The sequence below is a fragment of the Streptomyces sp. NPDC046881 genome, assembly GCF_040645015.1.
Taxonomy (GTDB): Bacteria; Actinomycetota; Actinomycetes; order Streptomycetales; family Streptomycetaceae; genus Streptomyces.
In genome coordinates, this window is record NZ_JBEYXJ010000041.1 from 1 (window position 1) to 57,671 (window position 57,671).

The window sequence follows — 57,671 nt, forward strand, 5'->3', positions numbered from 1 at the left end:
CCCGCGTGGGGGGGGAGGGGGCTGGGGGGGGTGGGGTGTGGCGGGGCGCGGGGCGCTCTCACGATCTCTCCCCCCCCCCCCGCGCCGCCCCGCGGGGGCGGGGGGCCCCCCGGCCGTGGCGCCGCTCGCGTCAGGTGACGTTGACCGCGCTCCAGGCGGCGGCCACGGCGTTGTACTCCGCGCTGCTCGCGCCGTAGAGGTCCTTGGCGGCGTTCAGCGTGGCCGTACGGGCGCCCTTGTAGTTCGTCGACGAGGTCATGTAGACCGTCAGCGCCCGGTACCAGATCCTGCCGACCTTGTCCCGGCCGATACCGGTGACCGCCGAGCCGTTGTACGTCGGCGAGTCGTAGCCGACGCCGTTGATGGTCTTCGCTCCGCTGCCCTCGGCGAGCAGGTAGGCGAAGTGGTTGGCGACGCCGGAGGAGTAGTGGACGTCGAGGTTGCCGACCGACGAGCTCCAGTAGTCGGCGGAACTGCCGTCCCTGGACGGCTTGTCCATGAAGCGCAGGGCCGCCTTGCCGAAGCCGGACTTCACGATCTTCTCGCCGATGAGGTAGTCACCGGTGTCGGAGGAGTTGTTCGCGTACCACTCCACCATCGTGCCGAGGATGTCGGAGGTGGCCTCGTTCAGGCCGCCGGACTCGCCGGAGTAGGTCAGCGCGGCGGTCTTCGACGTGACGCCGTGCGTCATCTCGTGCCCGGCGACGTCGAGGGCGACCAGCGGCCCGAAGGTGGTCCCGTCACCGTCGCCGTAGGTCATGCAGAAGCAACTGTCGTCCCAGAAGGCGTTGTTGTAGTTGTTGCCGTAGTGGACGCGGTTGTACGAGCCCTTGCCGTCGCCGGCGATGCCGTTGCGGCCGTGGACGTATCTGTAGTAGTCCCAGGTCTCGTTGGTGCCGTACTGGGCGTCGACGGCGGCCGAGGCGCGGTCCGCGGTGGTACCCGTGCCCCAGTGGTTGTCGGCGTCCGTGAACAGGGTCGCCGGGGCCCGGCTGAAGCAGATGCCGAAGAAGCACAGGTCGGTCTTGCCCTCGGCGTCACCGGTGTAGGTGTTGCCGCGGGTCGGGTCCTTCAGCTGGTACGACGACCCGGACTGGGTCGACTCCAGCGGCACCGTCCCGCCGTACAGGGACGCGCCGTCGCCGGTGGCCGTCTCGATGCTGTCCCAGGCGTCGATCTGCGCGCCGGTGCGGGCGTCGGTCAGCACGGTGCGGGCGACGGGGTTGCCCAGCGAGTCCAGGCCGGCGGCGTTGGTCCGCCAGGCCAGCCGGGGGCTGCCGTGCAGGGCGTCGACCACCAGCTCCGGCTTGGCCTTGACCTGCTTCAGCCGGTTGCCGAGGTTGGCAGCGCGCAGCGCGTTCACGGCGAGGCCGGCGGCCTGCGGGCCGGAGACCTTCGGGGTGACGGAGGGCACGGCGACGGCCTGCCGGGTGGCGCGGTCGGCGCTGCGGTAGGCGCCGTCCGGGGCCAGGTGGACGACGAAGTCGCCGCCAAGGACCGGCAGTTGCCGGTAGGTGCGGTCGTAGCGGACGTGCTGGGTGCCGTCCTTGTCCACGATCACGTCCCGGACGCTGGTGTCCTGGGCGGAGGTGAGGCCCAGGGTCGAGGCGTGGGCCAGCAGGGCCGACGCCGCGTTCTCGATCGCGGTGGCCCGGGTCGGTCTGCCGTCGGCGTGGGCGGCGGGGGAGAGGCTGACGGCCAGCAGGGTCGCGGTGGCGAAGGCGACACCGGCGGTGGCTGTGCGACGGGTTCCTCGGACGTGCTGCCGTATCCGGCTCATCTGTCTCCTCGGGGAGGCGCCAGGCTAGGCGTGGGGGTTGGCGCTCGTGTCACCGAGATTTAAGTGGCCATGACATGTCGTGTCCATAGCCACTTCATGGAGATGTGTGGGGAGCCGGCGGGGGTACAGAATCGTTTCCGTGATCGCCGAGGACCCCCGCGAGGACTTCCGCCCCCTGCCCTTCTTCGTCTACGGCACCCTGCGCCCCGGCGAGGCCAACCACGACCTCCTCCTGCGCGGCCGCACCCTCGCCGAGGAACCGGGGCACCTCACCGGCGCCGTGCTGTACGACGGCCCCGGCTACCCCTACGCCGTCGAGGAACCCGGCGGAACCGTGCGCGGGGAACTGGTGACCGCCCGGCCGGAGGCGTACGGGGAACTGCTCGCCGCGCTAGACCGGCTGGAGGAGTACGTGCCGGGCAACCCCCGCAACCTCTACGTCCGCGCGGCCCGGGACGTCGTACGCCTTGCCGGCGGCACCGTCCGGGCCTGGGTGTACCTCGCCGCCCCGCGGGTCGCCGCCCGGCTGCGGGCCACCGGCACCCGGATCGCGGACGGCGACTGGCTCTCCCGCCGCTGACTCAGCCCAGCAGGGTGAGCCCCTCGGGCACCTCGACGCCGAACTCCTCCGCGACCAGGCGCCGCGCCTCCGACTCGTCCGTCAGCGTCCGCTCGGTCACCGTGCCGTCGGCGAGCGTCTCGGTGAACCGGGCGCCGTCCAGGGCGAGATGGCGACCGGCGGTGGTCCGCTGGAGGCAGGGGCGGCGGGTGAAGGGGGAGCGCGGGTGGGTGCCGACGAACCAGTTGAACACCTCGAAGTCGGCCGGGGCGAAGGGTTCCTGCGTGAACGCGTACTGACCGGACCAGCCGCCGTCCGCCGCGTACGCCTGCAACTCCCACAGCTCCAGCGGCCCTTCGTGGGGCAGCCGCACCAGCCGGTGCTGGCGCCCGGCGCCCTCGAACTCGGTGCCGGTCACCAGCGGCACCGGCAGCAGCAGCGCGCCGACCGCGCCGAAGCCGACGTCCGCCAGCCACGGTTGCGGCTCGCCCGCCACCTCGACCCGGAGCATCGCGTGCGTCCGGGGCCGGCTCTCCGGGGTCCTGGCGCCCACCACCACCCGGCCGGCCAGCGGGGTCACCCGGAAGCCGAGCGCTTCCAGCGCCAGCCGCAGGAGGGTGTTGTGCTCGTAGCAGTAGCCGCCGCGCCGGCCGTGGACCATCTTCGCCATCAGCTCGGCGGGCGCCAGGGAGGGGGCCGCGCCCCGCACCGGGTCCAGGTTCTCGAACGGCAGCGACAGCGCGTGCGCCAGGTGCACGCCGCGCAGGGTGGCCAGGTCGGCCCGCCGCTCGCCCTTCCAGCCGATGCGGTCCAGGTAGGCGTCCAGGTCGTACGGCTCGCCCTGTCCGCCCTGTCCGCCCTGTCCGCCCTGTCCGTTCCGTGCGGTCTGCTCGATGTCGGCCATGTACCGAACCTATGCGAACCCCGCCGGCCGTGCCGCGTCCGGCGGACCGAACCGCGCTACTTCCCTGGCCCCAGGACCTCCACCCGCACCGCGCACGACTTGAACTCCGGCATCCGGGACGTCGGGTCCAGGGCCGGGTTGGTGAGCGTGTTGGCGCGGCCCTCGCCCGGCCAGTGGAACGGCATGAAGACGGTGTCCGGCCGGATGGCAGTGGTGATCCGCGCCGGCGCCACGGCCCGGCCGCGCCGGGACACCACCGCCACCCGGTCGCCCTCCGCCGCGCCCAGCCGGGCCGCGAGCCGCGGATGCAACTCCACGAACGGCCCGGGCGCCGCCGTGTTCAGCTCCGCCACCCGCCGGGTCTGCGCCCCCGACTGGTACTGCGCCACCACCCGCCCGGTGGTCAGCAGCAACGGATACTCCCCGTCCGGCTCCTCCGCCGTCCCCCGGTACACCACCGACACGAACCGCGCCCGCCCGTCAGGCGTGGCGAACCGGTCGAGGAACAGCCGGGGGGTACCGGGGTGCACGGGCGGCACGCCGTCGCCGCGACCACCGTCCACCGCGGGACGGCCGTCCAGCGCGTCGGGCGTATCGGCGTCCGCCGCCGGGTCGTCGGGCAGCGCGTCCAGGGCCGCGTCCTCGCCGTCACCCCCGACGGAGTCACCGAGCCCGCCCGCGACGCCGGCTCCCGCACCCGACGCCGTACCGGCCTCGGCGGCGGGAGCCCCGCCCGTCTCCGTGCGCGTCGCCGCGCCCGCGACTCGGTCCCCGGCTCCGGCAGTGGCTCCGGCCGCGGTCGCACCGGGGATTCCCGCCGCGCTCCCGCTCCCGGTTCCCGCTGCACCCCCGACCCCGGCTTCCACCACGGCCCCGCCCGGCCCGCCGCCGTCGGTTCCCGGGCCCGCCGGCTCCTCCGGGCAAGGCCAGAAGACGCCGTTCTCCTCCGCCAGGCGGCGGTAGGTGATGCCGGAGTAGTCGGCGGGGCCGCCGGCGCTGGCGCGGCGGAGTTCTTCGAAGACCTCCTCGGGGTCGGTCGGGAAGCCCTTCTCCACGCCGAGCCGGTCGGCCAGCTCGTGCAGGACGTGGAGGTCGCTGTGGACACCGGGCGGGGGAGCGACCGCCCGGCGGCGCAGCAGCACGCGGCCCTCCAGACTGGTCGTCGTGCCCGTCTCCTCCGCCCACTGGGTGACCGGCAGCACGACGTCCGCCAGCTCCGCCGTCTCGGACAGCACGACGTCGGCCACGGCGAGGAAGTCCAGCGAGCGCAGGCGCTGCTCGACGTGGGCCGCACGCGGGGCCGACACCACCGGGTTGGAGCCCATCAGCAGCAGCGCCCGGACGTCCGTACCGAGGGCGTCGAGGAGTTCGTACGCGCTGCGCCCGGGCCCGGGCAGACTGTCCGGGTCCACGCCCCACACGCCGGCCACGTGCGCCCGCGCCGCCGGGTCGTCCAGCTTGCGGTACCCGGGCAACTGGTCGGCCTTCTGGCCGTGTTCGCGTCCGCCCTGCCCGTTGCCCTGCCCGGTCAGGCAGCCGTACCCGGACAGCGGGCGGCCCGCCCGGCCGGTGGCCAGGCACAGGTTGATCCAGGCGCCCACCGTGTCCGTGCCCTGGGACTGCTGCTCCGGCCCGCGCGCGGTGAGCACCATCGCCGCCTCCGGCTCGCAGAACATCCGTACCGCCCGGCGCAGTTGCGGCACCGGCACCCCGGTGATCCGCTCCACGTACTCCGGCCAGTGCGCCATCGCCGCGGCCCTGGCCTCCTCCCAGCCGGTGGTCCGCTCCCGGATGTACTCCTCGTCCGTGCGTCCCTCGGCCACCACCAGGTGCAGCAGGCCGAGCGCGAGCGCGAGATCGGTGCCGGGCCGGGGCGCGAGGTGCAGGTCTGCCTGCTCGGCGGTCCTGGTCCGGCGCGGGTCGACGACGATCAGCGTGCCGCCGTTCTCCCGCAGCTCGGTGAAGAACCGCAGCGACGGCGGCATGGTCTCGGCCGGATTGGACCCCACCAGGATCACGCACCCGGTCTTCGGGATGTCCTCCAGCGGGAACGGCAGCCCCCGGTCCAGACCGAACGCCTTCGTGCCGGCCGCCGCGGCCGACGACATGCAGAACCGGCCGTTGTAGTCGATCTGCGAGGTGCCCAGCACCACCCGCGCGAACTTGCCGAGCGTGTACGCCTTCTCGTTGGTCAGCCCGCCCCCGCCGAACACCCCGAGCGCGTCCGCGCCGTACCGCTCCCGGGTCGCCGAGAGCCGCTCGGCGATCCGGTCCAGCGCCTCGGTCCAGCTCGCCTCGACCAGCCGGCCGCCCTCCCGCACCAGCGGCGCGGTCAGCCGTACCGCCGGGGACAGCACCTGTGCCGCCGTACGGCCCTTGCCGCACAGCGCGCCCCGGTTGACGGGGAAGTCCGGACGCTCGGTGACCTCGACGCCCCCCTGGGGCAGGGGCGTGATGTTCATCCCGCACTGCAAGGCGCAGTACGGGCAGTGGGTGGGCGTCGAGGTGTTCTCCATACCGCCCAGCGTGCGTCCGGCGTGTTACGACCCCGTGTCGCATCCGGTTACACCCCCGGCACGGCGACCTCCCCGCGCCGCCCCGCCCGCCGTGAGGCCGCCGTCACCGCAGGCCGTCACCGCAGGCCGTCACGGCACGCCGCAACCGCACGCTCACCGCCCGGCGGCCAGCGCCCGCGCCACCCCCGGCTCCTTCGGCCCCAGGAACCGCGGGTCCGGCCGGAACACCGCGTCCAGGGCCGCCTTGCCCGCCGCGAACACCTCGCGCGTCCCGCCGTAGTACCAGGTCACGTCGTGTTTCGCGTCGACCCCGACGCCGTACGAGTCCACCCCCGCCGCCTCGCACAGCGCCACCGCCCGCCGGATGTGGAAGCCCTGGCTGATCAGCACCGCCCGGTGCACCCCGAAGATCCTCCTGGCCCGGACACAGGAGTCCCAGGTGTCGAACCCGGCGTAGTCGCTGACGATCCGCGCGTCCGGCACGCCGTGCCGCGTGAGGTACGCGCGCATGGCGTCCGGCTCGTCGTAGTCCTCCCGGCTGTTGTCCCCGGTGACCAGGACCACCTTGATCCGCCCCGCCCGGTACAGCTTCGCCGCCGCGTCCAGCCGGTGCGCGAGGTACGGCGACGGCTCGCCCTGCCACAGCCCGGCCCCGAACACCACCGCGACATCGGTGCGCGGCGCGTCCGCCGTCGTCCGCAGCCGGTCCGCCGTGGACACGTACAGCCAGGTCGCCGGCAGCAGCGCCAGCACGCACCCGGCCACCACGGCCTGCACCAGCCGCCGCTGCCCGGCCCGCGTGCGCGGCCACCGCGGTCGACGGATCTTCATACGGTCCCCCCCAGTGATCGCCTCCGACCAGGGAGGACGCCGGGGACGGCGGTCCGGTTCGCCTCACATCGTGCATCCGTACGCGGTGAACCCACGGTAAATACCCGTGACGGCCGCGCAACGGGCCCGCAACGTCTCCCGGTCAGGATCCTTCCATGACGGCGTCCACCCCACCCCGCACCCGCAGCCGGCCGGTCTCCCCGCTCGGCCGCCGCCGCCCGGCCCCGCCCGCCCTCGTGCTGGTCGCCCACGGCAGCCGCGACCCGCGGGCGCTCACCACCGTGCGGGCCCTCATGGCCCGGGTCCGCGAGCTGCGTCCCGGCGTCCCCGTCCACCTGGGGCACATCGAGCTGAACGAACCCCTGCTCCCCGACACCCTCGCCGCGCTCGGTGACACCCCCGCCGTCCTCGTCCCGCTCCTCCTCAGCCGCGGCTACCACGTCAAGCACGACATCCCGGAGATGGCCGGCGCCGCACGCGCGCGCACCCGCCTGGCCGCCCCGCTGGGCCCGCACCCCCTCCTCGCCGAGGCCCTGCACGCCCGCCTGGCCGAGTCCGGCTGGCCCTCCGGGACGGACGACACCGCCCGCCGCTCGATGGCGGTCGTCCTCGCCGCGGCCGGTTCCCGTGACCCCGACTCGGCCACCGACACCCGTCGCACGGCCCGCCTGCTGTCCGCCCGGCTGGGCGTCCCGGTGATCCCCGCGTACGCCTCGGCGGCGACGCCGACGGTGGCGACGGCGCTGCGCCTGCTGGCGGCGAGGGGACGCCACAGAGTGGCGGTGGCCTCCTGCTTCACGGCCCCCGGCCGCTTCGCGACCCAGTGCGCGGGGACGGCGCCGTGGATCGCCTCGGCCCCCCTGGGCGCCCACGACGCGATGGCCCGCCTGGTCCTGCACCGCTACGACCAGAGCCTGGGGGCAGCGTCGGCCGAAGCCGCCTGAGGGACGCGGGGTGGCTTAGTGTCGACCCATGGAAGGCACCGCACTCTCCACGGCATACGGCCCGGCGTCAGTCGACCGCTGGGTCCCCGAACCCGACAAACGCCCGGGCCGCACAGCCTTCCAGCGCGACCGCGCCCGCATCCTGCACTCGGCCGCCCTGCGCCGCCTCGCCGGCAAGACGCAGGTCGTCACCCCGGGGACGCACCACCAGGCGTGGGACCCCAGCCCCCGCACCCGCCTCACCCACTCCCTCGAATGCGCCCAGGTCGGCCGGGAGCTGGGCGCCGCCCTCGGCTGTGACCCGGACCTGGTCGAGGCGGCCTGCCTCGCCCACGACCTCGGTCATCCCCCCTTCGGCCACAACGGCGAAACCGCGCTGAACGAGTTCGCCGACGACTGCGGCGGCTTCGAGGGCAACGCCCAGTCCCTCAGGCTCCTCACCCGGATCGAGCCCAAGCGGTTCACCGAGGACGGCTCCGTCGGCCTGAACCTCACCCGCGCCACCCTGGACGCCGCCACCAAGTACCCGTGGCCGCGCGGCGGGCACCCCGCCGACCCCCACTCGCGGAAGTTCGGCGTGTACGAGGACGACCGTCCGGTGTTCGACTGGGTCCGCGCCCACGCCCCCGGCACCCGCACCTGCTTCGAGGCGCAGGTCATGGACTGGTCCGACGACGTCGCCTACTCGGTGCACGACGTCGAGGACGGTCTGCACGCCGGCCACATCGACCCCAACTGCCTGCACGCCGAGCCGGAACGGCAGGCGGTGTTCCAGGTCGCCGTCGGCCGGTACGTCCCCGCGGACACCGACCCGGCCGAACTCGCCGCCGCCCTGGACCGCCTCCAGGAGGAGGAGTGGTGGCCGCACGGCTACGACGGCAGCGCGGTCGCCCAGGCCCGGCTGAAGGACGCCACCAGCCAGCTCATCGGCCGCTTCTGCCTGGCCGCCGAGGGCGCCACGCGCAGCGTGTACGGGACCGGCCGGCTCACCCGCTACGCCGCCGGACTCGTCGTACCCCGCGAGACCCGCATGGAGTGCGCGGTGCTCAAGGCGGTCGCGGACCGGTACGTGATGCAGCGGGCCGAGCAGGAGCGGCTGCGCGCCGACCAGCGGGTGATCGTCGCCGAGCTGGCCGAGGCGCTGACCGCCCGCGCGCCCGACGGCCTGGACCCGCAGTTCCGGGCGCTGTTCGACGCGGCGGACGACGACCGGGCGCGCAAGCGGGTGATCGTGGACCAGATCGCCTCCCTCACCGACGCCTCCGCGCTCTCGCTGCACGCGAGACTTACGGGGCATATGTGAGAGGAACATGACCCTCCGTGGCCTGATCGGGTCACACCCTCTTCCCGCATCACGCTGCGTGCGGGACGCTCGCATGTGGCGGCACCCCCAGAGGAGGCATCAAGTGGTCGACGCGGATCAGACATTCGTCATCGTCGGAGGCGGTCTCGCCGGTGCGAAGGCGGCCGAGACGCTCCGCGCGGAGGGCTTCAGCGGCCGGGTGATACTGATCTGCGACGAACGCGACCACCCGTACGAGCGCCCGCCGTTGTCCAAGGGCTATCTGCTCGGCAAGGAGGAGCGCGACAGCGTCTTCGTGCACGAGCCGGCCTGGTACGCGCGCAACGACGTCGAGCTGCACCTCGGCCAGACCGTGGACCGCATCGACCGCGCGGCGAAGACGGTCCGCTTCGGTGACGACGGCACGCTCGTCCGCTACGACAAGCTGCTGCTGGTCACCGGCGCCGAGCCGCGCCGCCTGGACATCCCCGGCACCGGCCTGGCGGGCGTCCACCACCTGCGCCGCCTCGCGCACGCCGAGCGTCTCAAGGGCGTCCTGCACCACCTCGGCCAGGAGAACGGGCACCTGGTGATCGCGGGCGCCGGCTGGATCGGCCTGGAGGTCGCGGCGGCGGCCCGCGAGTACGGCGCCGAGGTCACGGTGATCGAACCGGAGCCGACCCCGCTGCACGGCGTCCTCGGCCCCGAGCTGGGCAACGTCTTCGCCCAGCTGCACCGCGAGCACGGCGTCCGCTTCCGCTTCGGCGTGCGGCTCACCGAGATCGTCGGCCAGGACGGCGTGGTCCTCGCGGCCCGCACGGACGACGGCGAGGAGCACCCGGCGCACGACGTCCTCGCCGCGATCGGCGCCGCCCCGCGGACCGCCCTCGCCGAGGCGGCGGGGCTGGAGATCGCCGACCGGGCGCACGGCGGCGGCATCGTCGTCGACGAACGGCTGCGCACCTCCGACCCCGACATCTACGCGGCCGGCGACGTGGCGTCCTTCCCGCTCGGCCTCTTCGACGCCCGGCTGCGGGTGGAGCACTGGGCGAACGCCCTGAACGGCGGTCCGGCCGCGGCGCGCGCGATGCTCGGCCAGGAGGTCGTCTACGACCGCGTGCCGTACTTCTTCACCGACCAGTACGACCTGGGCATGGAGTACAGCGGCTGGGCGCCGCCGGGGTCGTACGACGAGGTGGTGATCCGCGGCGACGCCGGGAAGCGGGAGTTCATCGCGTTCTGGGTGCGGGAGGGACGCGTGCTGGCCGGGATGAACGTGAACGTGTGGGATGTCACAGAGCACATCCAGAACCTGATCCGTTCCCGGGCCCGGGTGAACATCGAGGCGCTCTCCGACCCGCACGTCCCCCTCGACAGCCTCACCTCGTGACCTCCGCGGGCACCGGGACTGTCACCGCACCCCCGTAGAATTCACGCGTGGCAGGACGGATCAACGACGAGGACGTGAAGGCGGTACGGGACGCGGTCCCGATCGACGCCGTGGTCTCCGAGTACCTCCAGCTGCGCAACGCGGGCGGCGGCAACCTCAAGGGGCTGTGCCCGTTCCACGACGAGAAGTCGCCGTCCTTCCAGGTCAGCCCGAGCAAGGGACTGTTCCACTGCTTCGGCTGCCAGGAGGGCGGCGACACCATCACCTTCGTGATGAAGGTGGACCACCTCTCCTTCTCGGAGGCGGTCGAGCGGCTGGCCGCACAGGCCGGCATCACGCTGCGGTACGAGGAGGGCGGGTACAACCCGGCGCACCAGCGCGGCGAACGCATCCGCCTGGTCGAGGCCCACAAGATCGCCGCGCAGTGGTACGCCGAGCAGCTGGCCACCAGCCCCGAGGCCGAGACCGGCCGGATCTTCCTCGCCGAGCGCGGCTTCGACCAGGCCGCCGCCGTCCACTTCGGCGTCGGCTACAGCCCCCAGGGCTGGGACCACCTCACCCGCTACCTGCGCGGCAAGGGCTTCACCGACAAGGAGCTGGTCCTCTCCGGCCTGTCCCAGGAGGGCCGCCGGGGCCCCATCGACCGGTTCCGGGGCCGCCTGATGTGGCCCATCCGGGACATCGGCGGCGAGGTCGTCGGCTTCGGCGCCCGCAAGCTGTACGAGGCGGACAACGGCCCGAAGTACCTCAACACCCCCGAGACGGCGATCTACAAGAAGAGCCAGGTGCTGTACGGCATCGACCTGGCGAAGAAGGAGATCGCCAAGGCCAGCCGGGCGGTGGTGGTCGAGGGTTACACGGACGTCATGGCCTGCCACCTCGCCGGGGTGACCACCGCCATCGCCACCTGCGGTACGGCCTTCGGCGGCGAGCACATCAAGATCCTCCGCCGCCTCCTCATGGACAACGGCTCGGCCCGTGTGATCTTCACCTTCGACGGCGACGCGGCCGGGCAGAAGGCAGCCCTGCGCGCCTTCGAGGACGACCAGAAGTTCGCCGCCGAGACCTACATCGCGATCGCGCCCGACGGCATGGACCCCTGCGACCTGCGGCTGGCCAAGGGCGACGAGGCGGTCGCCGACCTGGTCGAACCCCGCACCCCGCTCTTCGAGTTCGCGCTCCGCCAGATCGTGAGCCGGTACGACCTGGACACCCCGGCCGGCCGGGCCGCCGCCCTGGACGAGGCCGCCCCGATCGTCGCCAAGATCAAGAACAGCGGCGCCCAGCATGAGGTCGCCGTCGAACTGGCCGGCATGCTCGGTATCCTCGACACCCAGTTCGTCGTCCGCCGGGTCGCCCAGCTGGCCCGCTGGAACCGCGAGGGCAAGGGCCCGCAGCAGCAGGGCCGGTCCCGGCAGGCCGAGCACCAGTGGACCGAGGCGCCGCGCCCCGCCGGCTCCGGTCCGGCGCTGACCCTGCGCAACCCGGTCTTCGCCGCCGAACGCGAACTGCTCAAACTCGCCCTCCAGCGCCCCGAACTGGTCTCCCCGGCCTTCGACGCCTACGGCATGGACGAGTTCACGGCCCCGCCCTACGCCGCCGTACGCCGGGCCATCGCGGAGGCGGGCGGCGCCGAGTACGGCGTCCCGGACCCGCAGGAGTACCTGGTCCGCGTCCGCGAGGCCGCACCGGACGACACGGTCCGCGCGATGGTCACCGAGCTGGCCGTCGAACCGATCCTGCGCCGCACGGTCGACGAGACGTACGCCGGTACGGTCCTCGTGCAGATCCGCCGCCGCGCCGTCGAGCGCCGCATCCGCGACATCCAGTCCCAGATGACCCGCCTCGCCACCACCGGCGACCCCGCCCAGCTGGCCGCCGTCCAGAACGAGCTGTGGGTCCTCCAGCAGTACGACCAGGCCCTCCGGGAACGGGGCGCGGAGGCGCTGTAGGGCAGGCCTGAGGGGAATCGCCGGGGAATCCTCGCCTACGGTCCGGTCGGCGGAGCGGCGTTCCCGGTCGCCTCGGCCAGCCTGCGCCGCACGTGCACGGTGTGCGGGTGGTCGGCGCCGAGGGTCTCCTCCGCCAGCAGCGCGGCCTGTCGCTGCACGGCCAGGCCCTCTTCCCGCTCGCCCAGGGCGAGCAGGGTCTGGGCGAGGTTGTGCAGGCGGATCGCGAGATCCGGGCTCTGCTCGCCGAGCTGGGCCCTGGTGGTCTCCACGGCCCGCCGAGCGTACGGCAGCGCCCTTTCGTACCGGCCGAGCCGGTGCAGCGAGTAGACCAGGTTGCTGGCGTAGTTCGCGGTGACCGGATGTCCCGGGGGCAGGGCTTTCTCAGCCACGGCCAGTGCCCGTTCCCGACGGGGGAGCGCCTCCTCGTGCAGGCCGAGTTCGTCGAGGACCGCGCCCAGGTTGTTGACGTAGACGGCGTAGTCGGCGTGTTCCTCGCCGAGCGAGGCCTCGGCCACGGCCACGGCCTGCTCCGCCTGCGCCAGCGCTTCTTCCAGGCGCCCCGCCCGGCGCAGTGACTGGCTCAGGTTGCTCAGCCGCAGCGCGGTGTCGGGGTTCCCGTCGCCGAGGTGGGCCCGCGTGACGGCCAGGGCGGCCTCGTCCAGCGGCAGTGCCCTGTCGTACGCGCCCAGCTTGGTGTACGCCCGGGCGAGGTTGCCCAGATGCACGGCCGTGGCGGGGTGGTCGGGTCCGTACACGGCCCGGGTGATCCGCAGCGCCTCCTCCGCGTGCCGCGCAGCGTCGTCGTACTGCCCGAGGCTGATGAGGGTCTGGGCCAGGTTGCCCCTGCGCAGAGCGGTGTCGGGGTGCTCCGGACCGAAGGTGTCACAGGTGAGGCGCAAGGCGCTCCGCTCCAGTTCCAGGGCTTTCCCGTACTGCCCGAGCGCGCTGTGCACGGCGGCCAGGTTGCCCATGCGCACCACCGTGTCCGGGTGGTCCTCGCCCCGGCTCGCGCGAGTGATGGCCAGGGCGTCCTGTTCCAGGTGGAGGGCTTCCTCGTACCAGCCGAGGTCGCAGTACACGGCGGCCAGGTTGCACATGCGCAGGGCGGTGTCCGGGTGGGCGTCACCGTGCTCGGCGCTGGTCAGCAGCAGGGCGTCCTCCGCCAGTGCGGCGGCCTCCCGGCGCCGGCCCAGTCCGTGCAGGGTGCTCGCCAGGTTGCCGAGGGGTCCCGCGGTGGCCGGGTGACCGCGACCGTGCACGGCCTCCGCGATCTCCAGCGCCGTGCGCTGGAGCGGCTCGGCCTCCGCGTACCGGCCTGCCGCGTGGAGGGTCGCCGCGTAGTTGCCCAGATGGATCCCCGTGGTGTGATGCCGTGAGCCGTGGGTTCTCTCGGCGATCAGCCAGGCGCGTTCCTGGAGCCGCAGGGCCGGTTCCGGATGGCCGCTTGCGCTCAGGTAGCCGCCTGTCCGGCTCAGCAGCGTCGCAAGGCACGGGTGCGGGTTGCGGTCGTCCAGGTGGGAGGCCACGGCCTGGACGTGTGGCTCCAGCTGCTTCCAGCGCGGCCAGTCCGTCACCTCTGCCGGGTCACCGGCCGGTGCCGACCGTTCGAGCCAGGTGAGGGCGGTGTGGCACGGGTGCTCCGCCGCACCGGCCGGCGGGCGCGTCGGCACCGTCGTGGTGCGCAGCACCGCCTGGAGCAGCCGGTGCACGGAGACGTCCGCGGTGGTGAGGGTGATCAGGCTGTAGGCGGCCAGGACGCCCAGGGCCCGGTCGACGCGCAGCGGGGTGGGCAGCGCGTCGGCCAGTACGTCCCGGGGCAGGGGCACCGGTGCGCAGTACGCCAGCACGCTCAGCAGTTCCACGACGTCCGGGCTGGTCTCCCGCAGGGTGTCGAGGGTGACGTGCCACAGACGGGCGATGGTGCGCTGCTGTGCGTCGCCCGGGACCGGTTCCGCCAGCATGGTCGCCGGATCACCGCGCAGGTAGGAGAGATAGGCAGCGGGCTCGATCTGCGTCTGCGCCAGGTAGGCGCCGGCCTGCTGGAGTGCCAGGGGCAGTCCGCCCAGTGCGTCGGCGAGTCGGGTCAGCTCCTTCGTCGCCTCGCCCGCCGGGATCTCCGCCACTTCCCGGAGCACGGTCACGGCCTGGTCCGGCGGGAGGGTGCCGAGGCGCAGGAAGGTGCCGTGCCGCTGCCAGGCCAGGTCGCGCCGGGTGGTGATCACGACCTGCCCGGTCATCAGGCTGCCGAGGAAGGGGCGCAGGTCGGCCGGGTCCTCGGCGTTGTCGAAGACGATCAGCCACCCGGTGCGGCCCTGCAGCCAGGCCACCGCCCGTGCGGCCGCGTCCGGGTCCGTCGGTGTGCTCCCGGTATCCGGCTCCAGCGCCCTGGCCAGTGCGGCCAGTCCGGCCCTGATCTGGTCGGGGCTCTCCGCGTCGACCCACCAGACCGGCCCCCGCCCGGCCGTCAGATGGCGTCGGGCGTGCCGCAGCACCAGGGTCGACTTGCCCACTCCGCCCATGCCCAGCACCGTCACGGCCGTCAGCCCGCTGCCGGTCGACGGAAGTTTCCGGAGCAGTTGCATCTCCTCCGTGCGCCCCAGGAACACCCCGCTGTCCAGGTCCCGCAGATTGTGGAGGGAGGTCGTCCGGTCCCCGGTGGACGGCTGCTCGCCGTCGCCGCTGCCACCGTGCCCGGCGCGCCACAGCGCGACGGCCCGGTGCCGGGTGGCCCACACGTCCGGGCTGAGCAGGTGACGGTCCGCCGGGGCGATGTCGGTCCCGGCCTCGGCGAGGGCCGCGCCCAGCACCTCGATCAGCCTGAGGAACGCATGCTCCTGCTTGGGGAAGCGGTTGCCCCTGAACCATTCGCCGACGGTGGTCGGTGTCAGTCGCGCCGACCGTGCCAGGGAGCGCAGGGACCGCCGGGCGGACAGGTGGTCGTCGAAGAGCTTTCCCAGCAGGCCCAGATCACGGAAGAACTCCTCCTCCACGGCATCGCGACGTCCGACCGACATGCCCCCGCCCCCGTCCGGTGTCCAGCTGTCCAGAACCCCCTGCTGGACGTGGCTCGCAGCCTAGGCACCGAACAGCCCCTTCATGACGGGAACCGTCCAAGTCGTCACGGACCGTTGCTGGACACCCTCGCCGGCGCGGACCGTAGGGCCTCGCACAGGCCACGGACACCCACAGGGGGAAGCGATGACGACGACGGCCATCTGGCGCGACATCCTCGACGGAGCCACCGGCTGGCTCGGCCGGGCCGGCACCGTGGGACTGGTGGTGTTCCTGCTCCTGTACGTCGGTGTGGTGCTGCCGGCGGTCTGGTCGGCCCGGCCGTACCGCCGTACCGCTGCCCGGCAGGTCCTGACCGCCCTGCTGAACGCCCTGCAGGCACTGGTGCGCGGGACCCGCCCGCGGTGACAACGGCCCGGACGGCAGCCGCAGTTGCCGGTCGCATAGTCCGACGGCCCGGGTAACCGGCCCGTGACGAGGCGGACGCAAAAAGTCACCGCACGACCCTCGTGGCGGGCTTGTGTCGTACTCCACACTGGGGGCGGTGCCCGAGCCTCGGAGCGCACGCTGCCGCACACCTTCAGCAGCGATCATCCTGGAGGTCGCCCCCGTGCAGACCCAGACCCTCACCCAGACCGTCAGCAGCACCAGCGCCACCAGCACCACCGCGGACGAGCCGGACGCGGAGACGGACGTCCTCATGGCCGTGCCCCCGCAGAGCCGTGCGGCCCTGCATCCCGAGGCGGAGCCGCCCGCCGACGCGCTCGTGGACGAACCCGGGGAACCCGTCGAGGTGCCGGTCGCCGCCCGGGCCGAGTCCGGCGGCCCCTCCGCGGACCTGTTCCGCCAGTACCTGCGCGAGATCGGCCGTATCCCGCTGCTCACCGCGGCCGAGGAGGTGGAACTCGCCCGCCGGGTGGAGGCCGGCCTGTTCGCGGAGGAGAAGCTGGGCAGCACCCCCGACCTGGACAGCGAACTGGCCCTCGACCTGGACCGGCTCGTCGTCATGGGCCGCGTCGCCAAGCGCCGACTCATCGAGGCCAACCTGCGGCTCGTCGTCTCCGTGGCCAAACGGTACGTCGGCCGCGGGCTGACCATGCTCGACCTGGTCCAGGAGGGCAACCTCGGGCTCATCCGGGCCGTGGAGAAGTTCGACTACGCGCGCGGCTACAAGTTCTCCACCTACGCCACCTGGTGGATCCGGCAGGCCATGAGCCGGGCGCTGGCCGACCAGGCCCGCACCATCCGGGTCCCCGTCCACGTCGTGGAGCTGATCAACCGGGTCGTCCGCGTCCAGCGCCGGATGCTCCAGGAGCGCGGCTACGAGCCGACCGCCGAGGAGGTCGGCGCCCACCTGGACCTGCCGCCCGAGCGGGTCGGCGAGGTGCTGCGCCTGGCCCAGGAACCGGTGTCGCTGCACGCCCCGGTCGGCGAGGAGGACGACGTCGCCCTCGGCGACCTCATCGAGGACGGCGACGCCGCGAGCCCCGTGGAGTCGGCCGCGTTCCTGCTGCTGCGCGAGCACCTGGAAGCGGTGCTGTCCACGCTGGGGGAGCGCGAGCGCAGGGTCGTCCAGCTCCGGTACGGCCTGGTCGACGGCCGCCCGCGCACGCTGGAGGAGATCGGCCGCATCTTCGGCGTGACACGGGAGCGGATACGGCAGATCGAGTCCAAGACCCTCAACAAGCTCCGCGACCACGCGTTCGCGGACCAGCTGAGGGGCTACCTGGACTGACGGCGCCTGCCGTACGGACACGACCCCACCCGCGGCCCGGGGCAGGCCGCTCGGGTGGGGTCTTCGTCGGTCCCGCGAAAAAAGCGAAGAGACGAACAGGGCGGTGGCGCGCGTCACATAATCAAATACAGGCGCTATGTCTGAAAACGAACGGTAATTCGAGGGGGGCTCGTTTATGGCGTCAAGCGCCACGCGCAGTGCGTCGTTCCCGAGATCGGGGAAGAATCCCTGGCCTGCCGCCAGCCTGCTGGGCGAACTGCCGGCACCGACGCGCGACCACCTGGTCGCTCTGGGGCGACGGACGCACTTCCTCGGCGGCGAGCGGCTGCTGCGGGAAGGTGAATCGGGCTCGCACGTGTTCCTGCTGCTGAGCGGCTGGTTCAAGGTGCTGTCCATGACGGAGGACAACCGTGAGGCGCTGCTCGCGGTCCGGGCCGGCGGCGACATCGTCGGCGAGCTGGCCTGCTTCGACGCACAGCCTCGCGTCGCCACGGTCGTGGCGTCCGGCGCGGGCCTCGCCAACCGGATCAGCAGCCGGGACTTCCTCGCCTTCCTGGCGCTCCACGACGACGCCGCGCAGGCCGTGATGCGTGCCGTGGCCGGAAAGCTCCGCTGGGCCACCCGGCGGCGTCAGGAGTTCGGCGGCTGCGCGGTGGCGACCCGCGTGGCCCGGGTCCTGGGGGAACTCGCCCGCGTCTACGGCCAGGTCGGCGAGGCCGGTGTCGCGATCGGGGTGGCGTTGACCCAACCGGAGCTCGCGGAGCTGGTCGGGGCCTCGGAACCGAGTGTGCACCGGGTGTTACGGTCGCTGCGCGAACAGGCGGTCATAGAAACGGGCTACCGGCGGATCCTGGTACGGGACGTCTCCGAGCTCAGCCGGATCGCCGGGACCGCCTGGGGCCCGCCGCTCACCGCGTCGTCCCTGCAAGGACCAGCCAGCACGCCGCCGTCAGAACCATCGCCGAGACCCAGATGACGGCGCGGGCCGCGTACCGGTTCTTCAGTTCGGCGATCCGGGCCAGGGCGCCGGCCGTCGCCCACACCTCGGTCACCGGCGGCCCGGGGGACGCCCCGCCGCCCGCGGCAGCGTCCAGCGAGAACCGGTTGGACGCGGCCAGTCGGGCCCTGCGCGGACGGATCACCTGCACCAGCAGATAGCCCGAGACGGTGAAGGCGAGCACGTAGGCGAGCGTGGCGAGCCAGAACAGCACCGCCGACGGCGTCGTCGGTGCCGGAGCGCCGACCTGCCCGACCCGGGAGGCTACGACGGCGGCGAGACCGACATGCACCGTGACCAGCGTGCCGGCCTTGGCGTCGGCCTGCTGCGTGACCAGCTGAAAGGACGTCAGCGCGGCGACCGCCGCCGTCATCTCCTGTGCCGCCCGCTCGTGTTCCGTCATCGTTCAGTGCCCACCGTGGTGGAAGGGGTGGACGTGGTGGTGGCCCGCGTCATGCGGGTGGAACGGGTCGGCCTGCGGGTCGGCGGGGCCCGGCTGGTGGGGGTCGCCGTGATGGGGATCGGGGTGGTACGGGTCCGGCCCGTGTCCGTCGTCCGGGCCGTGCGGGTCGGCGTGGTGCGGGTCCGCCCGGTGCCCGTGCCCGTGCTGCCCGTCCCCCGGGTGCGGCCCCCCGTGACGCTCGTCGTCCGGGCCGTCGAAGTCGGCGTCGCCCGCCGCGGTCGCCGTGGACGTTCCCGGTCCTGCACCGTGGCCCCCGGGCAGTACCCACTCACGCAGCGTCCTGCTGTGCGAGACCACGGTCGCCGCGGCATGCGCCGCGCCCAGCGCCGGGACGACGAACTCCCGCATGGCGGTACGACCCGGGGAGTGGCCCCAGATCACCGGCTCCGCCCGCAGGTCCCTGGCCGGGGCCGACCTGGGCACGTGCAGCCAGGCACTCGAGACGAAGTCCTTTTCCCGGAGAACCACGTCGACACGGCGGAAGTCGCCGGCGGACAGCCCGTGTGCCTGGGGGAGGACCGCGTCCCGGTAGATGCCGTCCGAGACGGCGAGTGCCAGGTCGCTGCCGGGGTCGGCCTCCAGCGCGCGACGCACCTCGGCGGAGTCGATCAGCCGGTTGACCAGCACCACGCAGTCGCCCACGTAGCCCCGGTCGGCCCGGGAGACCGCACCCTGGCCGAGACCGGCCCGCATCCGCAGCCGGCCGAAGCGCCCGGGCGCGCGGTTCGCCTGGTAGAGGCCGTCGCGCAGCCCGAGGACCAGTGCCGGGACGGCGCGTACGACGTCGATCCCCGTCGGGAAGACGACCAACTGGCCGTCGCCCTGGAGCTGCTGCTGCGCACGGACCCGCAGCACGCGGGCCCGGCGCAGAGCATGCTCGACCACGAGCCGGAGCCGGTACTGGGCGTCCTCCTGCTCGGCGTAGGTGTGGCGGCTGTAGTGGCGGAGGTCCACGGCCAGACACAGCCGTCTGCGGTAACGGGCCATCACATCCGCTCCAGGTCCTTCACCACGTCGTCGAGGTCCTCGCCGGTGCGGCGCAACAGCTCTTCCGACTGCTTGAGTTCGCCGCGGCGCTGCTCGACGGCTTCCGCGCCCCGTTCCCGGGTCTCCCGAGCAGCGGCCACGCTGCGGTTCAGTTCCTCGACGCGGGAGGACAGCCCGCTGGTGACGGCCTCCACGAGGGGCTGCATGGTCGTGTCGGCGAAGGCCTTGGCGGCCGCCCGGGCCTGCTTGGGGGCCTCCAGCCTGATCTGGGTGGCCATCTCCCGGCCGACGGCCTCCCGCATGCTGGCTTCCAGCCGGCTGCCCGCCACGTTGCCCTGGGCGATGGTCTGGACGACCAGGGCGGTGATCAGGGTCGGCAGTCCGAACGGGGTGAACAGCCAGACCACGGCGATGGCCATGGTCGGCAACAGCGTCCGCAGCGCCTCCTTGACACCGAACTGCGCGCCGATCATGCCGCCGGCCACCCCGCCGAGGACGAAGCCGCCCACACCGGCCAGGAATCGGGCGAGCGGTGGCTCCTGCTGGCGCTCACCGGCCGCGGCGGCGTTGGTCACACCGGTGAGATCGACCCGCAGCTGGTCGAGGCGGGCCTCGAAGGAGCCCAGTTCGGCGTTCATCCGCTCGGCCAGCTTCTCCAGGTCCTGGGTGATCACCGGCTCCAGCGAGCCGGACACCCACTGGGCCACCTTCTCCTCGATCCTCTTGGCGGTGCCGGCGGCGATCTCCCCGGCGACCTGCTCGGCGCGCTCCTTGAGTTTCACGGGGTTCATGCCGAGCTTGGTGGTGAGGGTGAGGTCGGCGGCGACGACCGGGGCCTCGTCCGCGACCGCCGTCAGGAAACCACCCAGCAGGGTCTCCACCCGGTCCTGGAGCATCCGGGTCTGGTTGTCGAGGTCCATGGTGATCTGCCGGGCCTGGGCCTGGAGGGCACGCAGCGGCTGCTGGGCCTCCTCCCAGCGGCGCTCCAGGTCCCCGGTCCGCGAGTCCAGCATCGCGAGCTCGTACGGGATGTTCCGGCCCAGTTCGCGCGTGAGGCCGCGCAGGGCACGGGCAGGCGCGAGGACCTTGGCCTTGTGCCGTTCGGTGGCGAGATAGCGTTCGAGCGCGGTCTCCAGGGCGGCCACACCCGAGGACCGGAAGGCGGCGGCGTCCTCGGCGATCCTGGCGCGCAGCGCCGTCTTGCCGTCCACGAAGAAGAAGCGGCCCGCGTCGCGCTCCTCGCCGCGCAGATCGGTGATGCGGTGGCGGGCGGAGGCCATCACCTCGTCGCGCTCGTGGTCGTCGATGGCGTCGAAGTAGGTGAAGACGAAGAACGGGTCGTGGGCGTCCAGATAGGACTCCAGGAACCCCGTCTCGCCGCTGCTCATCGGGGCGATGGCGTGCTGGAGGAAGATCACCGCGTCGGCCTTGCGGAGGTAACCGAGGGTGATCTCGTCACGGCTCACGTGGTCGTTGAGGCCGGGCGAGTCGACCAGCACCACGTTGTTGCGGCACAGCTCCAGCGGCCAGATCACCTCCGCCTTGACGTAGGGGTTGCGCTGGTCGTGTTTCTTGTTGTCGACGGTGATCAGGTCGATGAGCCGCTCGGGGGCGACCGACTCCGGGGCGACGGCGCCCTCCCGCCACAACCGGGCGGCCGGGGAGTCACCGAACCTGACCTCGGTGATGACCGCGGTGGCGGGCACCGCCTTGACCGGCAGCACCTGCGCGCCCAGCAGGGCGTTGACGAAGGTGGACTTGCCGCGCTTGAAGTCGCCGACCACCATCACGTAGAAGGCGTCGGTGTCCATCCGCTCCAGGATGGAGGACACCACACTCTCCGCTCCGGTGTTGCCTATCTGTTCGGCGAGCTTGGCGAGTTGGTGGCAGACGCCGGTCAGCCGCAGCCGCTGGGCCGCCGCGGCGGCGTACCCGCCTTCTTCCGTGCTCATGGTCCCGTCCGTCCTCTCTGTCGGATCTGCAGCTGTGAGGTGCCCGGCCTGCGGGTCAGGCCCGGAGCCCGGCCCGGATGCGTGCGGCCAGGGCAGCGGCCGAACGGGCCAGGGACTCCCAGTCCTCGTCGTTCTCGGGATCCGCCACCGTCCGCCGGACGTCGTGCCAGGCGAGGTGCGACTGCCGGAGCTGCTCGAACACGTCCGCGTAGACCTCGGAGAGCATCTCGACCGCCCGCCGCTGGAAGCCCGTCGTGGCCTCGTCGACGACCCGGACGAGCAGCGCGTCCACCTCGCTGCGCTGGGCCTCGGTGGCGGCCCTGATGGACGCCTCCGCGAGCAGCCCGCCAAGCAGACTGAAACCGGCGCCGTAGATCATCGGCAGCGGTGCCTGGCGGGCCGCCGCTATCAGGTAGCCGACGATGGCCCCGCCCTGCGCGCCCAGCCGGGTGGCCAGCCGGACCCCGGAGAGGTCGGAGACCTCGCCGGAGATCTCCGGCTCGACCGACAGCTTCAGCGCGCCCGCGGCCGGGATCCAGCTCGGCCGGGTCCCGGCGAGCCGGCCGGTCACCTCCGCGTCCAGCCAGCCGCTGTCGGCGGTGAGGGCGGGCAGCAGCACGGTGCGCTCGGACTCCTTCGCTAGGACGGACAGTTCGTGGCGGAGCCGGAACGGCAGATCACGCTCCCACCAGCCGCGCGGGTCGGAGGCCCGATCCAGTTCCCAGCGCAGCCGTTCGATCAGCCCGTCGCGTTTGCCCTGGACGTACTCCCGCAGCCGGGTCACGAGGGTGAGCTGCCGTGCGGTCAGGTCGATGTCGAGTTGCTCCCACTGCCGCTCCTCGTCCTCGAGCGCCGCCTGTGCCCTCTTGGCCTCTTCCGCGGCCTCCTCCGCGCAGAGCCGGTCCGCCGCCATGGCCCGGCTCGCGAGCGCGGTCATTGCGTCGCAGTGGTCCGCGACCTGGGCGGCGATCCGCCGGTCACGCCACAGGGCGCGCCCGTCCCGCCGGGCGAATCCCGCCGCCAGCTCGTGCAGCGCGGCCACTTCGGCCGCACCCGCGCCGGGTGCCGGGGCGGGCAGCACGCTCACGTCCGAAAGGCCGGACAGCCGTCGCCCGAGGTCCTCCAGGGTCTCGGACCGGTCCTCGGCGTCGAGCAGGTCCAGCATCGTGACGACGACGGCGACGAACGGAACGTGCCGGCGCAGCACCTCCTCCTCCAGCAGGTCGCGTTCCGTCATGCCCAGCGGGGACAGCGCGGAGACGACGAACAGGACGGCGTCGCATCCGGCGGCGATCCGGCGCACCTGCTCCAGCTGCTCGTCGTTGCCGAAGTTGACTCCGGGGGTGTCCACCAGTTCGGCGTCCAGCCCGTCCAGCCAGTCGTCGGCCACGGTGAGGGTCACGGAGGGCTCCGCGGCGCTCACGGTCGTCCCGGAGCCTTCGTCGGGGACGGCACCGGTCAGGCCGTCCCACACGCCGTCGGCGTCGAGCCGGCGTACCTCGCGCCGGCCGTTCGGCCAGCGGACGGTCAGCACCTCGTCCTTCGCCGCACGGACCACCACCGGCACCCGGGTCACCGGCAACGAGCCGGTCGGCAGCAGGTTCCGGCCGAGTAACCGGTTGACCAGGGTGGACTTGCCGCGGTTGAACTCGCCCAGTACGGCGATCCGGAACAGCCGCCGGCCCCGCCCGTCGGACAGCGCTTCGAGGTCCGCACCGATCCGGTCCAGCCCGTGGCGCGCCGCCAGTTCGCGGGCCTCCCGCAGCCAGCCGGGCGCGGCGCCGGCCTCGGCGAGGTGCGGGGCGGGGACGGGAGGCGGGTCCGCGGCGGACACGGGGGCGACAGCGTCGGCGGACGGGGTGTCCGCGGCGGAGGGCGCAGGGGGCGGCGGCGGGGTGGGAGTGGGCGGCGGCTGGGGATCGGCCTGCATGTCCATGGCTTACGACTCCTCGGATGTGTGCACGGTGCCTGGAGTGCCGCGGCGCAGGGCGGCGACCTGCTCACGCCGGTGCCGGGCTGCGGCCGCGGTCCGTTCGGCGACGGCGACGGCGTCGGCCAGCGCGGCTCGCTGGCGTTCGTCGGCCAGGGTGAGCCGGGCGATCTCGTCGCCGAACGCGGTCTCGTACCTCTGCCGGAGCGCCACGGCACTGTCGCCGACGCCCTGGACGATGCGCTGAAGCAGGACGGAGCGCTGGATACCGATCTCGCTGTACGCGGCCGAGATGATCGGCCGGGTCTTCAGCAGGAACTGTGTCCGTGCCGTGTCCCGTCCGCGTTTGCCCACGACGGCCCCGAGCGCGCCGCCGATGACGGTGCCGATGCCCGGGGCGATCATGGTGCCGATGAAGGCTCCGGCCGCCGCACCGCCACCGGTGCGCCAGTTGTCGACGGAGGTCAGTTCGGCACCGACCGCGATCAGTGCCTGATCGACGCCGGACAGATCCAGATCGGGCAGTTCCAGGTCCGGCACGGGGACCACCAGGGCGGCGGGCGTCTCGCCGGTCAGCCCGGCGAGCGCGCCGTACTGCGCCGAGAAGTCCCGGGCGAGCTCGTCGGCTTCGGCGGCCAGCAGGTCACGGGCCCGCCCGGCCGCGGCCCGGGCCGTCCGCTCGGCCTCCTGCCTCAGGTGGAGACGGACGACACGGGAGACCTCGGCGGCCGCCTGACCGATGTCGTCGATCTTGTCACCGGCGACCGCGGCGACCACCTTCTCGTCCAGCCTGGACGGTCCCGTCCGATCCGCGGCGCATGTCGCGGTGTACGCCGTCCCGACGGTCACCTTGTCGCGGACGCGCCGGGCCCAGGAGTCCAGGAACCCCGGGAAGTCCGGCAGCGACAGGGCGGCCAGTCGGCGTTCCGCACGGCGGTACTCGGCGCGCTGGGCGTCGGCGGTCTCCTCCACGGCCGCCAGCAGCCGGGAGAGCAGGGTCAGCACGGTGGCCGCGACGGCCGACTTCCGTCGCTCCGCCGCGAGCCGCAGGATCCGCTGCTCCACGGTACGGAACCCGGCCAGATGACTCCGGTGGCCGGGCGCCGCCCGCATCCCGCCGTCCGGCCCGCCGATCTCCTCCAGCACCCTTCCCGGAGCGCAGGGCAGCAGCAGCGGGTCGGCGATGCCCATCGCCCGGAGCCGGTCCCCGATGAATTCGGTGGTCTCGGCCCGTTCGTCCTCGTCGATGAGATCGATCTTGGTGACCACGAAGACGCACCGGTCGTGATGGTGCCGCAGCGGCCCGGTGAGGAAGTCCGCCAGGGTCATCGACATGGCCGCGACGGCGGGCACGACCACCACCGCGAGGTCGGCCAGCTGCACGGCCGACTCGGCCTGCTCCCGGTGTCCCGGGTCGGTCACGCTGAAACCGGGGGTGTCCAGTACGGCCACGCCGTCGCCCAGCAGCCGGACCGGGGAGCGCACCTCCAGGTCGCGTACCCGGAGCGCCAGGTCGGTGGTGAGCACCTGGTCCAACGCGGCTTCCAGGCTGTCCGCGGACGGTGTGCGCGGGCTGCCGGCCCATGCGCCGAAGGCCGCCGACGGCCAGCTGAGATCGGTCTCGTCGGCGGTCCGCAGACGCAGGCCCTCGGTGCCGTCGTGATACCGCAGCACCGTGGTGACCGTGGTGGTCACCCGGGCCGACGACGGCAGCAGTCGCCGTCGCAGGAAGGCGTTGAGCAGCGTGCTCTTGCCGCTCGACGCCTCGCCGAAGACGGCGACGCGCAGTTCCGGATCGTCGGCACGCGTCCGCACCGTCCGCAGATCGGACCACAGCGCGTCGCGACGCCCAGCCGGCAGGTCGAGTCGCCCCAGGACGTCACGGACCCAGTTCAGGTGTTCGCCGACGACGGGTGCCCATGCCCCGGCCCCCTCGTCGGCCACAGGTTTCCTCCCCACGCCGGCAGCCTAGGGACGCCCCGGGTGGCCGATTCCCGTCAGACGACGGGATCGCGGCAAGAAGGTGTTCGGCCACCCTTCCGGACAGACGGCAGAGGCTCCGCCCTTCGGCCGGGAAGGGCGGAGCCTCGGTGTTCGTCCTGCCGGTCAGTCCACTTCGGCCACGGCCTGTGCGAACTGCGCCTTGTACAGCCGGGCGTACGCCCCGTCCGCCGCCAACAGCTCGGCGTGCGCGCCCTGTTCCACGATGGAGCCGTTCTCCATCACGAGGATGGTGTCGGCGTCGCGGATGGTCGACAGCCGGTGCGCGATCACGAACGACGTGCGGCCCGCCGCCAGTTTGGCCATCGCCTTCTGGATCAGCACCTCGGTGCGGGTGTCGACCGAGCTCGTCGCCTCGTCCAGCACCAGGATCACCGGGTCGGACAGGAACGCCCGCGCGATGGTGATCAGCTGCTTCTCGCCGGCGCTGACGCCCGTGCCCTCGTCGTCGATCACGGTGTCGTACCCGTCGGGCAGCGTACGGATGAAGCGGTCCGCGTGCGCCGCCCGCGCCGCCTCCTCGATCTCGCCGCGCGTGACCTCGCGCGAGGCGCCGTACGCGATGTTCTCCGCGATGGTGCCGCCGAACAGCCAGGTGTCCTGGAGCACCATGCCGATCCCGGAACGGAGTTCGTCCCGGGTCATGCCGCGGATGTCGACCCCGTCGAGGGTGATCCGGCCGCCCGACACGTCGTAGAACCGCATCAGCAGGTTGACCAGCGTGGTCTTGCCCGCGCCGGTCGGACCGACGATCGCCACCGTGTGTCCCGGCTCCACCGTGAGCGACAGGTCCTCGATCAGCGGCTTCTCCGGGTCGTACCGGAACGACACGTGCTCCAGCCGCACCCGGCCGCGCAGCTCCGCCGGCCGCTCGCCCGGCACCGGATCCGCCTCCTGCTCCTCCGCGTCCAGGAGTTCGAAGATCCGCTCGGCCGAGGCGACACCGGACTGCACCAGGTTCGCCATCGACGCCACCTGGGTCAGCGGCATCGAGAACTGCCGCGAGTACTGGATGAAGGCCTGCACGTCACCGATGGACAGCGCGCCCGACGCGACCCGCAGCCCGCCGACGACCGCCACCAGCACATAGTTCAGGTTCGACACGAACATCATCAGCGGCTGCATGACACCGCTGTTGAACTGCGCCCTGAACCCGGCCTCGTACAGCGCCTCGTTCTGCTCGGCGAACTGCTGCGCCGACTCCTGCTGCCGCCCGAACACCTTCACCAGGGTGTGCCCGGTGTACATCTCCTCGATGTGCGCGTTCAGCTGGCCGGTGGAGCGCCACTGCTGCACGAAGTGCGGCTGCGACCGCTTGCCGACCCGGGTGGCCACCACGAACGACAGCGGTACGGTCACGAGCGCGACCAGCGCCAGCAGCCAGGACACCCAGAACATCATCGCCAGCACGCCGACGATGGTCAGCACCGAGTTGATCAGCTGGCCCATCGACTGCTGGAGCGTCTGCCCGATGTTGTCGATGTCGTTCGTCGCCCGGGACAGCACCTCACCGCGCTGGCGCTTGTCGAAGTACGACAGCGGCAGCCGCGACAGCTTGGTCTGCACGTCCTCCCGCAGCCGGTACATCGTGCGGTTCACGGCCCGGTTCACCAGCCGGGTCGCGATCGCCATCAGGAGACCGGCGACCAGGAACGTGCCGAGCGCGAGCAGCAGGACGCCGCCGACGGCGTCGAAGTCGATGCCCTTGCCGGGCGTGAAGTCGGTGCCCCCCAGCATGTCCGCGACCCGGCCCTGGCCGCGCTCGCGCATCGAGTCGAGCACCTGCTGCTTGGTGGCGCCGGCCGGCATCTGCCGCCCGATGATCCCGGCGAACACCAGGTCGGTGGCCCGGCCGAGGATCTTCGGGCCGACCACGTTGAGGCCCACGCTGACGACCACGCAGAGCAGCAGGCCGTAGATCGTGAGCCGTTCCGGTTTGAACTGGGCGACGAGCCGTTTGCCCGAGCCCTTGAAGTCCATCGAGCGCTGGTCGGGGCCGCCCCCGGCCATCATGCGTCCCATGGGCCCGGCCATCAGGCGGCCTCCGCTTCCGTCAGCTGGGAGAGCACGATCTCCCGGTAGGTCTCGTTGGACGCCATCAGCTCGGCGTGCCGGCCGGAGCCGACCACCCGGCCCTCGTCCAGCACGATGATCCGGTCCGCGTCCCGGATGGTGGCCACCCGCTGGGCGACGATGACGACGGTCGCCTCGGCGGTCTCCCGGCCGAGCGCGGCGCGCAGGGCCGCGTCGGTGGCGTAGTCGAGCGCGGAGAAGGAGTCGTCGAAGAGGTAGATCTCCGGGCCCTGCACCAGGGTGCGGGCGATGGCGAGCCGCTGCCGCTGACCGCCGGAGACGTTGGTGCCGCCCTGCGCGATCGGCGCGTCCAGGCCGCCCTCCAGCCTGCTCACGAAGTCCTTGGCCTGCGCCACCTCCAGCGCGTGCCACAGCTCATCGTCGGTGGCGTCCGGGTTGCCGTAGCGCAGGTTGGTGGCGACGGTGCCGGCGAACAGGTACGGCTTCTGCGGCACCAGGCCCACCGTGCCGGCCAGCAGCACCGGGTCGACCTCGCGGACGTCCACGCCGTTCACCAGGACCTCGCCCTCGGTGGCGTCGAACAGCCGGGGGACGAGTCCGAGCAGCGTGGACTTGCCGCTGCCGGTGGAACCGATCACGGCCGTGGTCTCGCCCGGCCGGGCCACCAGGTCGATGGACTTCAGCACCGGCTCCTCGGCACCCGGGTAGCGGAAGCCCGCGCCCCGGATCTCCAGGTGCCCGTGCGCGCGCAGCTCGGTGACGGGGGCCGTGGGCGGTACGACGCTCGAATCGGTGTCCATGACCTCCTGGATGCGCTCGGCGCACACCTCCGCGCGCGGCACCATCATGAACATGAAGGTGGCCATCATCACGGACATGACGATCTGCATCAGGTAGGCGAGGAACGCGGTGAGGTCGCCGATGGCCATCTGGCCGCTGTCGATCCGGTGGGCGCCGAACCACACCACCGCGATGGACGACAGGTTCACCACCGTCATGACGATCGGGAACATCAGGGCGAGCATCCGGCCGGTGGCCAGCTGCATCTCGGTCAGTTCGGCGTTGGCCCTCCCGAACCGGCCCTGCTCGTACTCGTCCCGGACGAAGGCGCGGATCACCCGGTTGCCGGTGATCTGCTCGCGCAGCACCCGGTTCACCGTGTCCAGCCGCACCTGCATCGACCGGAACAGCGGCCGCAGCCGGCGCACGATCAGCGTGACGGAGATGCCGAGCACCGGCACGACCGCGACCAGCACCCCCGACAGCGGCACGTCCAGACCGAGCGCCAGCACGATCCCGCCGACGCACATGATGGGCGCCGACACCATCAGGGTGAACGTCATCAGGGCCAGCATCTGGACCTGCTGCACGTCGTTCGTCGTACGGGTGATGAGGGAGGGCGCCCCGAAGTGACCCACCTCACGCGCGGAGAAGGACTGCACCCGGTCGAAGACGGCCCCCCGCACGTCCCGGCCGAGCGCGGAGGCGGTCCGGGCGCCGTAGTACACGGCGCCGATGTTGCACACCACCTGGGCCAGCGAGATGCCGATCATCAGGGCGCCGAAGGTGAGGATGTAACCCGTGTCGCCCTTCACGACACCGTTGTCGATGATGTCCGCGTTCAGAGTGGGCAGGTAGAGGGTGGCGCAGGTCTGCAGGAACTGCAGCAGCACCAGGATCGCTATGGGTTTCTTGTAGGGCCTGAGATAGGTCCGCAGAAGTCGTATGAGCACGCTACGTCTCTCGGAGTCGGCGACAGGGGCTGGTCGGTTGCCCTTGGCCCCTATCGTCGTTCACTCCACCGGCGTTACCTCAACTGATTAACCCCACCGGGTTCAGGGGCGGAACGCCCCCGGATGGGTCTGCTCGCGCACCGCGGTGAACTGCTGCCGCACCGCCTGTCCCACGGCCAGCTCCTCACCCGGGTCCAGTACCTGCGCCGCCGCGCCCTGCCAGGCGGGCGGGTTCCGCGGGTCGAGTGTGCCCTGCGACACACCGAGCGCCCAGGCCGCCTGCCGGGCCGCGCCGATCGCCGTGTAGTCCGCGGGCTGCGGTACGACGACCTGCGCGCCGAACAGCGAGGGCGCCGAGGCCTGCACGGCGGGCAGCTCGGCGGCCGGCCCGAGCAGGAAGATCCGGCGCACCTCCACGCCCCGCCCGCGCAGCACGTCCAGCGCGTCGGCGAGCCCGCACAGCATGCCTTCGAACGCGGCCCGCGCCAGGTGCTCGGGCTTCATCGACTCCCGCCGCAGTCCGGCGAGGGTCCCCGCGGTGTGCGGCAGGTTCGGCGTCCGCTCGCCCTCCAGATAGGGCAGCAGCACCAGCCCGTGCGCCCCCGGCGTGGACTTCATCGCCAGGTCCGACAGGCTCTCCAGGTCGGGGAGCCCGAGCAGCTCGGCGGTGCCGCGCAGGGCGCGTACGGCGTTCAGGGTGGTGACGACCGGCAGGTGCATGCCGGTGGCGTCGGCGAGCGAGGTGATCATCCCGGACTGGTCGGCGAGCGCCTCCGGGTGCACGGCCATCACGGACCCGGACGCGCCGAGGGACACCACCGCGTCCCCGAGCCCGATCCCGAGCCCGAACGCGGCGGCCATGGTCTCCCCGGTGCCGGCGGAGATCAGCAGGCCCTCCGGGGTCGTACCGGCCGCGTCCGACGGGCCGATCACCTCCGGGAGCATCGCCTGGTGGCCGAGCGCCAGCTCGACCAGGTCGGGCCGGTAGGCGCCGGTGGCCGCCGACCAGTAGCCGGTGCCGGAGGCTCCGCCGCGGTCGGTGGTCCTGCGCACCGGCCGGCCGAGCAGCTGCCAGACCAGCCAGTCGTGGGCCTGGAGCAGGACGGCCGTGCGCAGCGCGTTCTCCGGCTCGTTCTTCGCGAGCCAGCGCAGCTTGGTGACCGGCTGGGCCGCCTGCGGAACAGAGCCGACCGCCTGGGCCCAGGCCTCCTTGCCGCCGAGCGCGTCCACGAGGTCGGCCGCCGCGACCTGGGCGCGCTTGTCGCCGCCGACCATGGCGGGGCGGACGGTGTTGCCCTGGGCGTCCAGCGGGACCACCGCGTTCTGCTGCGCCGACACCCCGATGGCCTGGACGCCCTCCAGCAGGCCGCCGCCGGCGGCCTCACCGAGCGAGAGCAGCCAGGCCTGGGGGTCGACATCGCTCGGGCGCCCCTCCACCGGGTGCGGGGCATACCCCTGCCGTATGACGGCACCGGTGTCTGCGTCGCAGACCACGATGCGCGTGAAGTCCGGTGAGCTGTCCAAGCCGGCGACTATCCCCATGCCTAGGAATTTTGCCGTATCGGAGGGGGTGACTGTGCTGCGCCGGGTGCGGGTGCGTGACCCTTACGTGTTGCTCGTGCCCCAGTCGTCCCCGCCGGTGCCGTCGACATTGCGTTCCCGCAGGGAGCGGACCCGCTGGGCGACGGACTCCGGCACCCGGTCGCCGACCTTGTCGCTGACCGTGTGGAAGGCCTTGCCGGCGTAGGTGCGGCCCTGCTGGGCGGCGGTCTCGGCGGTGTTGCGGACCGCGGGGTTCTGCGCGATCTGCCGGGCCGACTTCTTCAGCTGCTCGTAGCGCTCGCGACCGGCCCTCGTGCCGAGTACGTAACCGAGGGCCAGTCCGGCGAGGAACGTGAGCCGGTAGCGCATGGCTGCCACCCTTCCCGTGCGTAGGTCTCTGGTGCGGCGCTGGCGCCGGGGGATACCGATTGGCGGAGCACCCCCCTGCTTGCGCTAATGTATGTGTCGCAGCGAGCGCCCGCCCCCTGGCGAATACCCAGGTAGGTACGTTCGATGCAACGAGGCGATCCTCCGTAGCTCAATTGGCAGAGCAGCCGGCTGTTAACCGGCAGGTTACTGGTTCGAGTCCAGTCGGGGGAGCTTCGGTCCTCCGTAGCTCAATTGGCAGAGCAGCCGGCTGTTAACCGGCAGGTTACTGGTTCGAGTCCAGTCGGGGGAGCGCTGAACGAGGACCCCTCAGGGGTCCTTTTTCATGTCCGCGGGAACCGCAGTGCCCGCGGTGCTGTCCTCAAGGTCATGAGCAGCGCAGAAGCCGACCATCCGAGGCAGGAGATCGTATGAGCGGCTATGCTGCGGCAGACGGCGCGCACACTTGTACGCGACACGCCGCTATGGGGCGGTAGCTCAGCCGGTTAGAGCAGCGGACTCATAATCCGTCGGCCGTGGGTTCGAGTCCCACCCGCCCCACCGGACACCGCAGGCGCAGAATCGATGCGACCTGCGGGAACGGCAGCACGGCGGCCGCCACGCCGAGGCGGCCGCCGTTCGTCCGCGTAGCCGTGATCGCGCGAGTCTTGTGAACGCCCTTGGGATGTACGGGAGTTGGCACGCCGGCCGCCGGGCAGCAGTCACCGAGCGGGTCAGCGCGGCGCCTCCCGGGCAAGGGCGGAATCCGCCATCCTGTCAGCAGCCGGGCCCTGTCCGGATCCCACGCGCCGAAGTCACCGGGGACTGTGCGGCGCGGCCCTGCCGTCCTTACGGTGAGGGGGGCCGCCGAGGCCCGGCCCCGGGAAGGAGAACGGCCGCATGACACCTCCGCCTCGGGCCGCGCACGGCACGCCGGACGCCGGACCGCCCCGGCCGGCCGGCGTCGCGACCGCCGGCCCGGCCCTGCTCGACGAGGCCCGCCGGCTGGCCCCCGAGGCGATCGCCCTGCGCCGTGCCCTGCACCGCGGCCCGGAGCAGGGCCTCGACCTGCCCGCCACCCAGCGCCTCGTCCTCGACGCGCTCGACGGCCTCGGGCTCCGGATCCGTACCGGGCGCGGCCTGTCCTCCGTCACCGCGACCCTCACCGGCGCGGCCGACGGTCCGACGATCCTGCTGCGCGCCGACATGGACGCGCTGCCGGTCACCGAGGCCACCGGGCTGCCGTTCGCCTCGGGCCACCCCGGTCTGATGCACGCCTGCGGGCACGACGCCCACATGGCGATGCTGGTGGGCGCCGCGCGGCTGCTCGCCGGGCGGCGGGACGCGCTCGGCGGGCGGGTGGTGTTCATGTTCCAGCCCGGCGAGGAGGGCGAGCACGGGGCCCGGCACATGATCGAGGAGGGGGTGCTGGAGGCGTCCGGGGCCCCCGCGGACGCCGCCTTCGCGCTGCATGTGCACCCGAACCTGCCGACGGGCGCGGTGCGGCTGCGGCCCGGGCCGCAGATGGCGGCCTCCGACCGGTTCCGGGTCGTGGTCCGGGGCCGCGGCGGGCACGCCTCCGCCCCGCACACCGCCTGCGACCCGGTCCCCGTGGCCTGTGAGATCGTGCTCGCCCTGCAGACGGCGGTGACCCGGGGCGTGGCCGCCGACGACAGTGCCGTGCTGAGCGTGACCCGGCTGACCGCGGGCACCGCCACCGGCGTCATTCCGGACACCGCCGAACTGGCGGGCACCCTGCGGACGCTGGCCGAGCCGACCCGGCGGCGGCTGCACGAGGTGATCGCCCGGGTCGCCCGGGGCGTGGCCGCCGCGCACGGGGCGACGGCGGAGGCGACCGTCGAGACCGGCTATCCGGTCACCGCCAACGACGCCGACTTCACCGACTTCGTCCTGCGGACCGCCGCCGACGCGCTCGGCGCCGAGGCGGTGGACGTGCTGCCGGCTCCGTACATGACGGCGGAGGACTTCTCCTACGTGCTGCGGGCCGTGCCCGGAGCCCTGGCCTTCCTCGGCGCGTGCCCGCCGGGCCGGACACCGGACGAGACCCCGGCGCTGCACTCGTCCCGCATGGAGATCGACGAGGACGTGATCGCCACGGGCATCGCCTGCGAGGCCGCCGTGGCGCTGGCCTTCCTGGCCGGCGGCGGACCGGAGCCGGCCCGGTGACCGGCCTGGACATACGGGCCGCCCGGCCGGTGAGTTACAGCAGGAGAAGAGCCGGGCCGCGTGACACCGCCCTCCGGCCGACCCGGCCGTCGTGCTCCGCGCCGTGCCGGCCGCCGGGTCCGGCCTGGGCATGGACGGGTCAGGCCCGGCGGCCATACTTGTCGGCATGGAACGCATCGGGGGATACCTCGTCGAGCGCCGGCTCGGCGAGGGCGGCATGGGCACGGTCTATCTGGCACGGACGCGCGGCGGACGGGCCGTCGCCCTGAAGGTGGCCAAGGCCGAACTGGCCGCCGACGCCGTGTTCCGGGAGCGGTTCCGCAGCGAGGTCGAGGCGGCCCGCGCCGTCGGCGGCTTCCACACCGCGCCGGTGGTGGACGCCGACTGCGACGGCGACCCGCTCTGGCTGGCCACCGCCTACATCCCCGGCCCGACCCTCGCGGCCCGGCTCGCCGCCGAGGGCGCCATGGACGAACCGCGGCTGCGGTCCCTGGGCGCCGCCCTCGCCGAGGCGCTGGAGTCCATCCACTCCTGCGGCCTGGTGCACCGGGACCTCAAGCCCGGCAACATCATCATGGCCGACGACGGGCCCCGCGTCCTCGACTTCGGCATCGCCCGGGCCGTGGAGTCCACCCGGCTCACCGCCACCGGCACCGCCTTCGGCACCCCCGGCTTCCTCGCGCCCGAACAGGCCCTCGGCCACGATGTCACCGGCGCCGCCGACGTGTTCGCGCTCGGGGCCGTACTGGTCGCGGCGGCGGGCGGCAGCGCCTGGGGCGAGGGCACGCCGATGGGGCTGATGTACCGCTCGGTGCACGAGCCGCCCGACCTGTCCGCGGTACCCGCCGGGCTGGCGGACCTGGTCCGGGCGTGCCTGGCGAAGGAGCCCGCGGACCGGCCGACGCCGACCGCGCTGCTGGACCGGCTGACGGAACCGGCACCGCAGCCGGCCCGGCCGGCCACACCGCCGTACCCGCCGACCGTCACCGCGGCCCCGCACGTCCCGGCCGCAGCCCCGCAGGCGTTCGCGCCGCCCCCGCCGCCCGCGACCCCGCCGCAGTTGCCCGCGCAGGCCGCCGTGCCGCCGTACCACCAGCACCCCGGGCCGGCCGCCCCGCCACCGCCGCCCGGGTTCGGACCGCCCGTGCCGTTCGGCAGCCCGGAGGCCGTGCTCGCCGACGCGCAGGCCGGCGCCGTCGTCAACGCCGCCGGAGTGCTCCTCGAAGTCGCGGGTGTGAGTGCCGACTTCGGCTGGGACGAGATCGCGCACGTCGAACGCCACTGGCGCGGCAACCGCCTCACCCTGACCGTGCGGCTGTGGGACGGCGGCGTGTACTCCTGCGAGCTGAACGCCCGCCGCAAGGCCCGGCTGACCGCCTGGCTGGGCCGGCTCGACCCGGTCCTCGCCCGCTACCTGGCCCGGTAGCCGAGCCGGTCCGACGTACCGTCAGCCGCCCCGACGATCGTACGACTTGGGCCCGACCAGGCTTGAACGGCCCGGCTCCTGGGCACGGACCTCCTACCGGCGTCCAGCCGGGGGGTGTCGGCAGGAGGAGGGCGTCATGGACCGTCGGATCCGGGTACGTGTCAGCCGGCGGCCCGCGGCGCCGCGCGGGCAGGAGATCGACCGCAGGACTCCCTCCGGGCGCATCCTGCCGTACTGACCCGGCGGGCCGCGTCGGCCAGCGCCGTGCGCAGCGCCTCCGGCGGGGCCGGGCCGTCGGGCGTCGCGCTCTCCGTGACCGCCGCCGCCACCCGCCGCAGCTTGACGTTGGACCGCTGGGAGGCCTCCCGCAGGATCTCCCACGCCTGCTCCGGGCCGCACCCGTGCGCCGCCATCAGGACACCGCGGGCCTGGTCGATCACCGGACGCGAGTCCATCGCATGACGCAGCTGCTCGATCTCCAGGCGCAGCAGGTCCAGTTGCTCGGCACGCTCCCGGGCCACCGGGGACGCCGTACGGGCGGCCAGGTCCGCCGGCAGGGCGGCGCCCAGCGGGTCCGCGGGGTCGAGCCCCACCAGCTCCAGCACCCGGCGCGGCTGCCCCCGCCAGCCGGTGGCCCGCACCGGCACACCGCGCCGGAGGCCGTACGCGGCCAGCGTGTCCAGGACCGCCAGGCCCGCCGTGTCCAGGAAGGTCACCCCGGACACGTCCAGGTCCACCCGGGCGGCGCCCGCGGGCAGGGCCGCCAGCGCCCCGGTGAGGGTGTCCGTACAGCCGTGGACGAGTTCGCCGCGCGCGGTCAGGGCGACCCGGTCGCCCTCCGCGCGGCCGTCGACGGCCAAGGTGTCCAGCCGCCCGGTGTGCGCTGCACCTGCCGCTGACATCATGTCCTTCGTCCCGCTCCGCCGCTCATCGTCCGGTTCTCGCCTGCCCCCCGGGCCCGGGCGTACACCTCGGCCGGGTGGGGGGGGCGCATACTGGGGACTCATGTACCTGTGCGGCTGGGAGACGACGTGAGCGGACCCGAGCCGGCGCGACCCGTGCCGGTCGCCGCCGAGCCGATGCCCGCGGTGCCGCGGCTCGATGTGTATCCGCTGCCCGGGCGGACCGGATTCCGGGCGGCGGGCGAGGTGAGCCTGCGGACGCGCGGTGTCTGGGAGCGCGCGCTGGAGCGGGCCGTGAGCGAGGGCGAGGATGTGTACCACTTGGAGCTTTCCGCGCTGACCTTCGTCGACGTCGCGGGCGTCGGGGCGCTGGCGGACGCCGCCCGCAGCCTCGGCGGACGGCGCCGGCTGGTCCTGGACCGGCCACCGGACGCCGTACCGCGGATACTGGAGCTGTTGTGGCCCGGTCTGCCGGGGATCGAGGTGTCGGCGTGATGACCAGGACGTCCGAAACCCTGGACCACACCGACCCGTTCGTGCACCCCGCGCTGTTCTACGGCAACACCGGGGAGTACCTGGCCGGCACCGTGCCCTTCGTCCGCGCGGCGCTCGCGGCGGACGCGCCGGTCGCGGTCGCCGTTCCCGGCGAGAACCTGCGGCTGATCCAGGACGAGTTGGGGGCCGACGGCGCCGCCGTCCGCTTCCTGGACATGCGCGAGGCCGGACGCAACCCTGGCCGGATCATCCCCGGCGTGCTGCGCGCCTTCGCCGACACCCAGCCGCCCGGCCGGCGCGTCCACATCATCGGCGAGCCGGTCTGGGCGGGCCGCAGCCCGGCCGAGTACCCGGCCTGCGCGCAGCACGAGGCACTGATCAACGCGGCGTTCCGGGGCCGCGAGGTCACCATCCTGTGCCCGTACGACACCTCCCGGCTGGACGAGCGGGCGCTCGCCGACGCGTACGCCACCCACCCCGTGGTCATCCCCGCCGGCTCCGCCGCCGAACAGGCCAGTGCGGCCTACGACCCCGACGGTGTGGTGGCCCGGTACAACGAGCCGCTGCCGGCCGCCCCCGGCGCCGGCCCGGTCGTGCTCTCCGTCCCCTTCGACGAGGACTCCCTGTCCGCCGTCCGGCACCTGGCCACCGACCACGGCGCCGGACTGGGCCTCGCCGGGCTGGCTCTGGAGAACCTCGCGCTGATCACCGCCGAGCTGACCACGAACAGCGTGGTCCACGGCGGCGGCACCGGCGTCCTCACGGTGTGGTCCGACGACGGGTACGTGCTGTGCGAGGTCCGCGACAAGGGCCGCCTCACCGACCCGCTGGCCGGCCGCCGCCCCGCCTCCCGCGACCAGCGCGGCGGCCGCGGACTGCTCCTCGTCAACCTGCTGTCCGACCTGGTGCGCACCCACACCGGCCCGGAGGGTACGACGATCCGCTCCTACCTGCGCCGCTGAACCACCGCCCCAGCGGGCTCAGGCGGCGAGCGGGTTCAGGGCCAGCGGTTCGATCCGGCCCTCCAGCATGGCGCCCAGGCCCTGCGCCGCGCACACGTCGGGCCGCTCCGCGATGTGCACCGGCATCCCCGTGGCCTGCCGCAGCATCTGGTCGAACCCGGGCAGCAGCGCCGAGCCGCCGACCATCATGATCCCCCGGTCGGCGAGGTCGGCCACCAGATCGGGCGGGCAGTCGCGCAGCACCTTGCCGATGGCGTCCAGGACGGCCGTCAGCGGGGTCTGGATCGCGTCGCGCACGGCGGCGGTGTCCACGCGCACACTGCGCGCGAGCCCCGTCGCCACGTCCCGGCCGTGGATCTCCGTGGAGGCCGGGCCGTGCGGGGTGAGCCCGTTGCCGGACAGGGCCAGCTGCAGCGGCCGTACCGACTGGCTGGGCAGCATCAGGGCGTGCCGGTGCCGCAGGTGCTGCACGATCGCGTGGTCCACGGCCTCGCCGCCCACCGGGATCCGCTCGGCGGTCACGATCGAGCCCAGCGAGAGCACCGCGACCTGGGTCGCCGCCGCCCCGCACACCAGGACCATGGTGGCCTCGGGCCGCTCCACCGGCAGCCCGCACCCCACGGCGGCGGCGATCAGCGTGTCGACCAGCTCCACCCGCCGGGCCCCCAGCCCGACCAGCGTCTCTATCGTGGCGCGCTGGGCCAGCGGATCGGCGTCGTGCGGGGCACAGGCCGCCGCGCGCAGCCGCGGCCTGCGGCGCAGCGCCCGGCGCATCTTGTCGCCGAGCAGGTGGCGCAGCATCCGCTGGGCCATCTCGATGTCCACCACCGTGCCCCCGGCGATGGGCCGTACGACCCTGATGTAGTCCGGGGTGCGCCCCGTCATCTTCTCGGCGAGCTCGCCCACGGCGATGAGCCCGCCGGTACGGGTGTTCACGGCCGCGACCGAGGGCTGGTCCACGACCAGGCCGGTGCCCTTCACGTACACCCGGGTGCGGGCCGCTCCCAGGTCGACGGCGAAGTGGCAACGGCGCAACTGCTCCAGACTGACGGTCACGGCGGATCCTCCCGAGGGCGTGGGGCCTTGAGGTCCCCGCCTGATCGGCGGGCTCACTGGCATCCTGCGCGGCGCCGGGAGCGGGCGCCCGCTGTGCGCGCCCGGCCGGGGCGCCGCTGAACGGGCGTATTTCGGGCCCGCACCGGAGTGTCGCCGGGTCAACGGGAGCGGGCGGCCTCCACCAGCGGTTCGAGCGAGGAGACGGTGACCTCGCTGCCGCCCTCGCGCAGGCTCCGCCGCCCGGCCGCGCCGGGCGCGTACCCGATGAAGCGCAGACCCAGCTGCTGGGCGGCGGTGAGCTCGGCGACCGAGGAGCTGATCAGCACGGCCGAACGCGACGACGTGCCGCGTGCCCGCAGGGCCCGGAGCAGACAGTCGGGGTGGGGCGTCAGCAGACTGAGGTCGTGGCGGCGCCCGTGGACGCCCGCGAGGGGCAGCCGGTAGGGCTCCAGGTAGCGGTGGACGGCCGCGGTGGACACGTCGGTCACCACGCTGACCCGGCGGCCGGACCGGTGCAGGGCGCGGACCAGCGCGAGGGAGCGGTGCGTCGTCGGCGCGTCGGGCACCGCCCGCAGCTCCAGCTCGTCCAGCCGTGCCCGCAGCAGGGGGCCGAGCCGGTCGTGCGCGAAGGCGCGCAGCAGGTCCAGCGGATGCGTGAACGCCTCCCGGCCCGGCGTGCCCGCGACGGGCAGCGGCCGGCCCGCCAGCGCGTCCTGCGGATCCCGGTGGTCGGCCACGACCGACAGCAGGTCGAGCACGGCCTCCCGCGCCGTCTGCGCCGGGAACAGCCGGGCGAGGGGCCCGTCGAAGCCGACCAGCACCGTCTCGGCGTCGGCGAGGAGGGCCGACAGCCGCCGCCGCGACGGAACCGGTGGCTCCGCGGCCGGTGCGGGCGCCCACTCGGGCACCAGCTGCACGGTGTACGACACCGCCAGCCCCGGCACCGGCCAGCCGTCCACCGCCGCGTTCACCGCCCGCTGGGCCGCGCCCGCCCGGCGCAGCGGATAGCGCACGGTGACGGGGGCCGCCGCGCCGCAAAGGTGCTCCAGCAGCAGCCCGGGGACACCGGTGGCCTCGGCACGGACGAAGGCCACCGGGTCGGCGACCCGCCAGGACAGCTTCACCGCGGCCTGGAACGCGCCCTTGCCGGAACTCGGCAGGGACACGAGGTGACGGGACTCGTGCGGGGTGAGGTCGACCGAGTAGTACGTCTCCGGGCGGGGCGGCCGGGTGCCGTACGGGTGGAGCGGGTCGAGCAGCGTGAGCGGTCCGCGGGGCCGCGTGTGGACGACGGCCGTCCGCCCCGGGGTGGGCACGCCCAGCTCGTGCAGGTCGTGCACGATGAACGGGCCCTGCACCAGGTCCCGCTCCCCGGGCTCCGCGGCCCCCGGCCCCAGCAGGCAGTACCAGGCGGCCGGCGGGCTGTCCGGGGCGCTGTCGGCGAACAGCGGCCGGAAACGCGGGGAGCGCCGGGCGGCGGAGCTGGCGGCGAAGTCGTCGTACAGCGCGGGCGGTACGACGACCACGACGTCCGCGGCCGTCTCCGGCGGCCGGACCGGCGGCTGCCCGAACGTCACCGTGAGCCGCGGCGGACGGGTCAGCCGGGTGAGCGCGTGCGGGAGTTCGCGCAGTACGGCGACGAGCAGGGGCAGCAGGTAGGCGCCGGGCCCGGTGCGCACCAGGTAACCGTCCGGGCGGACGTCCACCTCGTACTCGCGGGGGCCGAGGGAGCCGCGCGCGAGGACCTCGTGCACGGCGGCTTCGAGGGTGATCCGGGCTTCGGGGCGGCCGGTGAGGTCGTCGGCGGTGAAGTGGATCCCGGGGCGGTTCTCGACGGCCGGGAAGCCGAGGGTGGGCGCGGGTGCGTCGAGGGCGAGGAGCCGCGCGACACCGCGCTGCTGGTCCTCCGGTTCCTCGGAGAGCAGCGCGGTGGCGACCGCGTCCAGCTCCGCGCCCGGATCGCCGGAGCCGGCACCGCACAGGGCCCGGGTGATCCCCCCGAGCGCCTGGAGGGCCTTCCTGCGGCTCCCGTGGACCAGCGGCGCCGAGTCCAGGCAGGTCAGGACCGGCCCGTCGGACGTGAGGACGATCGAGCGGGTGTCGAGCACTCCGCGCGGCCCCTCCTGCGCGTACAGCGCGAGGACCGCCTCGGCCAGCTTCGGCAGCAGGGCGGCGACCTCGCCGGCGGGCAGGCCGTCCCCCTCGTCCAGGCGCCGGCGCAGCGTCCGGCCGTCGACGTACTCCCGCACCAGGTAGGGGACTCCCTCGCCGAAGCCGTGGTCGAGGATCCGCGCGATCCCGGGGTGACGGATCCCGCCCAGCCCCCGGCACAGGTCCGTGAAGGCGGCGTGGGACCGTCGCGGCGGGTACCGGTGCAGCACGACGAGGGCGTCGCCCTCCCGCGTGTCCCGGGCGAACCAGCCCGTGCCCTCGATCTGCCGCACCAGCCGGTACCGTCCCGCGAACAACCCCTCGTCGCCCGCCGTCGACAGCCGCCGCACGCTGTCCTCGCTGACCGTGGCGAACGGGTCGTCCTCCACGCCCGTTCCCGCGCCGCGTGCCGCCGGGACCGCCGCACGGAACTCGCCCGGGGCCCGGCCCGCCCTTCGGTCGATGAACTCGCCCATGCGGTCCAGGAGTTCGCTGGTGCGGTTGCGGTCGGTGCGGGGCAGGCCGAGCAGGAGCAGCTCGCGTACGCCGTCCCGGAAGGCGTAGGAGCCGGGCGGGCCGCCCGGGACGGTGGTGAGCATGCCGCTCAGCACGACCTCGGCCAGGTGCTGCGGGCGCGGGTCCGGTTCGACCGCCGCCTGGACGAGCCGCATCACCGGCAGGTCGGGGCGGCCCACCGCGAGATGGCCGGCCAGCCGGAACGCCTCCGGGGAGGCGGTCGCCCGGAACCGCAGCACCAGTTCCTCGGCGGACAGCCGCCCGACGTCCGTGCGGTCCTCGGCGTCCGCCGGCAGCGGACGGCCCAGCCCGGCGACCGCGCCGGGGACGTCCGTGCCGCCGTGCGTGGTCAGCAGCGCGGCCCAGTTCGCCAGCCACCCCGGCCCCGGCTCCAGCACCGGGAGCGGGACGGCACCGGCGGGCACCCCGGACACCGGCTCCTCGTGCCCCTCGTGCTCTTCGTGCGGCTCGTACGGCGTGAACGTCAGCGCGGCCGTGGGGGCGGCGGGGTGCGGGGCGGACAGGGTGCCCGGGGTGGTGGGCAGGGCGGTGTCCCGCCACAGGTGTTCCGGGAGCGGCTGGACGACGGCCAGGGGCATCCGGCGGGCCCACCGGTGCAGGGTGGCGTACCAGAGGGTGCCGGCGGGGCCCTCCCGCCACTGCGGGCCCATGCAGTCGCTGATCAGCAGGGTGACCGTGCGGCCGTCGGCGGGGTCGTGGGCGTCGGGGCCGTGCACGGTGCCGTCGGCGTCGGCCCGGTACAGGGTGACCGTGCGGAACGCGCCGGACTGGGCCAGCACCGTGTGCAGTTCGCGGACCAGGGGGCGCCACACCGGCATGGTGGGGCCGGCGTCGTACACCAGGTTCAGCCGCAGCCAGCGTTCCCGGGCCGGGCGCAGCACCGGCAGCCACCACGCGGGGTCGGCGCCCAGCCGGGCGATGCGGTCGGCGGTGGCCGGCTCGTCCAGCTCGTGGCCCACGGGCGCGTCGATCCGGCGGGCCAGCGGGCGCAGCGCGCGTTGCAGCGCGAGCCGGTGGCGCAGCATCGGGGGCGCCGGGGCCAGCAGCGCGGTGTGGGACCGGTGTCCCGCGGCGGCGGGACGGCGGGCGGGCAGGTGCAGGGGGACGCGGGACGGCGGCGGGGCGGCGCGGCGGGGCTCGGGCGGCGGGGCGGGTTCCGGCGCCGGGGCCGGGGGGGGGGGCGCCCCGTGCGGGGGGCCCCCCCCCCTCTCGGTGGTCCGGACCCGGTGCGGCGGGGTCCGGAGTGTGCCGGCGGCGGACGGTCCGGGTCGGGGATACCGGCCGCCGCTCGGGTCTACTTCTTGTCCAGCAGGTCCTGGACCCTGGCGCGGACCTCGTCCGTGGCCAGGCCGCGGATGGTCAGCGTGGTACGGCGGCGCAGCACGTCGTCCGGCGTCTCGGCCCACTCGTGGTCACGGGCCCAGACGACCTGCGCCCAGATCTCCGGGGCGTCGGGGTGGACGCGCTCGGCCAGCGCCGGGTCGTCGTTCGCCAGGCGGGCGATGTCGAAGGCCAGGGAGCCGTAGTGGGTGGCCAGGTGCTTCGCCGTGTCCGCCGCCATGCGCGGGCCCGGCGCCGGGCCGTCCACCAGCAGCCGGTGGGCGACCGCGCGCGGGTTGGCGACACCGGGCAGCGGCAGCTTCTTCGGCAGCGAGGAGATCGGCTCGAAGTCGTCGCCGAGCGGGTGGCCCGGCAGCGCCTCCAGCTTCTGCATGACCGTGCGGCCGATGTGCCGGAAGGTGGTCCACTTGCCGCCCGCGACGGACAGCATGCCGCCCTTGCCCTCGGTCACGACCGTCTCGCGCTTGGCCTTGGCGGTGTCGCCGGGCCCGCCCGGCAGCACCCGCAGACCGGCGAACGCGTAGGTGATCAGGTCGCGCTGGAGCTGCTGGTCCCGGACGGAGAACGCGGCCTCGTCCAGGATCTGGGCTATGTCCTTCTCGGTGACCGAGACGTCCGCCGGGTCGCCCTCGAACTCCTCGTCGGTGGTGCCGAGCAGCAGCATGTCCTCCCACGGGAGGGCGAAGGTGATGCGGTACTTGTCGATCGGGGTCGCGAGCGCGGCCTTCCAGGGGGAGGTGCGCTTCAGGACCAGGTGCGCGCCCTTGGACAGGCGGATGGACGGGGCCGCCTGCGGGTCCTCCATCCTGCGCAGGTGGTCGACCCAGGGGCCGGTCGCGTTCAGCACGAGCCGGGCGTTGACCCCGAACTCGTCGCCGGACGTGCGGTCCTTGAGGTCGGCGCCGGTGACCCGGCCCTTGGTGAAGCGCAGGCCGGTGACCTCGGCGTGGTTCAGGACGACCGCGCCCGCCTCGACGGCCGCGCGGACCGTCATCAGCGCCATGCGCGCGTCGTTCATCTGGTCGTCGCCGTACACGGCCACGGCCTTGAGGTTCTCGGTGCGCAGCTCGGGCACGTCCTGCGCCGCCTTGGCCGGCGACAGCAGGTGGCCCACGCCGTCACCGAACGCGGAGAGCGCGGAGTAGGCGAAGACGCCCGCGCCGAGCTTCGCCGCGCCGTGCGGCCCGCCCTTGTACACGGGGAGGTAGAAGGTGAGCGGGTTCGCCAGGTGGGGGGCCACCTGGCGGGAGACCGCACGGCGCTCGAAGTGGTTCTCCGCCACCAGCTTCACCGCGCCGGTCTGCAGGTAGCGCAGACCGCCGTGGAGCAGCTTGGAGGAGGCGGAGGAGGTGGCGCCGGCGAAGTCGCCGGCGTCGACCAGCGCCACCCTGAGCCCGGACTGCGCGGCGTGCCAGGCGGTGGAGATGCCCAGGATGCCGCCGCCGATCACAAGAAGGTCGTACGACGCCTTGGCGAGCTGCTCCCTGGTCTCGGCCCGGCTCGGGTTGGAGCCGGAGGCCGGGTGCGTCCCCAGGGCAGGCACGGACTGCAGGGTGGACTGACTGGTCATGTCGGGTACTTACTCCTCGTCAGAGATGTCTGAGCTGTCTTGAGCCGCTCAGCTCTCGTCCTCGATCCAGCCCATGGTCCGCTCGACGGCCTTGAGCCAGTTCTTGTACTCACGGTCGCGGGTGTCCGCGTCCATCTGGGGGGTCCATTCGGCGGCCCGGCGCCAGTTGGCGCGCAGTTCGTCGGTGCTGGACCAGAAGCCGACGGCGAGGCCGGCGGCGTAGGCGGCGCCGAGGCAGGTGGTCTCGGCGACCATCGGGCGCACCACGGGTGCGTCCAGGACGTCGGCGAGGGTCTGCATCAGCAGGTTGTTGGAGGTCATGCCGCCGTCGACCTTCAGGGCCACCAGCTCGTCGCCGGAGTCCTTGACCATGGCGTCGGCGATCTCCCGGGTCTGCCAGGCGGTCGCCTCCAGGACCGCGCGGGCGAGGTGCGCCTTGGTGACGTACCGGGTCAGGCCGGCGATCACACCGCGGGCGTCGGAGCGCCAGTGCGGGGCGAACAGGCCGGAGAAGGCCGGTACGAAGTAGGCGCCGCCGTTGTCCTCCACCGAGAGCGCGAGCGTCTCGATCTCGGCGGCGGTGGAGATCAGGCCCATCTGGTCGCGCATCCACTGCACCAGCGAGCCGGTGACGGCGATCGAGCCCTCCAGGGCGTAGACCGTCGGCTGGTCGCCGATCTTGTAACCGACCGTGGTCAGCAGACCGGCGTAGGAGTTGATGATCTTGTCACCGGTGTTCATCACCATGAAGGTGCCGGTGCCGTAGGTGGACTTGGTCTCGCCCTCGGAGAAACAGGTCTGGCCGAACAGGGCCGCCTGCTGGTCGCCGAGCGCGGAGGCGACCGGGATGCCGCCGAGCAGCTCGCCGAGCTTGCCGCCGGTGACCTCGCCGTAGACCTCGGCGGAGGAGCGGATCTCGGGCAGGATCTGCATCGGCACGCCGATGGACTCGCAGATCTTCTCGTCCCACTGCGTGTTGTGCAGGTTCATGAGAAGGGTGCGGGAGGCGTTGGTGACGTCGGTGACGTGACGGCCGCCGTTGACACCGCCGGTCAGGTTCCAGATGACCCAGGTGTCCATGGTGCCGAAGAGGATGTCCCCGGCCTCGGCGCGCTCCTGCAGCCCCTCGACGTTGTCGAGCAGCCAGCGGGCCTTGGGCCCGGCGAAGTAGGACGCGAGCGGCAGACCGGTCTCCCGGCGGAAGCGGTCCTGGCCGACGTTGCGGCCCAGCTCCCGGCAGAGCGCGTCGGTGCGGGTGTCCTGCCAGACGATGGCGTTGTGGACGGGCTCACCGGTGTTCTTGTCCCACAGCACGGTGGTCTCGCGCTGGTTGGTGATGCCGATGGCCTTGATGTCGTCGCGGGTGATGCCGGCCTTGGCGACAGCGCCGGCGACGACCTCCTGGACGTTGGTCCAGATCTCGTTGGCGTTGTGCTCGACCCAGCCCGGCTTCGGGAAGATCTGCTCGTGCTCCTTCTGGTCGACGGAGACGATACGGCCGTCCCGGTCGAAGATGATGCAGCGCGAGGAGGTCGTGCCCTGGTCGATCGCCGCGATGAACGGGCCTGCGGTGTGGGCGTCGGTCACTGTGTGCTCCTGAAAGTTCCGTGGTGATGGGGCTGCGCGTGCGGCGCGTGCTCGAAGACTCGGTGCTTGGTCAGGCTTCTCAAGAGGCTTCTCAAGCAAAGGCGACGTTGTAGATGCCTGCAGCGATGGCGCCGCCGATCAGCGGACCGACCACCGGGATCCAGGCGTAGCTCCAGTCGGAACCGCCCTTGTTGGGCAGCGGCAGCAGGGCGTGCACGATGCGCGGGCCCAGGTCGCGGGCCGGGTTGATCGCGTAGCCCGTCGGGCCGCCGAGCGACAGGCCGATGGACACCACCACGAGCGCGGTGATCAGACCGCCGAGGATGCCGAGGCCGTTGCCCTTGTCGTTCAGGCCCTGGGTGAGGACCGCGAGGATCAGCACCACGGTGCCGATGATCTCCGTGGCGAGGTTCTGCACCACGTTCCGGATCTCCGGACCGGTGGAGAAGACGCCGAGGACCGGGCCGGCGCCCTTCTCCTGGGCCTCCACGGCCTTGGCCGTGGTGGCCTGCGCGCCCGGACCGCCGACGATCTCCTTGTCGGTCAGGTGCGCGTGGAACTGGCCGTAGTAGGCGACCCACACCAGAGCCGCACCGATCATCGCGCCGAGCAGCTGCCCGGCGAGGTAGATCGGAACGTTGCTCCAGTCGCTGTCCTTGATGGCCAGGGCGACGGTGACAGCCGGGTTGAGGTGGGCACCGGACAGTGGTCCGGAGATGTACACGGCCGTGAGTACGGCGAAGCCCCACCCGAAGGTGATGGCGAGCCAACCGGCGTTACGGGCCTTGGAGGCCTTCAGCGTGACGGCGGCGCACACGCCACCGCCGAGCAGGATGAGTATGGCGGTACCGATGGTCTCGCCGATGAAGATGTCGGAGCTGGACACCCGCGACTCCTTTGTCCTTCGTCCAGGGAAGCCGAACCCCGGGTCCCACCGGGGGTTCTGGCGCCCTCGGGGGTGAGAGCGATGCCGGCCCTTGGCGTTGTCACACTCTAGCGCGTATTGCCGGTAGGTGTTCGACAATGCCGACCGATGGACGGGAGTCTTGCTTCGGCGTTACGCGTGCGTCAAGAGTTCTGTTATCGAAAACAGGATCGTTATTGATCGCTGCGGGTTATCGACCTTCGTGTACGGACGTACGATCTAGCCCCATTTGTCCATTTCAGGGTAGGGCGACGACCGGAACGCCGCCTGGCGTCCCGGTCGTTTCACGTCGTCGTCGCCGGTCAGAACCGCCCGGCGCCCAGGTCCCGCGAGACCGCGCGGGCACAGTCGCGCACCGCCGCGATCAGTTCGGGGCGCAGCTCGCCGTCCCGGCACAGCCGCTCCACGGCCCCGGTGATGCCGACCGCCCCCACGGGCATCCGGCGCCGGTCGTGGATGGGTGCGGCGATCGAGGCCACGCCCTCCCAGGTCTCCTCCACGTCGGCCGCGTAGCCACGCGCGCGCGTGATGTCGAGAAGGTGCTCGAAGTCGCCGGCATCGCACACCGTGCGGTCGGTGAAGGGTTTGCGGTCGGCCTCCAGCGCCTCGCTGTGCGCCACCGGGTCGTACGCGGAGAGCACCTTGCCCAGGGCCGTCGAGTGCAGGGGCTGCATGGCCCCGATCTCCAGCACCTGCCGGCTGTCGTCGGGCCGGAAGACGTGGTGCACGATGAGCACGCCCTGTTGGTGCAGCACACCCAGGTACACGCTCTCCCCGCTGGACCTGGCCAGGTCGTCGGTCCACACCAGGGCCCGCGCGCGCAGTTCGTGCACGTCGAGATAGGTGGTGCCGAGCCGCAGCAGCTCCGCGCCCAGCTGGTAGCGGCCGGAGGTGTCGTCCTGTTCCACGAACCCCTCCTGCTGGAGGGTGCGCAGTATGCCGTGGGCGGTTCCCTTGGCGAGGCCCAGCGACGAGGCGATGTCCGAGAGGCCGAGCCGTCGCTCGCCACCCGCGAGCAGCCGCAGCATCGCCGCCGCCCGTTCGAGCGACTGGATGTTCCGTGCCATCGCCGTTCTGCCTCCGTCCCCTTCGACTGCCCACGGTGTGGGAAGCCACCGTTCGGCAATGCCGAACACTACCGGTCGATGCCGACCTCCCGCTAATGGTCGGTCGGCACCTGTTACATCCGAGGTGACCTCCGCGTGGCACGGCGGTCACCCGCGTCCGTCTCGTGGACGCCTGTGCCCATCCAAGCCGACGGCCGGTTACTCTGGCGCCGTGCGGCACGCCCCGCCCCCCGGGGAAGCCGCATAGCCGACAGCCGTCGCATCCCAGGGAGCCCCTACATGGCCTCGTCGCCGACGTCCCCTTCCGCCGACAGCCGGACCCGTGCGTCCGCGCTCCGAGAGGCGCTCGCCACCCGTGTGGTGGTCGCCGACGGAGCGATGGGCACGATGCTCCAGGCACAGGAGCCCAGCCTCGAGGACTTCCAGCACCTCGAGGGCTGCAACGAGATCCTCAACGTCACCCGGCCCGACATCGTCCGCTCCGTCCACGAGGCCTACTTCGCCGTGGGCGTCGACTGCGTCGAGACCAACACCTTCGGGGCCAACCTGAGCGCCCTGGGCGAGTACGACATCGCCGAACGCGTCGCCGAGCTGTCCGAGGCCGGCGCCCGTATCGCCCGCGAGACGGCGGACGAGTTCGCCGCCCGCGACGGCCGGCAGCGCTGGGTGCTGGGCTCGATGGGCCCCGGCACCAAGCTGCCCACCCTCGGCCACACCACCTTCACCGCCATCCGCGACGCCTACCAGCAGAACGCCGAGGGCCTCCTCGCCGGCGGCGCCGACGCCCTGCTGGTGGAGACGACCCAGGACCTCCTCCAGACCAAGGCCTCCGTGATCGCCGCCCGCCGGGCGATGGAGACCGCCGGGTACGAGGTCCCGCTGATCGTGTCGGTGACCGTGGAGACCACCGGCACCATGCTGCTCGGCTCCGAGATCGGCGCCGCGCTGACCGCGCTGGAGCCGCTCGGCATCGACATGATCGGCCTGAACTGCGCCACCGGCCCCGCCGAGATGAGCGAGCACCTGCGCTACCTGGCCCGCCAGTCGCGCGTCCGCCTGTCCTGCATGCCCAACGCCGGCCTGCCCGTCCTCGGCAAGGACGGCGCCCACTACCCGCTGACCGCACCCGAGCTGGCCGACGCGCAGGAGACCTTCGTCCGCGAGTACGGCCTCTCCCTGGTCGGTGGCTGCTGCGGCACCACCCCCGAGCACCTGCGCCAGGTCGTCGAGCGGGTCCGGGACCTCACCCCCACCGAGCGCGACCCGCGCCCCGAGCCGGGCGCCGCCTCCCTGTACCAGTCGGTCCCGTTCCGGCAGGACACCTCCTACCTGGCCATCGGCGAGCGCACCAACGCCAACGGCTCCAAGAAGTTCCGCGAGGCCATGCTGGAGGGCCGCTGGGACGACTGCGTGGAGATGGCCCGCGAGCAGATCCGCGAGGGCGCGCACATGCTCGACCTGTGCGTGGACTACGTCGGCCGGGACGGCGTCGCCGACATGGAGGAACTGGCCGGCCGCTTCGCCACCGCCTCCACCCTGCCGATCGTCCTGGACTCCACCGAGGTCGACGTCATCCGGGCCGGCCTGGAGAAGCTCGGCGGCCGCGCGGTGATCAACTCGGTGAACTACGAGGACGGCGACGGTCCCGACTCCCGGTTCGCCAGGGTCACGCAGCTGGCGCGGGAGCACGGCGCCGCGCTGATCGCGCTCACCATCGACGAGGAGGGCCAGGCCCGTACCCCGGAGAAGAAGGTCGAGATCGCCGAACGGCTGATCGACGACCTGACCGGGAACTGGGGCATCCGTGAGGAGGACATCCTCATCGACACCCTGACATTCACCATCTGCACCGGTCAGGAGGAGTCCCGCAAGGACGGCATCGCCACCATCGAGGCGATCCGCGAGCTGAAGCGGCGGCACCCGGCCGTGCAGACCACGCTGGGCCTGTCGAACATCTCCTTCGGCCTCAACCCGGCCGCCCGCATCCTGCTGAACTCCGTCTTCCTGGACGAGTGCGTCAAGGCGGGCCTGGACTCGGCGATCGTGCACGCCTCCAAGATCCTGCCGATCGCCCGGTTCAGCGAGGAGGAGGTGCAGACCGCCCTCGACCTGATCCACGACCGCCGCAGCGAGGGCTACGACCCCCTCCAGAAGCTCATGCAGCTCTTCGAGGGCGCCACGGCGAAGTCCCTGAAGGCCGGCAAGGCCGAGGAACTGGCGGCGCTGCCCCTGGACGAGCGGCTCAAGCGCCGGATCATCGACGGCGAGCGCAACGGACTGGAGGCCGACCTCGACCAGGCCCTCCAGGACCGCCCGGCGCTCGACATCGTCAACGAGACCCTGCTGGACGGCATGAAGGTCGTCGGCGAGCTGTTCGGCTCGGGCCAGATGCAGCTGCCGTTCGTCCTGCAGTCCGCCGAGGTCATGAAGGCCGCCGTCGCCTACCTCGAACCGCACATGGAGAAGTCGGACGCCGAGGGCAAGGGCACGATCGTGCTGGCCACCGTGCGCGGCGACGTGCACGACATCGGCAAGAACCTGGTCGACATCATCCTGTCCAACAACGGCTACAACGTCGTCAACCTGGGCATCAAGCAGCCCGTCTCCGCGATCCTGGAGGCGGCCGAGGAGCACCGGGCCGACGTCATCGGCATGTCCGGGCTGCTGGTCAAGTCCACGGTGATCATGAAGGAGAACCTGGAGGAGCTGAACCAGCGCGGCCTCGCCGCCCGCTTCCCGGTCATCCTCGGCGGCGCCGCCCTCACCCGCGCCTACGTCGAACAGGACCTGCACGAGATCTACGAGGGCGAGGTCCGCTACGCCCGCGACGCCTTCGAGGGCCTGCGCCTGATGGACGCCCTGATCGGCGTCAAGCGGGGCGTCCCCGGCGCGAAGCTGCCCGAGCTGCGGCAGCGCCGGGTCCGGGCCACCGCCGCCGTCCAGGCCGAGGAGCGGCCCGAGGAGGGCCACGTCCGCTCCGACGTCGCCACCGACAACCCCGTGCCCACCCCGCCGTTCTGGGACACCCGCATCGTCAAGGGCATCCAGCTCAAGGAGTACGCGAGCTGGCTGGACGAGGGCGCGCTGTTCAAGGGCCAGTGGGGGCTGAAGCAGGCCCGCACCGGCGAGGGGCCGACCTACGAGGAACTGGTCGAGACCGAGGGCCGGCCCCGGCTGCGCGGCCTGCTGGACCGGCTGCAGACCGACAACCTCCTGGAGGCGGCCGTCGTCTACGGCTACTTCCCGTGCGTCTCCAAGGACGACGACCTGATCATCCTGGACGACCAGGGCAACGAGCGGACCCGCTTCACCTTCCCGCGCCAGCGCCGCGGCCGGCGGCTGTGCCTGGCCGACTTCTTCCGCCCGGAGGAGTCCGGCGAGACCGATGTGGTCGGCCTCCAGGTCGTCACCGTCGGCTCCCGCATCGGCGAGGAGACGGCCAAGCTCTTCGAGGCCAACGCCTACCGCGACTACCTCGAACTGCACGGCCTGTCCGTCCAGCTGGCCGAGGCCCTGGCCGAGTACTGGCACGCCCGCGTCCGCGCCGAACTGGGCTTCGCCGGCGAGGACCCCGCCGACATCCAGGACATGTTCGACCTGAAGTACCGGGGCGCCCGCTTCTCCCTCGGCTACGGCGCCTGCCCCGACCTGGAGGACCGCGCCAAGATCGCGGAGCTGCTCCGGCCGGAGCGGATCGGCGTCCACCTGTCCGAGGAGTTCCAGCTGCACCCCGAGCAGTCCACGGACGCCATCGTGATCCACCACCCGGAGGCGAAGTACTTCAACGCACGGTGACGCGTGTCCCAGCCAGCACGCTGATCGGATAAGTCGTACACTGGTCGGTCCACTGCAGGCCGGTTCCCAGCCCGGGAACCGGCCTGGTCGTCCCTCAAGGAGGTGCGCCAGGATGACCAGCACGGTCCCCGCGCTAGGAACCCGTACGGGCGAAGGCTCCGCCCTGCAGGCGGTACTGCTCGACATGGACGGCACTCTGGTGGACACCGAGGGTTTCTGGTGGGACGTCGAGACGGAGGTCTTCGCCTCCCTCGGACACACCCTGGACGAGACCTGGCGGCACGTCGTGGTCGGCGGTCCGATGACCCGCAGCGCCGGCTTCCTCATCGAGGCGACCGGCGCCGACATCTCCCTCGCCGAGCTCATGGTGCTGCTGAACGAGGGCTTCGAGGACCGCATCGGCCGCACCCTGCCGCTGATGCCGGGCGCCACCCGGCTCCTCGCCGAGCTGTACGAGTACGAGATCCCGACCGCCCTGGTCTCCGCCTCCCACCGGCGCATCATCGACCGCGTGCTGTCGGTGCTGGGCCCGCACCACTTCGCGCTGTCCATCGCCGGCGACGAGGTCTCCCGCACCAAGCCGTTCCCGGACCCGTACCTGCTCGCCGCGGCGGGGCTCGGTGCGGATCCGGCCAGATGTGCCGTCGTCGAGGACACCGCCACCGGGGTCGCCGCCGCCGAGGCCGCGGGCTGCCGGGTGGTCGCCGTCCCCTCCGTCGCGCCCATCGGCCCGGCCGCGGGACGTACCGTCGTCTCCTCTCTGGAAGAGGTCGACCTGGCATTTCTCCGGGGTCTGATGACGGAAATGCGCTAGACGTTCACCCAGCGTGCGATCTTCATTGGCCGCGCTGGACATATTTCCGGGGAAGTACACCCGGGGGGAATTCCCGGGCTGCCGACCGGCCGAATTCTGCTGACCGGCGGCACAGTTGGAGGTGTGACGTTCCCCACGCCGGAACGGCTCGACAACGTTGGCCAAGTGTGCTGACCCACCCCCGAGGGGGAGAAACGGCGGCACGTTGTGTCCCGATTGGGGAGACGCTGCACTAATCCTGCCGCTGTCGGGTTTTCGGTGTGTCCGCGGCCGGTTCCACTGCGTGATGGGTGGTCAACTCACGGCGCTGTGAACCGGGCTGCGGGCGCGGACTAATCTCATCGCGAGAACATCACCGCGAACCCTGTGATCCGCCGCACCACCCATGCATGCCGGATACATGGACCCGAACAGCTCTGGAGAAACCCCCGCATGAACCGCAAGACTTTGGTGCTGCCGGCGGTGGCCGGCCTGCTCACCCCGGTTCTCGCCGCGTGCGGCGGATCCGACAGCGGGAGCAAGAGCGGTGACGCCATCGTCGTCGGTACCACGGACCAGTTCACGGCCACCAAGGACGCCCCGGCGCCCCTCGACCCGGCCTACGCCTACGACGTCGGCACCTGGAACATCCTGCGCCAGTCGGTGCAGACCCTGATGGCCCAGCCCAAGGGCGAGGGCGACCCCGTCCCGGATGCCGCCGAGAGCTGCTCCTTCACCGACAGCGGCAGCGAGCGTTTCGCCTGCAAGCTGCGCGAGGGCCTGAAGTTCGCGAGCGGCGACCCGGTGACCGCCCAGGACGTCAAGTACTCCATCGAGCGTGCGCTGCGCATCAACGCGGACAGCGGTGTCTCGGCCCTGCTGAACACCATCGACACCATCGAGACGCAGGGTGACCGCGAGGTCGTCTTCCACCTGAAGACGGCCGACGCCACCTTCCCGTACAAGCTGTCCACCCCGGTCGCGGGCATCGTCAACCCGAAGGACTACGAGAAGGACAAGCTCCGGGACGGCTTCGAGGTCGACGGTTCCGGCCCCTACACCTTCCAGGCCGACGTCAAGGACGACGCGATCGTCAGCGCCACCTTCACCAAGAACCCCTCCTACCAGGGCAGCGTGACGGTGAACAACGACAAGGTCGAGCTGCGCTCCTTCCCCGACGCCGACGCCATGAGCGCCGCGATCGACAAGGGCGACCTCGACGTCATGACCCGCACCATGTCGCCCGCGCAGATCCAGAAGCTGGACGGCGGCGGCGACGACAAGGTCGACCTGGTCGACATGCCGGGCCTGGAGATCCGCTACCTCGCCTTCAACACCGACGCCTCCAGCGTCAAGTCCAAGGCCGTACGCCAGGCCATGGCCCAGCTCATCAACCGCGGCGAACTGGTCTCCAAGGTCTACGGCACCCAGGCCGAGCCGCTGTACTCGCTGGTCCCGGCCACCGTCACCGGCCACTCCAACTCGTTCTTCAACAAGTACGGCAACCCCAGCCTCGCCAAGGCCAAGGACCTGCTCACCAAGGCCGCCATCACCACCCCGGTGAAGCTGACCCTGCACTACACGACCGACCACTACGGCTCGGCCACCAAGCAGGAGTTCGAGGTCCTGCAGAAGCAGCTCAACGACAGCGGCCTGTTCGACGTCTCCATCGAGGGCCACCCCTGGGCGACCTTCCGGCCCGCCGAGCGGAAGGGCCAGTACGACGTCTACGGGATGGGCTGGTTCCCCGACTTCCCGGACGCCGACAACTTCATCGCGCCCTTCCTCGACAAGAACAACTTCCTGGGCTCGCCGTACAACAACAGCAGCATCCAGCGCACGCTGATCCCGCAGTCCCGCCGCGAGGCGGACCGGCTCAGCGCGTCCAAGAGCCTGACGGAGATCCAGGACATCGTCGCCGAGGACGTCCCGGTGCTGCCGCTGTGGCAGGGCAAGCAGTACGTCGCCGCGCGGGACGACATCACGGGCGTGGCCTACGCCCTCAACTCCTCCTCGACGCTCCAGCTGTGGGAGCTCGGCCGCGGTGTGAGCGGCTGACGGCTCTCCGTACCCGGGGCCGCGCACGGCGCGGCCCCGGCGCCCGGGACCAGGGACGGGGGCCCCGGGCTGACGAACCGACGACAAGGCACATTTCAAGTGAACATGCGCACCCAGTGGCCAGTCCTGCCCCTCGTGGCGGGACTGGCCTCCGGCCTGTTGACCGGCTGCGGCTCCGAGACCGGTGACTCCGGGGGCACCGGCTCCTCCGTGGTGATGGGGATGTCCGACGACGTCCTCGCCACGGACCCGGCGTCCGGCTACGACCCCGGCTCCTGGCTGTTGTTCAACAACGTCTTCCAGTCGCTGCTCAGTTTCCCCAAGGGCGCGACGGAACCCCAGCCCGAACTGGCGAAGCAGTGCGGCTTCACCGACACCCGGGCCATGGTCTACAAGTGCGAACTGAAGGACGGCCTGCAGTTCAGCAACGGTGACGCCCTCACCTCCGCGGACGTGAAGTTCTCCTTCGACCGCATGCTGAAGATCGACGATCCCGCCGGTCCCGCGATCATGTTCCCGATGCTCGACAAGGTCGAGACACCGGACGCGAAGACGGCCGTCTTCCGTCTGAAGGTGCCCGACGCCACCTTCCCCAGCAAGATCGCCTCCGGCGCCGGCTCCATCGTGGACCACCGCCAGTACGACGCGGACGGACTGCGCACCGACCACCAGGCCGTCGGCTCCGGCCCGTACAAGCTGGACTCCTTCGACAAGGACCAGGCGGACTTCTCCGTCAACGCCAACTACCAGGGCACCGCCAAGGTCAAGAACTCCGGCGTCACCCTGAAGTTCTTCCACGGCGACCGCACCGCCCTGAAGCAGGCCCTCCTCGACGGCGGCGTCGACATCGCCTACCGAGGCCTGACCGCCTCCGACATCGCCCAGCTCGACCAGCAGGACGACCAGGGCGTCGACGTCATCGAGGGCAGCAGCGCCGAGGTCCAGCACCTGGTCTTCAACATGAAGGACCCGGTGGCGGGCAAGCTCGGCGTCCGCAAGGCCATGGCCTACCTCATCGACCGCGACGCCCTCATCAAGGACGTCTACCAGGGCACCGCCACCGCCCTGTACTCGATCATCCCGGCGGGCGTCGCGGGCCACAACACCGCGTTCTTCGACACCTACGGCGCCCGCCCCTCCCGGGAGAAGGCCGCCGCCGCACTGCGCGCCGACGGCATCACCGGCAAGGTCAAGCTCACCCTGTGGTCCACGCCGTCCCGCTACGGCCCCGCCACCGACGAGGAGCTGAAGGCCATCGCCGGCCAGCTCAACGCCAGCGGACTGTTCGACGCCGACGTGCAGTCGGTGGCGTACGACCAGTACGAGAAGGACATCGCCGCCGGCAAGTACGGCGTGTACGTGAAGGGCTGGGTGCCGGACTACCCGGACGCCGACAACTTCACCGCGCCCTTCTTCGGCAAGGGCAACGTGCTGGACAACAACTACAGCAACCGCACCATCGTCAAGTCCCTGATCCCCGGCACCGCCGCGCAGAGCGACCGCGCCGCGACCGACAAGGACTTCGGGAAGCTGCAGGACATCGTCGCCGCCGAACTGCCCGTCCTGCCGGTGTGGCAGGCCAAGCAGTACGCGGTCGTCCGCGACGGCGTGTACGGCCTGGAGTACTGCCTGGACGCCTCCACGGTGTTCCGCTTCTGGGAACTCAGCAAGAGCTGACGCCGGATACGGCGAAGGGCGCCCCGCTCCGCAGGAGGGGGGCGCCCTTCGCCGTCGTACGGCTCCTCACTGGGCGCCGGGGCGCACCAGACCGCTCTCGTACGCGTACACCGCGGCCTGCACGCGGTCCCGGAGGCCCAGCTTGGTGAGCACGTGCCCCACGTGCGTCTTCACCGTCGTCTCGCTGACGAACAGATCCGCGGCGATCTCGGCGTTGGACAGCCCGCGCGCCACCAGCTTCAGCACCTCGACCTCACGGTCGGTCAGGGTGTGCAGGGTGTCCGGCACCGGCTCCTCGCCGGACGGCAGATGCGTGGCGTACTTGTCCAGCAGCCGCCGGGTGATGCTCGGCGCCAGCATGGCCTCGCCGTTCGCCACCACCCGGATCGCCTGCACCAGTTCGTTGGCGGGCGCGTCCTTGAGCAGGAAGCCGCTGGCGCCGGCGCGCAGCGCCTCCACCACGTACTCGTCCAGGTCGAACGTGGTCAGCACCAGCACCTTCGCCGGACCGTCCCGGCCGGGCCCGGTGATCTGCCGGGTGGCCTCCACGCCGTCCATCCGCGGCATGCGGATGTCCATGAGCACGACGTCCGGCTGGAGCGCGCGCACCTGGTCGAGGGCCTGCAGGCCGTCACCGGCCTCGCCGACGACCGCGATGTCCTGCTCGGCCTCCAGGATCATCCGGAAACCGGTACGCAGCAGGGGCTGGTCGTCGACCAGTAGGACGCGGATGGCCACGTGACACTCCTTCGCTAGTCCGGCCCCATTCTGCCCTGCCCGCTTCTCCCGGATCACCCGGTCCCGGACCGGGCCGGCCCCACCGGCAGCGGGTAGGGCGGGGGAGTGCCGCCGAACTCCGGGCAGTGCGCCTGATGGTCGCACCAGCCGCACAACTTGGTCGGCCGGGGCCGCCAGTTCCCCGTCTCCGTGGCCTGCCTGATGGCCTCCCACAGCGCGTGCAGCCTGCGCTCCACCCGCTCCAGATCGGCGGGCACCGGGTCGTACGTCAGCACGTCCCCGCTGCCGAGGTAGACGAGCTGGAGCCGGCGCGGGACCACCCGCTTCAGCCGCCAGACCACCAGGGCGTAGAACTTCATCTGGAACAGCGCGCCCTCGGCGTACTCCGGGCGGGGCGCCTTGCCCGTCTTGTAGTCGACGATCCGCACCTCGCCGGTCGGCGCCACGTCCACCCGGTCGATGATCCCGCGCAGCCGCAGCCCCGACTCCAGCTCGGCCTCCACGAACAGCTCGCGCTCGGCCGGCTCCAGCCGGGTCGGGTCCTCCAGCGTGAACCAGCGCTCCACCAGCCGCTCGGCCTCGGCGAGCCAGCCGGCCAGCCGCTCCCCGTCCGGGTCGTCCGCGAACAGCTCGGTCACCTCGGGCCGGGTCTCCCGGAGCCGGTCCCACTGCCCCGGGATCAGGGCCTTGGCCCGCGGCGCGGTCCGCTCCCCGGCGGGCGCGTCGAACAGCCGCTCCAGCACGGCGTGCACCAGCGTGCCCCGCGTGGCCGCCGCGCTCGGCTTCTCCGGCAGCCGGTCGATCACCCGGAACCGGTACAGCAACGGACACTGCATGAAGTCACTGGCCCGGGACGGCGACAAGGAACTGGGCGGCCCGGCCTTCCGCTCCCCACCCGCCCCCGACCGGGAAGCCCGCTCGTGGCCGTCGGCCGCCGGCACGTCGCCCGCACCCGGGACGCTGTTCCCATGGCCGTCGGTCGCGGGCGCGTCGGCCGCGCCGGTTCCGTCGGCCTCGCCGACAGCGCTAGCCGCGGCGCCGCTGGTGTCCGGGACGTCGGTTTGGTGGCCGCTGGTCGCCGGCGCGTCGGCCGGCCCCGGGACGCTGTTTGCGTGGCCGTCGGTCGCGGGCAGATCGGCCGCGCCGGTCTCGCTGACAACGCCTGCCGCGGCCTCGCCGGTGTTCGGGGCGTCGGCGGCCTCGTGGCCGTCGGCCGCCGGCACGTCGGCCGGACCCGGGACGCTGTTTGCGTGGCCGTCGCTCGCCGGCGCGTCGGCCGCGCCGGTCTCGCCGACAGTGCTCGCCGCCGCGCCGCCGGTGTTCGGGGCGTCGGTCGCTGCCGTGCCGGTCGGGACCGGGATGGCGTTGTCGCCGATCCCGGCCGGGCCGGGGGCCGTGCGCTCGTCGTTCCCGGTGGGGCCGTCGGCCGGTGGCTGCCCGGTGGCCGGTGCTCCGGCCGGGGCCGTGGGCGCGGGCATCGTCGGGACCGGTGGC

39 protein-coding genes and 3 tRNA genes are annotated in these 57,671 nt (G+C 72.7%); 19 read left to right on the top strand and 23 right to left on the bottom strand.

Features of this window, described 5'->3' with window-relative positions; genetic code table 11:
- Nucleotides 1-130 precede the first annotated feature (130 nt).
- Complete coding sequence (locus ABZ923_RS20600) at nt 131-1,780, bottom strand: M4 family metallopeptidase (protein WP_361473638.1); 1,650 nt, start codon at nt 1,778-1,780, stop codon at nt 131-133.
- A 139-nt stretch (nt 1,781-1,919) separates the two neighbouring features.
- Between ABZ923_RS20600 and ABZ923_RS20605 the strand changes: the two genes are divergently transcribed.
- Nucleotides 1,920-2,360, top strand: a complete 441-nt coding sequence (locus ABZ923_RS20605) for a gamma-glutamylcyclotransferase family protein (RefSeq protein ID WP_361473641.1) — start codon at nt 1,920-1,922, stop codon at nt 2,358-2,360.
- A 1-nt stretch (nt 2,361) separates the two neighbouring features.
- Here the strand turns inward: ABZ923_RS20605 and ABZ923_RS20610 are convergent, their stop codons facing one another.
- The 3 genes from ABZ923_RS20610 to ABZ923_RS20620 all read right to left on the bottom strand — a co-directional run bounded on the left by ABZ923_RS20610 (nt 2,362) and on the right by ABZ923_RS20620 (nt 6,590).
- On the bottom strand, nt 2,362-3,243 hold the full coding sequence (locus ABZ923_RS20610) for an arylamine N-acetyltransferase (protein WP_361473644.1): 882 nt from the start codon (nt 3,241-3,243) through the stop codon (nt 2,362-2,364).
- Nucleotides 3,244-3,299: 56 nt separating this feature from the next.
- Nucleotides 3,300-5,759, bottom strand: a complete 2,460-nt coding sequence (locus ABZ923_RS20615; protein WP_361473647.1) for a molybdopterin oxidoreductase family protein — start codon at nt 5,757-5,759, stop codon at nt 3,300-3,302.
- A gap of 153 nt (nt 5,760-5,912) precedes the next feature.
- Nucleotides 5,913-6,590 (bottom strand): ElyC/SanA/YdcF family protein, encoded by a 678-nt coding sequence (locus ABZ923_RS20620; protein WP_361473650.1) that lies wholly within the window; start codon nt 6,588-6,590, stop codon nt 5,913-5,915.
- A gap of 155 nt (nt 6,591-6,745) precedes the next feature.
- Between ABZ923_RS20620 and ABZ923_RS20625 the strand changes: the two genes are divergently transcribed.
- The 4 genes from ABZ923_RS20625 (at nt 6,746) to dnaG (ending at nt 12,158) form a co-directional block, all read left to right on the top strand.
- Complete coding sequence (locus ABZ923_RS20625; protein WP_361473652.1) at nt 6,746-7,534, top strand: sirohydrochlorin chelatase; 789 nt, start codon at nt 6,746-6,748, stop codon at nt 7,532-7,534.
- 28 nt (nt 7,535-7,562) lie between these two features.
- Nucleotides 7,563-8,837 carry a deoxyguanosinetriphosphate triphosphohydrolase gene (locus ABZ923_RS20630; protein ID WP_361473655.1) on the top strand — a complete coding sequence of 425 codons (1,275 nt, stop codon included), beginning with the start codon at nt 7,563-7,565 and terminating at the stop codon, nt 8,835-8,837.
- A 103-nt stretch (nt 8,838-8,940) separates the two neighbouring features.
- Entirely contained in the window at nt 8,941-10,206 is a 1,266-nt protein-coding gene (locus ABZ923_RS20635) for an FAD-dependent oxidoreductase (protein WP_361473657.1), read from the top strand.
- Nucleotides 10,207-10,253: 47 nt separating this feature from the next.
- Nucleotides 10,254-12,158: a DNA primase gene (dnaG, locus tag ABZ923_RS20640; RefSeq protein ID WP_361473660.1), complete on the top strand. Its 1,905-nt coding sequence runs from the start codon at nt 10,254-10,256 to the stop codon at nt 12,156-12,158.
- A 35-nt stretch (nt 12,159-12,193) separates the two neighbouring features.
- On the opposite strand, the gene ABZ923_RS20645 is transcribed toward dnaG, so the two are convergent.
- Nucleotides 12,194-15,172 (bottom strand): tetratricopeptide repeat protein, encoded by a 2,979-nt coding sequence (locus ABZ923_RS20645; RefSeq protein WP_361473663.1) that lies wholly within the window; start codon nt 15,170-15,172, stop codon nt 12,194-12,196.
- 184 nt (nt 15,173-15,356) lie between these two features.
- Here ABZ923_RS20645 and ABZ923_RS20650 point away from each other — a divergent pair, with 184 nt between their 5' ends.
- From ABZ923_RS20650 to ABZ923_RS20660, 3 genes are all read left to right on the top strand, one after another.
- A complete protein-coding gene (locus tag ABZ923_RS20650) occupies nt 15,357-15,578 on the top strand; it encodes a hypothetical protein (RefSeq protein WP_361473666.1) in 222 nt (73 codons plus the stop codon).
- A gap of 112 nt (nt 15,579-15,690) precedes the next feature.
- Nucleotides 15,691-16,905: an RNA polymerase sigma factor gene (locus tag ABZ923_RS20655; protein ID WP_361473668.1), complete on the top strand. Its 1,215-nt coding sequence runs from the start codon at nt 15,691-15,693 to the stop codon at nt 16,903-16,905.
- A gap of 175 nt (nt 16,906-17,080) precedes the next feature.
- The gene (locus ABZ923_RS20660) at nt 17,081-17,881 is read left to right on the top strand and encodes a Crp/Fnr family transcriptional regulator (protein WP_361473670.1); all 801 of its coding nucleotides are present in this window, start codon (nt 17,081-17,083) and stop codon (nt 17,879-17,881) included.
- Here ABZ923_RS20660 and ABZ923_RS20665 read toward each other — a convergent pair.
- The 9 genes from ABZ923_RS20665 to ABZ923_RS20705 form a co-directional block, all read right to left on the bottom strand.
- Complete coding sequence (locus ABZ923_RS20665) at nt 17,814-18,305, bottom strand: hypothetical protein (protein WP_361473673.1); 492 nt, start codon at nt 18,303-18,305, stop codon at nt 17,814-17,816. The two genes, ABZ923_RS20660 and ABZ923_RS20665, sit on opposite strands and share 68 nt — an antisense overlap.
- 3 nt (nt 18,306-18,308) lie before the next feature.
- Nucleotides 18,309-19,352 (bottom strand): hypothetical protein, encoded by a 1,044-nt coding sequence (locus tag ABZ923_RS20670; protein WP_361473676.1) that lies wholly within the window; start codon nt 19,350-19,352, stop codon nt 18,309-18,311.
- Nucleotides 19,352-21,304, bottom strand: a complete 1,953-nt coding sequence (locus ABZ923_RS20675) for a dynamin family protein (RefSeq protein ID WP_361473679.1) — start codon at nt 21,302-21,304, stop codon at nt 19,352-19,354. The genes ABZ923_RS20670 and ABZ923_RS20675 overlap by 1 nt, the downstream gene beginning before the upstream one ends.
- Before the next feature lie 55 nt (nt 21,305-21,359).
- Nucleotides 21,360-23,240, bottom strand: a complete 1,881-nt coding sequence (locus tag ABZ923_RS20680; RefSeq protein WP_361473683.1) for a dynamin family protein — start codon at nt 23,238-23,240, stop codon at nt 21,360-21,362.
- Between the two features lie 3 nt (nt 23,241-23,243).
- Nucleotides 23,244-25,193 (bottom strand): dynamin family protein, encoded by a 1,950-nt coding sequence (locus tag ABZ923_RS20685; RefSeq protein ID WP_361473686.1) that lies wholly within the window; start codon nt 25,191-25,193, stop codon nt 23,244-23,246.
- A 147-nt stretch (nt 25,194-25,340) separates the two neighbouring features.
- Entirely contained in the window at nt 25,341-27,269 is a 1,929-nt protein-coding gene (locus ABZ923_RS20690; protein WP_361473689.1) for an ABC transporter ATP-binding protein, read from the bottom strand.
- Nucleotides 27,269-29,002: an ABC transporter ATP-binding protein gene (locus ABZ923_RS20695; RefSeq protein WP_361473692.1), complete on the bottom strand. Its 1,734-nt coding sequence runs from the start codon at nt 29,000-29,002 to the stop codon at nt 27,269-27,271. The genes ABZ923_RS20690 and ABZ923_RS20695 overlap by 1 nt, the downstream gene beginning before the upstream one ends.
- A 102-nt stretch (nt 29,003-29,104) precedes the next feature.
- Entirely contained in the window at nt 29,105-30,544 is a 1,440-nt protein-coding gene (locus ABZ923_RS20700) for an FGGY family carbohydrate kinase (protein ID WP_361473695.1), read from the bottom strand.
- A gap of 63 nt (nt 30,545-30,607) precedes the next feature.
- On the bottom strand, nt 30,608-30,913 hold the full coding sequence (locus tag ABZ923_RS20705; protein ID WP_361473698.1) for a YtxH domain-containing protein: 306 nt from the start codon (nt 30,911-30,913) through the stop codon (nt 30,608-30,610).
- A gap of 158 nt (nt 30,914-31,071) precedes the next feature.
- On the opposite strand from ABZ923_RS20705, the gene ABZ923_RS20710 reads away from it, so the two are divergent.
- The 5 genes from ABZ923_RS20710 (at nt 31,072) to ABZ923_RS20730 (ending at nt 34,523) form a co-directional block, all read left to right on the top strand.
- Nucleotides 31,072-31,144: transfer RNA gene (locus ABZ923_RS20710), tRNA-Asn, on the top strand.
- A 6-nt stretch (nt 31,145-31,150) separates the two neighbouring features.
- Nucleotides 31,151-31,223 (top strand) — tRNA-Asn (locus ABZ923_RS20715).
- Nucleotides 31,224-31,397: 174 nt separating this feature from the next.
- Nucleotides 31,398-31,471: transfer RNA gene (locus ABZ923_RS20720), tRNA-Ile, on the top strand.
- Nucleotides 31,472-31,810: 339 nt separating this feature from the next.
- Nucleotides 31,811-33,097, top strand: a complete 1,287-nt coding sequence (locus tag ABZ923_RS20725; RefSeq protein WP_361473701.1) for a M20 family metallopeptidase — start codon at nt 31,811-31,813, stop codon at nt 33,095-33,097.
- 166 nt (nt 33,098-33,263) lie between these two features.
- Nucleotides 33,264-34,523 carry a serine/threonine-protein kinase gene (locus ABZ923_RS20730; protein WP_361473704.1) on the top strand — a complete coding sequence of 420 codons (1,260 nt, stop codon included), beginning with the start codon at nt 33,264-33,266 and terminating at the stop codon, nt 34,521-34,523.
- Between the two features lie 161 nt (nt 34,524-34,684).
- Here the strand turns inward: ABZ923_RS20730 and ABZ923_RS20735 are convergent, their stop codons facing one another.
- Nucleotides 34,685-35,428 (bottom strand): ANTAR domain-containing protein, encoded by a 744-nt coding sequence (locus ABZ923_RS20735; RefSeq protein WP_361473707.1) that lies wholly within the window; start codon nt 35,426-35,428, stop codon nt 34,685-34,687.
- 174 nt (nt 35,429-35,602) lie between these two features.
- On the opposite strand from ABZ923_RS20735, the gene ABZ923_RS20740 reads away from it, so the two are divergent.
- Complete coding sequence (locus ABZ923_RS20740; protein WP_361473768.1) at nt 35,603-35,920, top strand: STAS domain-containing protein; 318 nt, start codon at nt 35,603-35,605, stop codon at nt 35,918-35,920.
- Nucleotides 35,920-36,882, top strand: coding sequence for an anti-sigma factor RsbA family regulatory protein (locus ABZ923_RS20745; RefSeq protein ID WP_361473709.1), 963 nt, complete (start codon nt 35,920-35,922; stop codon nt 36,880-36,882). Before ABZ923_RS20740 ends, ABZ923_RS20745 begins: the two co-directional genes overlap by 1 nt.
- 18 nt (nt 36,883-36,900) lie before the next feature.
- On the opposite strand, the gene ABZ923_RS20750 is transcribed toward ABZ923_RS20745, so the two are convergent.
- The 6 genes from ABZ923_RS20750 to ABZ923_RS20775 all read right to left on the bottom strand — a co-directional run bounded on the left by ABZ923_RS20750 (nt 36,901) and on the right by ABZ923_RS20775 (nt 47,116).
- Nucleotides 36,901-37,938, bottom strand: coding sequence for a rod shape-determining protein (locus ABZ923_RS20750; RefSeq protein WP_361473712.1), 1,038 nt, complete (start codon nt 37,936-37,938; stop codon nt 36,901-36,903).
- 158 nt (nt 37,939-38,096) lie between these two features.
- The gene (locus ABZ923_RS20755; RefSeq protein ID WP_361473715.1) at nt 38,097-42,032 is read right to left on the bottom strand and encodes an SAV_2336 N-terminal domain-related protein; all 3,936 of its coding nucleotides are present in this window, start codon (nt 42,030-42,032) and stop codon (nt 38,097-38,099) included.
- On the bottom strand, nt 41,921-43,537 hold the full coding sequence (locus tag ABZ923_RS20760; RefSeq protein WP_361473718.1) for a glycerol-3-phosphate dehydrogenase/oxidase: 1,617 nt from the start codon (nt 43,535-43,537) through the stop codon (nt 41,921-41,923). Before ABZ923_RS20760 ends, ABZ923_RS20755 begins: the two co-directional genes overlap by 112 nt.
- A gap of 48 nt (nt 43,538-43,585) precedes the next feature.
- Entirely contained in the window at nt 43,586-45,124 is a 1,539-nt protein-coding gene (glpK, locus tag ABZ923_RS20765; RefSeq protein WP_361473721.1) for a glycerol kinase GlpK, read from the bottom strand.
- Nucleotides 45,125-45,215: 91 nt separating this feature from the next.
- Complete coding sequence (locus tag ABZ923_RS20770) at nt 45,216-46,010, bottom strand: MIP/aquaporin family protein (RefSeq protein ID WP_361473724.1); 795 nt, start codon at nt 46,008-46,010, stop codon at nt 45,216-45,218.
- A 341-nt stretch (nt 46,011-46,351) separates the two neighbouring features.
- On the bottom strand, nt 46,352-47,116 hold the full coding sequence (locus ABZ923_RS20775) for an IclR family transcriptional regulator (RefSeq protein WP_361473727.1): 765 nt from the start codon (nt 47,114-47,116) through the stop codon (nt 46,352-46,354).
- Between the two features lie 279 nt (nt 47,117-47,395).
- Between ABZ923_RS20775 and metH the strand changes: the two genes are divergently transcribed.
- The 4 genes from metH (at nt 47,396) to ABZ923_RS20795 (ending at nt 55,439) form a co-directional block, all read left to right on the top strand.
- Nucleotides 47,396-50,911, top strand: a complete 3,516-nt coding sequence (gene metH, locus ABZ923_RS20780) for a methionine synthase (RefSeq protein ID WP_361473730.1) — start codon at nt 47,396-47,398, stop codon at nt 50,909-50,911.
- 112 nt (nt 50,912-51,023) lie between these two features.
- Nucleotides 51,024-51,725, top strand: a complete 702-nt coding sequence (locus tag ABZ923_RS20785; RefSeq protein WP_361473733.1) for an HAD family phosphatase — start codon at nt 51,024-51,026, stop codon at nt 51,723-51,725.
- Nucleotides 51,726-52,157: 432 nt separating this feature from the next.
- On the top strand, nt 52,158-53,762 hold the full coding sequence (locus ABZ923_RS20790) for an ABC transporter substrate-binding protein (protein ID WP_361473736.1): 1,605 nt from the start codon (nt 52,158-52,160) through the stop codon (nt 53,760-53,762).
- Nucleotides 53,763-53,861: 99 nt separating this feature from the next.
- Complete coding sequence (locus ABZ923_RS20795; RefSeq protein ID WP_361473739.1) at nt 53,862-55,439, top strand: ABC transporter substrate-binding protein; 1,578 nt, start codon at nt 53,862-53,864, stop codon at nt 55,437-55,439.
- Between the two features lie 66 nt (nt 55,440-55,505).
- On the opposite strand, the gene ABZ923_RS20800 is transcribed toward ABZ923_RS20795, so the two are convergent.
- Both ABZ923_RS20800 and ABZ923_RS20805 read right to left on the bottom strand, forming a co-directional pair.
- Nucleotides 55,506-56,177: a response regulator transcription factor gene (locus ABZ923_RS20800; RefSeq protein ID WP_030608351.1), complete on the bottom strand. Its 672-nt coding sequence runs from the start codon at nt 56,175-56,177 to the stop codon at nt 55,506-55,508.
- Nucleotides 56,178-56,230: 53 nt separating this feature from the next.
- A complete protein-coding gene (locus ABZ923_RS20805; RefSeq protein ID WP_361473770.1) occupies nt 56,231-57,040 on the bottom strand; it encodes a PD-(D/E)XK nuclease family protein in 810 nt (269 codons plus the stop codon).
- Nucleotides 57,041-57,671: the final 631 nt, after the last annotated feature.

Excerpts from the sequence above, each read along its gene's own strand:
- ABZ923_RS20735 (WP_361473707.1), bottom strand. The coding sequence starts at position 35,428 with ATGATGTCAGCGGCAGGTGCAGCGCACACCGGGCGGCTGGACACCTTG.
- ABZ923_RS20600 (WP_361473638.1), bottom strand. The coding sequence starts at position 1,780 with ATGAGCCGGATACGGCAGCACGTCCGAGGAACCCGTCGCACAGCCACC.
- ABZ923_RS20740 (WP_361473768.1), top strand. The coding sequence starts at position 35,603 with ATGCCCGCGGTGCCGCGGCTCGATGTGTATCCGCTGCCCGGGCGGACC.
- ABZ923_RS20785 (WP_361473733.1), top strand. The coding sequence starts at position 51,024 with ATGACCAGCACGGTCCCCGCGCTAGGAACCCGTACGGGCGAAGGCTCC.
- ABZ923_RS20790 (WP_361473736.1), top strand. The coding sequence starts at position 52,158 with ATGAACCGCAAGACTTTGGTGCTGCCGGCGGTGGCCGGCCTGCTCACC.
- ABZ923_RS20680 (WP_361473683.1), bottom strand. The coding sequence starts at position 23,240 with ATGGACATGCAGGCCGATCCCCAGCCGCCGCCCACTCCCACCCCGCCG.
- ABZ923_RS20630 (WP_361473655.1), top strand. The coding sequence starts at position 7,563 with ATGGAAGGCACCGCACTCTCCACGGCATACGGCCCGGCGTCAGTCGAC.
- ABZ923_RS20700 (WP_361473695.1), bottom strand. The coding sequence starts at position 30,544 with ATGGGGATAGTCGCCGGCTTGGACAGCTCACCGGACTTCACGCGCATC.
- ABZ923_RS20660 (WP_361473670.1), top strand. The coding sequence starts at position 17,081 with ATGGCGTCAAGCGCCACGCGCAGTGCGTCGTTCCCGAGATCGGGGAAG.
- metH (WP_361473730.1), top strand. The coding sequence starts at position 47,396 with ATGGCCTCGTCGCCGACGTCCCCTTCCGCCGACAGCCGGACCCGTGCG.
- ABZ923_RS20650 (WP_361473666.1), top strand. The coding sequence starts at position 15,357 with ATGACGACGACGGCCATCTGGCGCGACATCCTCGACGGAGCCACCGGC.
- ABZ923_RS20615 (WP_361473647.1), bottom strand. The coding sequence starts at position 5,759 with ATGGAGAACACCTCGACGCCCACCCACTGCCCGTACTGCGCCTTGCAG.
- ABZ923_RS20675 (WP_361473679.1), bottom strand. The coding sequence starts at position 21,304 with ATGAGCACGGAAGAAGGCGGGTACGCCGCCGCGGCGGCCCAGCGGCTG.
- ABZ923_RS20705 (WP_361473698.1), bottom strand. The coding sequence starts at position 30,913 with ATGCGCTACCGGCTCACGTTCCTCGCCGGACTGGCCCTCGGTTACGTA.
- ABZ923_RS20730 (WP_361473704.1), top strand. The coding sequence starts at position 33,264 with ATGGAACGCATCGGGGGATACCTCGTCGAGCGCCGGCTCGGCGAGGGC.
- ABZ923_RS20760 (WP_361473718.1), bottom strand. The coding sequence starts at position 43,537 with ATGACCAGTCAGTCCACCCTGCAGTCCGTGCCTGCCCTGGGGACGCAC.
- ABZ923_RS20725 (WP_361473701.1), top strand. The coding sequence starts at position 31,811 with ATGACACCTCCGCCTCGGGCCGCGCACGGCACGCCGGACGCCGGACCG.
- ABZ923_RS20625 (WP_361473652.1), top strand. The coding sequence starts at position 6,746 with ATGACGGCGTCCACCCCACCCCGCACCCGCAGCCGGCCGGTCTCCCCG.
- ABZ923_RS20775 (WP_361473727.1), bottom strand. The coding sequence starts at position 47,116 with ATGGCACGGAACATCCAGTCGCTCGAACGGGCGGCGGCGATGCTGCGG.
- ABZ923_RS20620 (WP_361473650.1), bottom strand. The coding sequence starts at position 6,590 with ATGAAGATCCGTCGACCGCGGTGGCCGCGCACGCGGGCCGGGCAGCGG.
- ABZ923_RS20690 (WP_361473689.1), bottom strand. The coding sequence starts at position 27,269 with ATGGCCGGGCCCATGGGACGCATGATGGCCGGGGGCGGCCCCGACCAG.
- ABZ923_RS20745 (WP_361473709.1), top strand. The coding sequence starts at position 35,920 with ATGACCAGGACGTCCGAAACCCTGGACCACACCGACCCGTTCGTGCAC.
- ABZ923_RS20610 (WP_361473644.1), bottom strand. The coding sequence starts at position 3,243 with ATGGCCGACATCGAGCAGACCGCACGGAACGGACAGGGCGGACAGGGC.
- ABZ923_RS20670 (WP_361473676.1), bottom strand. The coding sequence starts at position 19,352 with ATGGCCCGTTACCGCAGACGGCTGTGTCTGGCCGTGGACCTCCGCCAC.
- ABZ923_RS20665 (WP_361473673.1), bottom strand. The coding sequence starts at position 18,305 with ATGACGGAACACGAGCGGGCGGCACAGGAGATGACGGCGGCGGTCGCC.
- ABZ923_RS20645 (WP_361473663.1), bottom strand. The coding sequence starts at position 15,172 with ATGTCGGTCGGACGTCGCGATGCCGTGGAGGAGGAGTTCTTCCGTGAT.